The following is a 57,132-nucleotide window of genomic DNA, read 5'->3' as shown; positions in this document are numbered from 1 at the left end:
GCGCGCTGCGCCCGGTGTTCCGCAAGGACGGGATCGTCACGGCCGGGTCCTCCTCGCCGCTGTCCGACGGCGCCGCCGCGCTCGTGCTCGCCGGCGAGGAGGCCGTGCGCCGCTACGGGCTGACGCCGAGGGCCCGCGTGGTCGCCGGGGCCAGCGCGGGCGTCGCGCCCCACCTGATGGGCCTCGGCCCGGTGCCCGCCACCGAGAAGCTTCTGCGCCGTACCGGGCTCGGCGTCGACGACCTCGACGCCGTCGAGCTGAACGAGGCGTTCGCCGCGCAGAGCCTCGCCGTGCTCCGGCGGCTGAAGCTCGACGAGGAGCGCGTCAACACCGACGGCGGCGCGATCGCACTGGGGCACCCGCTCGGCTGCTCCGGCGCCCGCCTCGTGGTCACCCTGCTCGGCAGGCTCGAGCGCGAGCAGGGCAGGCGCGGGCTCGCCACGCTGTGCGTCGGCGTCGGCCAGGGCGTCGCGCTGCTCGTCGAGCGAGTTTAGGCCGCGTCTGACAACCCCGTTGCACGGCAGAGGATTGTCCGATACGGCCTAACGTCCCGCGAAGGTCGGCTTCTCCTTGGCGAGGAACGCCTCGACGGCACCGCGGTGGTCGGCGGTCAGGCCCAGCCGGGCCTGTGCCGCCCCCTCCGTGGCGAGCACGTCGGCGAGCGGGAACGCCGCAGCCAGCGCGCGCTTGGCCTCGGCGTAGGCCAGGGTCGGGCCCCCGGCGAGGCGGGCGGCGAGCCTGTCCGCCTCGCCCGGCAGCTCGGCGGCGGGCACCACGCGGCCCGCGATGCCCCACTCACGCGCCTGCTCGGCGGTGAACGGCTCGGCCAGCAGGATCAGCTCGCTGGCCCTCGCCACGCCGACGGCACGCGCCAGCGTGGCGGACAGGCCCGAGTCGGGGGCCAGCCCGATGCCGGTGAAGGCCGTGCCGAAGCGGGCGGTGTCGGCCACGACGCGCACGTCGCACGCGAGCGCGAAACCGAGCCCGGCGCCCACGCACGTGCCGTTGACGGCGGCGACCACGGGCTTCGGCATGGTCGCGAGCGCGGTCACGATCGGGTTGTAGTGCTCGTCGATGGTCGCGAAGGCGGTCGCCGGGTCCTCGCGCAGCGCCTCCGCGTGCTCGGCGAGGTCCTGCCCGACGCAGAACGCCTTGCCGGTTCCGGTGAGCACCACGGCCCGCACGGCATCGTCGGTGGCGAGGCCCTCGAGTGCCTCGCGCAGCGCGGCCTTGCCGCGCGCGGTCAGTGCCGGGGTGCGCAGGGTGACCGTGCCCACCGGGTGCTCGGTTTCGACGCGAACTTCGGTGTTCCTGCTTTCGTCAGCCATGCGAGCACGCTACCATCACTTCCTGAACGTTCGGTTGGTAATTCGAGGAGGCTCGATGGGTGAGCACGCGACGGCGCTGTTGCGCAGCTACGTGAGCGGCGGGTGGCACGCCCCGTCAGGGGACGGTGCGCCGCTGCACGACGCGGTGACCGGCGAGGAGGTCGCCCGCATCTCCTCGGAGGGCATCGACATGGGCGCCGCGCTGGAGCACGGCCGCCGGACGGGTGGCCCCGCGCTCCGCGAGCTGACGTTCCACCAGCGCGCGGCGCTGCTCAAGGCGCTCGGCGGGCACCTGCGCGAGCACCGCGACGAGCTCTACGCGCTCTCCGCCCGCACCGGCGCCACGCTCGGTGACTCGAAGTTCGACATCGACGGCGGCATCGGCGTGCTGCTGGCCTACGCGAGCAAGGGCCGCCGCGAGCTGCCCAACGACACCGTCTTCGTCGACGGCGCCGTCGAGCCGCTGAGCAAGGGCGGCACGTTCGCCGGCAGGCACATCGCGAGCCCGCTGCGGGGCGTCGCGGTGCAGATCAACGCCTTCAACTTCCCCGTGTGGGGGCCGCTGGAGAAGTTCGCGCCCGCGTTCCTCGCCGGGGTGCCGAGCCTGGTGAAGCCGGCCAGCCAGACGGCGTACCTCACGCAGCGGCTCGTCGAGCTGATCATCGACTCGGGCCTCCTGCCGGAGGGCACGCTGCAGCTCGTGTGCGGCGGCGCGGGCGACCTGCTCGACCACGTCACCGGCCAGGACCTCGTGTCGTTCACCGGCTCGGCCTCCACCGCGCAGCGGCTGCGCGCGCACCCCGCGATCGTGCGCCACTCTGTGCGGTTCAACGCCGAGGCCGACTCGCTCAACTGCTCGATCCTCGGCCCCGACGCGAAGCCGGGCACGGCCGAGTTCGACCTCTACGTCAAGCAGCTGGTCACCGAGATGACCGTGAAGGCCGGGCAGAAGTGCACCGCCATCCGGCGCGCGTTCGTCCCCGCCGAGCTGTTGGACGACGTCGCCGAGGCCGTCGGCGCGCGGCTGGCGAAGACCACCGTCGGCAACCCCGCGAGCGAGGGCGTGCGCATGGGCGCGCTCGCGAGCCTCGAACAGCGCGAGGAGGTTCGCCGCTCGCTCAAGGGCCTCAGTGAGGCGGGCCGGATCGTCTTCGGCGACCCCGACCACGTGGACGTGGTGGACGCCGACGCCGAGCTCGGTGCCTTCATTTCCCCGGTGCTGCTGCGCGCCGACGACCCCGACCGCGCGGAGCCGCACGAGGTCGAGGCGTTCGGACCCGTGTCGACGCTGATGCCCTACACCTCCACGGAACAGGTCGTCGAGCTGGCCGCGCGCGGCCAGGGCAGCCTCGCCGGGTCCGTGGTGACCGGCGACGCGGCGTTCGCGCGCGACGTGGTGCTCGGCGTCGCGCCGTGGCACGGCAGGCTGCTCGTGCTCGACGCCGACGACGCCAAGGAGTCCACCGGGCACGGCTCGCCGCTGCCCGCGCTCGTGCACGGCGGTCCGGGCCGCGCGGGCGGTGGCGAGGAGATGGGCGGCATCCGCGGCGTGCTGCACCACATGCAGCGCACCGCCGTGCAGGGCAGCCCGAAGGTCCTGTCGGCCGTCACCGGCCAGTGGGTCGCGGGCGCACCCCGGCAGGAGGGCGTCCACCCGTTCCGCAAGTCGCTGGCCGAGCTGCGCGTCGGCGACACCGTGGTGGCAGGCCCCCGTCGCGTGACGCCCGAGGACATCGCCCACTTCGCCGAGTTCACCGGCGACACCTTCTACGCCCACACCGACGAGGCCGCCGCCGCGGCCAACCCGCTGTTCGGCGGGATCGTGGCGCACGGCTACCTCGTGGTGTCGTTCGCGGCCGGCCTGTTCGTCTCGCCGGAGCCGGGGCCCGTGCTCGCCAACTACGGGCTCGAGAACCTGCGGTTCCTCACCCCCGTCAAGCCCGGCGACGAGCTGACCGTGACGCTGACCTGCAAACAGATCACCCCGCGCGAGAACGCCGACTACGGCGAGGTGCGCTGGGACACCGACGTCACCAACGCCGACGGCGAGTCGGTGGCGAAGTACGACGTGCTGACCCTGGTCGCCAAGGAGGCCACGCAGTGAGCCTGGAACTGAAGTTCGAGGAGACGATCGCCCACGACCAGCGGATCGAGCCGAGGGACTGGGTGCCCGACGCCTACCGCTCGACGATGGTGCGCATGATCGCGCAGCACGCGCACTCCGAGATCATCGGCATGCAGCCCGAGGGCAACTGGATCACGCGGGCGCCGTCGTTGCGCCGCAAGGCGATCCTGCTCGCCAAGGTGCAGGACGAGGCAGGGCACGGGCTGTACCTGTACTCCGCGGCCGAGACGCTGGGCGCCGACCGCGGCGAACTGACCGAGAAGCTCATCGCGGGGAAGCAGAAGTACTCCTCGATCTTCAACTACCCGACGCTGACCTTCGCCGACGTCGGCGTGATCGGCTGGCTCGTGGACGGCGCCGCCATCTGCAACCAGGTGCCGCTGTGCCGCTCCTCGTACGGGCCCTACGCGCGGGCGATGATCCGCATCTGCAAGGAGGAGTCGTTCCACCAGCGGCAGGGCTACGAGCTGCTGATGACGATGATGCGCGGCACCCCGGAGCAGCGGGAGATGGTGCAGGAGGCGGTGAACCGCTGGTGGTGGCCGTCGCTGATGATGTTCGGCCCGCCCGACGCCGACTCGTCGCACACGGCGCAGTCGATGGCGTGGAAGGTCAAGCGGCACACCAACGACGAGCTGCGCCAGCGGTTCGTGGACATGACGGTGCCGCAGGCCGAGGCGCTCGGCGTGACGCTGCCCGACCCCGAGCTGAAGTGGAACGCGGCGCGCGGGCACCACGACTTCGGCGAGATCGACTGGGCCGAGTTCAAGCAGGTCGTCTCCGGCAACGGGCCGTGCAACGCACAGCGCGTCGCGCACCGCAAGGCCGCGCACGACGACGGGGCCTGGGTGCGCGAGGCCGCGGCGGCACACGCCCGCAAGATCGACGAACGACAGAGGAGCGCCGCATGAGCAGCGATTGGCCGTTGTACGAGGTGTTCGTGCGGGGCAAGCGTGGCCTCAACCACGTGCACGTGGGCTCGCTGCACGCCGCCGACGACGAGATGGCGCTGCACCACGCGCGCGATCTCTACACGCGGCGCAACGAGGGCGTGAGCATCTGGGTGGTCAAAGCCGCCGACATCACCGCGTCCAGCCCGGACGAGAAGGACCCGTTCTTCGCGCCGAGCGGCGACAAGGTGTACCGCCACCCCACGTTCTACGACATTCCCGACAACGTTCCCCACATGTAAGGGATGTCCTGCTGTGTCCTTTGACAACGCCTACGAGGCGATCACCGAGGAGAACGACTCCCGCTGGGCCTTCGGCACCGGCTTCGAGGACCCGCTGTCCGGAGTGGACACCACCGTCCCGTCCGGAGTGGAGGGCGCCGACCTCGCGGCGTACTGCCTGATGCTCGGTGACGACGCGCTGATCTTCTCCCACCGGCTGCAGGAGTGGTGCACCAACGCACCGGAGCTGGAGGACGAGGTCGCGATCGCCAACATCGGCCTCGACCTGCTCGGCCAGGCTCGCCTGCTGCTCGCCCGCGCGGGCAAGGCCGAGGGCGGCGATCGCGGCGAGGACCACTACGCGTTCTTCCGCGCGGAGCACGAGTTCCGCAACGTGCGGCTGGCCGAACTGCCGCGTGGCGACTTCGGTGAGCTGATCGCGCGACTGCTGGTGTTCTCCACCTGGCGGCTCGCGCTGTTCCAGCGGCTCACGGAGTCCCGCGACCCCGTGCTGGCCGCGATCGCGGCCAAGGGCGTCAAGGAGCTCACCTACCACCGCGACTACGCCGCACAGTGGGCGGTGCGCCTCGGCGACGGCACCGAGTACTCGCGGGAGCGCATCACGGAGGGACTCGCGTCGGTGTGGCCGTACACGGACGAGCTGTTCACCCCGCACCCGGTAGAGCTGCGGCTCGGCGAGGCGGGCGTCGCGGTGGATCCGTCGGCGGCGCGGGCGGAGTTCGACGACGTGCTCGGCCAGGTGCTGCGGGCGGCGACGCTCGACACCCCTGAGGCCCCCGCGATCCCCGGCGTGGCCGGCAGAGCGGGCCGCGCCGGTGTGCACACCGAGGGGATGGGCTACCTGCTCGCCGAGCTGCAGAGCGTCGCGAGGGCGCACCCGGAGGCGACATGGTGACCGCACAGGCCGTCGCCGCGCGGGTGACCGACCCCGAGCTGCCGATGCTCACCCTCGCCGACCTCGGCGTGCTGCGCGAGGTGTCCGAAAAGGACGGCAAGGTGGTCGTGGCGATCACCCCGACCTACAGCGGCTGCCCCGCGATGGACACCATGCGCGACGATCTCGTGCACGCGCTCCGGGGTGCGGGCTACGCCGAGGTCGAGGTGCGTACCGTGCTGCGGCCCGCGTGGTCGAGCGACTGGATCACCGAGGACGGCAGGCGCAAGCTCGCCGAGGCAGGCATCTCACCACCCGGCGCCGCCCCGAGGCGGTCGGGACCCGTCCCGCTGACCCTCGGCCCGCCTGCCCGGCGCGTGCGCTGCCCGCACTGCGGCTCGGCGGAGACCGAGCTGCTCTCGGAGTTCGGGGCCACCGCGTGCAAGGCGCTGCACCGCTGCCGCGCGTGCCGCGAACCGTTCGAACACGTCAAGGAGATCTGAGTTGACCGCGAGCACGAAGTCCCGGCTGCGAGGCGAGTTCCACGCGCTGACCGTGGCCGAGGTGACGCCGCTGTGCGACGACGCGGTGGCGATCACCTTCGACGTCCCCGGCGAGCTTGCCGAGCGGTACGCGTTCCGCGCAGGCCAGTCGCTGACCCTCCGGCGCACCGTCGGCGACCGCGAGGAACGACGCTCGTACTCGATCTGCGCGCCCGAGGGCGCGGCGCCGAGGATCGGCGTGCGCGAGGTGCCCGACGGCCTGTTCTCCACCTGGCTGGTGCGCGAGGTCCGGCCGGGCGACGTGGTCGAGGTCGGCACGCCCACGGGCAGCTTCACGCCCGAGCCCGCCGTGCCGGGGCACCACGTGCTGATCGCGGCCGGTTCCGGGATCACGCCGGTGCTCTCGATCGCCGCGACGGTGCTGCGCGAGCCCGGCGCCACCGCGACCCTGTTGTACGGCAACCGGCGCACGAACACGGTGATGTTCGCCGACGAGCTGGCCGACCTCAAGGACCGTTACCCCGCGAGGCTGGAACTGATGCACGTGCTCTCCCGCGAACCGCGCGAGGCGGAGCTGTTCACCGGCCGCCTCGACGCGGAGAAGCTCGCCGCACTGCGACCGCTGCTCGGCGACCTCGCCCGGGTCGACCACTGGTGGTTGTGCGGACCATTCGAGATGGTCACCACGGCGCAGCGGGAGCTGCGGGCCGCCGGCGTGCCCGCCGAGCGGATCCACCAGGAGCTGTTCTTCGTCGACGACACGCCGCCCGCGCCGGTCCGGCACGAGGACGCGCCCGTCGACGGCCTCACCAGCGACGTGACGATCGTGCTCGACGGCAGGTCCACGACGGTCGCGGTGCCGCAGGACCGCTCGGTGCTCGACGGTGCCCAGCGCGCCAGGCCCGACCTGCCGTTCGCCTGCAAGGGCGGCGTGTGCGGGACCTGCCGTGCCAAGGTGACGACCGGCAAGGTCGACATGCGGCGCAACTTCGCGCTCGAGGAGTCTGAAGTGGACCAGGGGTTCGTCCTCACCTGCCAGTCGCTGCCGGTCTCCGAAAGCCTCACGGTCGACTTCGACGCGTGAGTGACGGCCGTCACGTCGCTTGTAGAAGATGCCGCGTGGTGAGTGCGCGGTTATCGTGGGGCGATGCGTGTGGGGCACGTTCACGAAGCCGGTTTCTACTCGTCGGAGGACGAGTTCCGCGCGCTGATCGTGCCGTTCGTCGAGGAGGGCCTCGCCCACGGTGAGCCGGTGGTGATCGGCTACGACGACCACAAGTCCGCCCTGCTGCGATCGTGGCTGGCCGACGCCTCGGGTGTCGCCTTCGTCTCCGACCGGAGCCTGTACTCGAGCCCCGCGAAGGCGATCGCGGAGTACCGGCGGCTGTTCGAGCGGCACGTCGGCGAGGGCGCGCGGCGGATCCGCATCGCCGGCGACGTCCCGCACGCGGGCAACGGGGGCCGGTTCGACGGCTGGGACCGCTACGAGGCCGCGGTGAACGCCGTGTGGGAGGACTTTCCCGTGCGCAGCGTGTGCCTCTACGACGCGACGACGGTGACTCCCGAGGTGCGCGACGTGGTGGAGCGGACCCACCCGCACCTGGTGACACCCCTGGGTGAGCGGTTCCCGAGCGGGCGCTACGAGGATCCGGCGTCGTTCGTGGGCCTGCCCGCGGAACCGGACCCGCTGGAGGCGACGGAGCCGTTGGTGGAGCTGTCGGACCCGGCGCCGGCCGAGGCCCGGCACGCCGTGGAACGCGTCGCCCGCGCGCAGGTGGCCGGCGTCGTCGTCGACGATCTCGTGCTCGGTATCTCCGAAGCGACCAGCAACGCGCGGATCCACGGCCTGGCGCCGACGACGGTCCGGATCTGGGCGGGGCGCGGCCGCGTCGTGGTGCACGTGCACGACAGCGGCCCGGGGCCGCGTGACCGGCTGGCTGGGCTGATGCCCGTCGCCGATTCGGTGACCCGCTCAGGTCTCGGGCTCTGGCTGACCCACCAGCTCGACCTCGACGTGGCCCTCATCGCCGGTCCCGATGGCTTCACCGTCCGGCTCCGCGGTGGCCGGGCGCCGGGCCCGCGCCGCTGACGCTCCGCGAGTCGTGCGTTCGGGACCGCGAGTCGTGCGTTCGGGACCGCGAGTCGTGCGTTCGGGACCGCGAGTCGTGCGTTCGGGACCGCGAGTCGTGCGTTCGGGACCGCGAGTCGTGCGTTCGGGACCGCGAGTTGTGCGTTCCGGCGCGCGAGTCGTGCGTTCGGGCGGCTATGTGCACATGTGCGGGCGCGGCGGCCCGGGGGACTGCGGGATCCCGGAACGCGCCACTCGTCGTCCGGAGCGGGGGACTCGCGTGCGGGAGCGCACGACTCGCGTGCGGGAGTGCACGACTCGCGTGCGGGAGTGCACGACTCGCGCGGGGCATACTCGGTCTGGTCGTCCGCAACGTCGCAAGGAAGTGGTATGGAAGGCGTCACGCCGCGCGAGATCCGGTTCCGGGGCCGTCCGATGAGGCGGGACCGCCCGCTGGTCATGGCGATCGTCAACCGCACGCCCGACTCGTTCTACGACCGGGGCGCCACCTACGGCACCGGCGAGGCGATGGCGGCGGTCGAGCGGGCCGTCGAGAGCGGTGCGGACATCATCGACATCGGCGGCGTCAAGGCGGGGCCCGGCAGCGACGTCGACGTGGCCGAGGAGACCCGCCGCGTCGTGCCCTTCGTCGCCGAGCTGCGCGCCCGCTTCCCCGAGCTGGTGATCAGCGTCGACACCTGGCGCCACGAGATCGGCAGGCTCGCCTGCCAGGAGGGCGCCGACCTGCTCAACGACACGTGGGCCGGTGCCGACCCCCGGCTCGCCGACGTGGCCGCCGAGTTCGGCGCCGGCTACGTCTGCTCCCACACCGGCGGCGCGGTGCCCCGCACCCGCCCGCACCGGGTCACCTACCCCGGGCTGGTCGCCAACGTCGTCGACGAGGTCACCCGCCGGGCCGGCGAGCTGGTGGCCCGCGGCGTGCCCGCGGACGGCATCCTCATCGACCCGACGCACGACTTCGGCAAGAACACGTGGCACTCGCTCACCCTCACCCGCGAGATCGGCAGGCTCGTCGGCACCGGCTGGCCCGTGCTGGTCGCGCTGTCGAACAAGGACTTCGTGGGCGAGTCGCTCGGCGCCGACGTGGGCGAACGGCTCTACGGCACGCTCGCCGCCACCGCCGTTTGCGCGTGGGAGGGCGTGGCGGTGTTCCGCGCCCACAACGTCGCCGAGACGTGCCAGACGCTGGACATGGTGTCGGTGATCAAGGGCACCAGGCAGCCGGCCAAGGTGCTCAGGGGCCTGCGCTGACCAGGCACAATCGGGGCGTGCTGAGCGGCCCACTGACGGGGATGCGCGTGGCGGTGACGGGCGAAGGGCCCGCGCTCCGCCACGCCGCCGGCCTGCTCGCCGCCGCCGGAGCCGCGGTCCTGTCGACACCGGACGAGGACGTGGACGGCGTCCTCGACGCGACGGGCACCGGCCACGCCGGACCCCTCGTCCGCACCGGGGACACGACGGCGGCCGCGGACTGGGCCGCCTCCGGCGCGCTCGCGCTCACCGGCCGCCGCGACGGGCCCCCGCTCGCGGCTCCCGGGATCCCGGCCAGCGCCGCACGGGGTGCGCTGCTGGCCACCGAGCTGCTCGCCCGCATCGCGGGCTCGCGGGTGACCCTGCCGGGAGCCGGGGTGCTCTCCGAACGTGCCGCGCTGGCCGGGCTGTACCGGGACGCGCCCCGGTCGGCGGGCGGCGCGCTGCGCCTGCTGCGCGCGGCCGACGGCTGGCTCGGCGTCAACGTCGCCAGGGCCTCCGACGCCGAGCTGCTCCCGGCGTGGCTGGAGGCGCCCGTGCCCCTCGGCGACCCGTGGCCGGTGCTGGCCGAGCTGGTCGCCGGGCGGGCCGCCGCGCCGCTGGCCGAGCGCGCCCGCCTGCTGGGGCTGCCCGTCGGTGCCCATCCGGCTCGCGCCGACGAGCAGCTCGCGGCGCGCGGGCAGACCGCGTCCGTGTCACCGCTGGTGCTCAACGGCGAGGTGCGCCGCGCGGAACCGGGCGAGCGGGCCGGGTCGCGCAGGCGGGCGTGGACGCTGGAGCCCACGCTCGTGGTGGACCTGTCGTCGCTGTGGGCAGGCCCGCTGTGCGGGCACCTGCTCACGCTGCTCGGAGCGCGCGTGATCAAGGTCGAGAGCACCCATCGCCCTGATGGGGCCCGCTTCGGCTCCGCCGCGTTCTACGACCTCCTGCACGGCGGGCAGGAATCGGTGGCGCTCGACTTCGGCACGGCCGAGGGCAGGGCCGCGCTCGCCGGGCTGGTCGAGGCCGCCGACATCGTGATCGAGGGGTCACGGCCACGCGCGTTGCGGCAGCTGGGCGTGGTCGCCGAGGACGTGCTCGCGCACGCGCGCGCGAAGTGCTGGGTGAGCATCACCGCCTACGGCCGGACCGGCCCGTGGGACAACGCCGTCGGCTTCGGCGACGACGCCGCCATCGCGGGCGGGCTCGTGGCCTTCGACGAGGGCACGCCCGCGCCGTGCGGGGACGCCATCGCCGATCCGCTCACGGGCGTCCACGCCGCCTTCGCCGCCGTGGCCTGCCGCCTCGGCGGCGGTACGTGGCTGGCCGACCTGGCCCTGCGGGAGCAGGCCGCGGCGACCGTGTGCGCCGTGCCTGCGGAGGCCGCCGCGGCGGTGACCGCCGAGCCGAGGCGGCCCTGGCGGCCCGCGCCCGCGCTGGGCGCGCACACCGCGGCGGTCCTCGGTGAGCTGGGGCTGGCGTGACCGGGCTGGTCGGGCGCGACGGCGAGGTCGGCGGACGGCGCGCGCCAGGGCTGGGTGCGCACCCGGCCGCGTTTCTCGGTGAGCTGAGGTTGTCGTGAGCGGGCTGCTCGTGCGGGATGGCGAGGTCGGTGAGCGGCGGGTGGATGTGCGCGTCGCCGGTGGGTGGGTCGCGGAGATCGGGACGCTCCGGCCACGGCCGGGGGAGACGGTGCTCGACGCGGCCGGGGGCGCGGTGCTGCCCGGCCTGCACGACCACCACCTGCACCTGCTGTCGCTCGCGGCGGCGCGCGAGTCGGTGCGCTGCGGCCCGCCCGAGGTCACGAACCTCGAGCAGCTCGTGGCGGCGCTGCGCGCCGCGCCCGGCGGGTGGGTCCGCGGCGTCGGCTACCACGAGAGCGTCGCCGGGATCCTCGACCGGGCGGTGCTCGACCGGCTCGAACCGGCCAGGCCCGTGCGCGTTCAGCATCGGGGCGGTGCGCTGTGGATGCTCAACTCCCGCGCCGTCGCCGCGCTGCGGCTGCGCGACGAGCCGGGCGTCGAGCTGGGAGCCGATGGGCAGCCCACCGGGCGGGTCTGGCGAGCCGACGCCCTGCTGCGCGAACGCCTCGGCACCCCGCCGCCGCCGGACCTGGCCGCCGTGGGCAGGCGGCTGGCCGAACTCGGCGTCACGGGCGTCACCGACGCGACGCCGCACCTCGACGACGACACCGTCGCCCTGCTCGCGAGCGGCACGCTGCCGCAGCGCGTGCACCTGCTCGGGGCGCCCGCCGGGGCCGCGCTGCCGGAGCGGGTGACGGTGGGGCCGCACAAGATCCTGCCGCCCGACCACGTGCCTCCGGACTGGGACGCGCTGCACGCCGAGGTCACCGCGGCACACGCGGTGGGCCGCGCGGTGGCGATCCACGCCGTCACCCGGGAGTCGCTGGTGGTGGCGCTCGCCGTGCTGGCCGAGGCAGGCCCGCTGCCGGGCGACCGGATCGAGCACGCGGCGATCGTGGGCGACGACCTGCTGCCGCTGCTCGCGGAAACGGGGCCCGTGGTGGTGACACAGCCGGGGTTCGTCGCCGAACGGGGCGAGGAGTACCGCCGCGACCTGCCCGAGGCCGAGCACGCCGAGCTGTACCGCTACGCGAGCCTGCGGCGTGCCGGGATCCGCGTGGTGCCCAGCAGCGACGCACCCTTCGCGAGCGAGGATCCGTGGCGCACGATCGCGGCCGCCGTGCACCGCCGCACGGCAGGCGGTGCCGTGGTGGGCGCGGGGGAGCGCGTGGCGGCCGGGGACGTGCTCGCGGGTCTGCTGGCGCCGCTGGAGGACCCCGGTGGGGCACCGAGGCGGGTCGCGGTCGGTGCCCCCGGTGACCTGTGCGTGCTGCGGGTTCCGCTGGAGGTGGCGTTGCGGGAGCCCGGTGCCGGGGTGGTGCGGGCGACTGTATGCGGGGGCGTGCTCGGCTACGACGCCGGCTGAGGCACCGCCCCGAGCGCGCGCAGGGCGAAGCGCGTGACCTCGGCCGCGGCGTCGTCGGCGCTCATCGTGGACGCGCCGGAGAGCAGCTCCGTGAACGTCTCGTGCAGCGCCGCCCGGATCGCCTTCGCGTCCGGCCCGGGATCGGTCAGCGGGAACGAGCCGTCGTCGCGGCCCCGGCGCAGGATCTGCGCGATCGCCTCCTGGTGCGCCGCCGCCGCGCGCGCCGCCTCCGCCGTGAAACCCTTGGCACCGGCCAGATCCGGGGAGCCGAGCACCATCACGCGCCGCCCGCTGCGCGCCTGAGCCGCCACCCGCAGCATGCCCTCGATCCAGGCCGCGAGCCCCTGGCGGGGACAGGGTGTGGCAACGGCGTCCCGCAGCTCCGCGAGCACCCCCTCGTACTCCCGGCGGAACATCGCCAGCAGCAGTGAGTCCTTCGACCGGAAGTGCCGGTAGAACGCCCGCGTGGACAGGCCCGAGGTCGCCAGGATGTCGGTCACCGACACCCCGCGGGCCTCTCCCGTCGCCAGGCAGTGCGACGCGGCTTCGATGATGCGGCCGCGTTCAGCTGACTCAATCCACGTCATTGTGTCTCCCCAGACTCGGCGGCGGCCACGACGATACAGTCGCCGCATGGATGGCATTTCCCTGCCGCGGTGCTCGGTCACCGGCCTCGCCGAAGGCGCCGCGGCGGCGCCGATCCTGGGCGAGAACGGCGAGGTGATCGACCCACTTCTCGTCGTGGATCTCGAGGCCGCGGACGCCGGCACGCTGAAGGCCGCCACGCACGCGGCGATCGTGGCCGACCGCGTGCTCGTCGGTGTGGCGGCAGGCGAACCGGACGAGCAGTGGCGCGGACTGTCCCGCGCGCTCGATGTCACGCTCGTGGCCTGCGGCGCGGCGCCGCCCGGGCCCGAGCTCGTCCGCAGCGCCGACCCGGTGGCCGACGCCGCGGCCCTGTACGCGGCGGCCACCGCGTGCCCGCGGGCCACGCTCACGCTCGCGCAGGTACTGCGTGCCGGCGAACCGCTCGACGTGCGCGCGGCACTGGACGTCGAGTCGTTCGCCTACTCGACGTTGCTCGGCGGCACGGAGTTCGCCCGCTGGCTCACCGCGAGGGGCGCGCGTCCGCTGCCGCCGCCCGCCGCCGAGCCCGTGCTCCTCGCCCGCGACGACGGTCTGCTGCGGATCACGCTCAACCGTCCCGAGCGGCGCAACGCCTACGGCCGCGAACTGCGCGACGCGCTCACCGGCGCGCTGCGTCTGGCCACAGTGGACGACACGATCACGCGCGTCGTCCTCGACGGCGCTGGCCCGGCGTTCTGCGCGGGCGGCGACCTCGGCGAGTTCGGCACCACGCCCGACCTCGCCACCGCGCACCTCGTGCGCACGAGGGCGGGCGCGGGGCCGCTGCTGCACGCGCTGGCGCGGCGGGCCGAGGTGCGCGTGCACGGCAGTTGCGTCGGCGCCGGTATCGAGCTGCCCGCGTTCGCCGGACACGTCGTGGCGGCGCCGGACACGACGTTCCGGCTGCCCGAGGTGTCGATGGGTCTGATCCCGGGCGCGGGCGGCACCGTGAGCATCCCGCGCCGGATCGGCCGCTGGCGCACCCTGTTCGCGGCGTTGTCCGGCCGGGCGATCGACGCGGACACGGCACTGGAGTGGGGACTGGTCGACGCGGTCGAGTCCGGACGGTGAAGACCCCGGCCGCGCCTGTGTGCCGAGCCGCCTCACCCGGTTACGGTGCGCTGGTTCCGGCCGTCGTGGCCGGGGCGGTTCGGGCGGTCGGTCAGGGCGGGCCGCAGGCCGCCATCGTCGGGGGGTGTGTCAAGCATGGGCAGGGCCTACCCGTGGTGCCGGGCCGTCAACCGAGGTTCACCCGTGCGTGAGCAGCCCCTGCTCGCGGACGGCGGCGAGGGAGAGGGTGCGGTAGCCCGCGTCGTCGAAGAGCACGGTGATCCGGTCGGCCGCCTGCGTCACCACGTTGCCCTCGCCCCACTCGCGGTGGCGGACCCGGGAACGCAGCGGGAACTCCGCGCGCGTGTGCTCCGCGGGGGCGTGCTCGGCGGCGCTGCCCTCGTCGCACCGGTCGCAGAACCCGCACGGCCCCGGCAGATCCTGGCCGAAGTAGCCGAGGAGGAAGCGCCTGCGGCAGGTCCTGGTCTCGGCGTACTCGCGCAGCACCTCGACGCGCGAACGGTCGAGCCGCTGCCGCCGCTCCAGCTCCTCCGCCGCGGCCCGCACCGGGTCGGTGTCCCCGCCCGCCCACGTCAGCTCGCCCCGCCGGGTCCTGCGCACGACGCCGGCCTGTTCGAGCAGGTTGAGGTCGCGGGTCACGGCGCGGTGCGACCGCCCGGTCGCGGCCTCGGCATCGGCGGGGCGGAGCCGTCCCTCGTGCCGCCGGATCGCCCGGCCGAGCTCGCGGACCGCGTCCTCGTCCAGCGAGCGGGAGGTGAGGAACCGCTGCAGGCCGAAGTCCCCGCCACGATGCACCAGTAGGGCGTGCGCGGGCTCGCCGTCCCGCCCGGCACGGCCGATCTGCTGGTAGTAGGAGTCGAGCGAGTCGGGCGGCGCCGCGTGGACGACGAAGCGCACGTCGGGCTTGTCGATGCCCATGCCGAACGCCGAGGTCGCCACCACCACGTCCACCTCACCCGCCATGAAGGCGTCCTGGACGCGCCCGCGTTCGGGGGCGCGCAGGCCGGCGTGGAACGCCTCTGCGCGCACGTCCCGCGCGCGCAGCAGCCGCGCGAGCCGTTCGGTGTCCCTGCGGGTGGCCGTGTAGACGAGGCCCGGCTTCGCGGCGCGGGCGACGTGCTCGGCGACGGTCCCGGCCCGGCTGTCGTCGTCGGCGGTCTCGCGTGCCGCGAGGTGCAGGTTCGGCCGGTCGAAGCCGGCGACGACCCGCGCCGGGTCGCGCAGGCCGAGCTTCTCCACGATGTCATCGCGCACCGGCCCGCCCGCGGTGGCCGTGAGCGCCAGCACGGGCGGCCTGCCCACGTACTCGGCGGCGTGCCGAAGCCGCAGGTAGTCGGGCCGGAAGTCGTGCCCCCACGCCGAGACGCAGTGTGCCTCGTCGACAACCAGCAACGCGGGGTCGCTGCCGGCGAGTCGATCGAGCACGTCGTCCTTGGCCAGCTGCTCGGGGGAGAGGAACAGGTACTCCGCGTCGCCAGCCGTGGCCGCCTCGAACGCCTCCTCGGTGTCCCGGGCGCCCTGGGCGGAGTTCACGGCGACGGCCTCGGGCGCGCCGGCCTCGCCGAGGCTGCCGATCTGGTCGCGTTGCAGCGCGATCAGCGGCGACACCACGATCGCCGGCCCTGGCAGGAGCATCGTGGGCAGCTGGTAGATCGCCGACTTGCCGGAGCCGGTCGGCATCACCACCAGCACGTCGTCGCCATCGAGCACGTGCCGCATGGCCGTGAGCTGCTCGGGCCTCAGGTCGCGCCAGCCGAAGGTCTCCCTTGCGAGGCGCCGCAGTCTGCCGGATGTCGAGGCGTCGGGCATGGCCCCGTGTTCCCCGGCACGCCGTAGGGCAACCCGGGTTTGGGACCGGCGATCACGGGGAAACGCGTTACCGCGAGTGAGGAGGACGTGAGTATGGGGCTGGCCGACTGGATCCGGTCGTGGCCCGTGTACCGGCAGGTGACCGGACGTGACCGCACCGGCCGGGGCAGGGCCGCGCAGTCGGGGCGCTCGGCCGCGCTCACGCCGCGCACCACCGGAGCCGACCGGGTCGTCGGCTCGGTGTGCCCGTTCTGCGCGGTCGGCTGCGCCCAGCACGTCTACGTCCGGGACGAGCGCGTCGTCCAGATCGAGGGCAATCCCGGCAGCCCCATCTCGCGGGGCAGGCTGTGCCCGAAGGGCTCCGCGAGCAAGCAGCTGGTCACCGGCCCGCAGCGGGCCGAGCGGGTGCTCTACCGGCCGCCGTACGGCACCGAGTGGCAGGAGCTCGACCTCGGCACGGCGATGGACATGGTGGCCGACCGCGTGCTCGACGCGCGGCGCAAGGGCTGGCAGGACGCCGACGAGGACGGCAACCCCCTGCGCCGCACGATGGGCTTCGCGAGCCTCGGCGGCGCGACCCTCGACAACGAAGAGAACTACCTGATCAAGAAGCTCTTCACCGCGCTCGGGGCCATCCAGATCGAGAACCAGGCGCGTATTTGACACTCCGCCACGGTTCCCGGTCTGGGAGCCTCCTTCGGTCGCGGCGGGGCGACGGACTACCAGCAGGATCTCGCCAACTCCGACTTCATCGTCATCATGGGCTCGAACATGGCCGAAGCCCATCCGGTCGGGTTCCAATGGGTGATGGAGGCCAAGGCACGCGGCGCCGAGGTGATCCACATCGACCCGAGGTTCACGCGCACGAGCGCGATGGCCGACCTGCACGTGCCGCTGCGCGCGGGCACCGACATCGCGTTCCTCGGCGGCGTGATCAACCACATCCTGCAGAACGACCTCGACTTCCGGGAGTACGTGCGCGCCTACACCAACGCGCCGTATCTCGTCGACGAGCGCTTCCAGGACACCGAGGATCTCGACGGGCTCTTCAGCGGCTACGACCCGGAGACCGCCTCCTACGACAACACGACCTGGCGGTACGAGAGCCAGACCGACACCGGCGAGGGCGGCAGCCGCGCCAAGGAGCAGTCGAGGCCCGACCAGCTGGGCTCCGGCGGGCCGGGACTCGAGGGCGGCGCGCGCAAGATCGCGGCCGACCCGGAGCTGAAGCATCCGCGCTGCGTGTTCCAGATCCTCAAGCGGCACTTCGCGCGCTACACACCCGAGGCCGTCGAGGAGATCTGCGGCGTGCCCGCGGAGACGTTCCTGCGCGTGTGCCGGGCGTGGACGGCCAACTCGGGCCGGGAGCGCACCGCCGCGCTCGTCTACAGCGTCGGCTGGACGCAGCACACCCTCGGCGCGCAGTACATCCGCGCTGGGTCGATCATCCAGCTGCTGCTCGGCAACATCGGCAGGCCCGGCGGCGGGGTGTTCGCGCTGCGCGGGCATGCGAGCATCCAGGGCTCCACCGACATCCCTACGCTGTTCAACCTCCTGCCCGGCTACCTGCCGATGCCGGACACCGCACACGAGGACCTGCCGAGCTACCTGCACAAGGTGAGGGGAGACAGGCAGAAGGGCTTCTGGCGCAACGCCGACGCGTACCTCGTCTCGCTGCTCAAGGAGTACTGGGGCGAGGCGGCGGCGCCGGAGAACGACTTCCGCTTCGACTACCTGCCGCGCATCAACGGCGACCACGGCACCTACCGGACGGTGCTGGACATGCTCGACGGCAAGGTGTTCGGCTACTTCCTGCTCGGGCAGAACCCCGCCGTCGGCTCCGCGCACGGGCGGCTGCAACGGCTTGCTATGTCCAATCTGGACTGGCTGGTGGTGCGTGACCTCGCGATGATCGAGAGCGCGGAGTTCTGGAAGGATTCGCCGGAGATCGAGACCGGGGAGATCGTGCCCGAGCGGTGCCGCACGGAGGTGTTCTTCTTCCCGGCCGCCTCACACGTGGAGAAGGCGGGCACGTTCACGCAGACACAGCGGATGCTGCAGTGGCGGGACAAGGCCGTCGAGCCGCGTGGCGACCAGCGCTCGGAGCTGTGGTTCATCTACCACCTCGGGCGCCTGCTCCGGGAGAAGCTCTCCGGTTCCGCCGACGAGCGCGACCGCCCGCTGCTGGACCTGGCGTGGGACTACGAGCTGGAGGGCGACGAACCGTCGGCCGAGGACGTGCTGCGCCGCATCAACGGCATCGACCTGCGCACCGGCAGGGAGGTCGGCGGCTACCTCGACCTGCGGGCCGACGGCACCACCGCGTGCGGCTGCTGGATCTACAGTGGAGTGTTCGCCGACGGCGTCAACCAGGCCGCCCGCCGCAAACCGCACGACGAGCAGGGACCCTACGAGAACGAGTGGGGCTGGACGTGGCCGCTGAACCGGCGGGTGCTGTACAACCGGGCCTCCGCCGACCTCGACGGCAAGCCGTGGAGCGAACGCAAGGCGCTCGTGTGGTGGGACGCCGAGCGCGGCGAATGGACCGGGCACGACGTGCCGGACTTCGAGAAGAACAAGCCGCCGCACTACCGGCCCGGCGACGACGACGTCGGCCCCGCCGCGTTGAGCGGCGACGACCCGTTCATCATGCAGGCCGACGGCAAGGGCTGGCTGTTCGCTCCCAACGGCATCGTGGACGGCCCGCTGCCGACACACTACGAGCCGCACGAGTCGCCCGTGCGCAACCAGCTGTACGCCCAGCAGGGCAACCCCGCGCGCAACGTCTACGGCCGCGCGGAGAACCCGTCCAACCCGTCGCCGCCCGAGCGCGGCGGGGAGGTGTTCCCGTACGTGTTCACCACCGCGCGGCTCACCGAGCACCACACCGCGGGCGGCATGAGCAGGCAGCTGCCGTACCTCTCGGAGCTACAGCCCGAGCTGTTCATGGAGGTCTCGCCCCGGCTCGCCGCCGAACGCGGGCTCACCCATCTCGGCTGGGCGCACGTGATCACCAGCAGGACGGCCGTGGACGCGCGCGTGTTCGTCACCGACCGGATGCGGCCGCTGCGGATCGAGGGCAGGGAGGTGCATCAGGTGTGGATGCCGTACCACTGGGGGCACACGGGGCTCGTGGACGGCGACGTGGTGAACGACCTGATCGGCGTGGTGCTCGACCCGAACGTCTTCATCCAGGAGAGCAAGGTCGCGACGTGCGACGTCCGGCCGGGCAGGCGCCCGCGCGGGCCCGCGCTGCTCGACTACGTCGCCGGGTACCGGAAGCGGGCCGGCGTCACGCCGGAGACCGGGACGCGGATCGACACCGTCACCCGGCACGACATCGCGCACCGGGAGGAGGACCGATGACCGACGAGGCCGCGCGCACCGACCCGGCGACCGCCACCGGCTACGGCGAGCACCCGCCGAGGGTCGGGTTCTTCACCGACACCTCGGTGTGCATCGGCTGCAAGGCGTGCGAGGTGGCGTGCAAGGAGTGGAACGGTGTACCGGACGACGGGTTCGACCTGCTCGGCATGTCGTTCGACAACACCGGCATGCTCGGCGCCAACTCGTGGCGCCACGTCACCTTCGTGGAGCAACCAGCACGGCCCGAGCCGCGCCGCGCGGAGGCGGTGGACCTCGGGCTGCCGTCGTTCGACCTGCCCGGTGCGGGCACCGGCGAGGAGGGCCGCACCGACTTCCGGTGGCTGATGAGCTCCGACGTCTGCAAGCACTGCACGCACGCCGGCTGTCTCGACGTGTGCCCGACGGGTGCCCTCTTCCGCACCGAGTACGGCAGCGTGGTGGTGCAGCCCGACATCTGCAACGGTTGTGGCTACTGCGTGTCCGGCTGCCCGTACGGCGTGATCGACCGGCGCGAGGACGACGGCAGGGCGTGGAAGTGCACGCTGTGCTACGACCGCCTGCGTGACGGGCTGGAACCCGCGTGCGCCAAGGCGTGCCCGACCGATTCGATCCAGTTCGGACCGTTGGACGAGCTGCGGGAGCGGGCGGCCCGGCGGGTGGACGCGTTGCACGAGGCCGGGGTCAGCGAGGCGCGGCTGTACGGGGAGAGCCCGGACGACGGCGTGGGTGGCGACGGCGCGTTCTTCCTGCTGCTCGACGAGCCCGAGGTGTACGGCCTGCCACCGGATCCCGTGGTGCCGACGAGGGACGCGCCGTCGATGTGGAAGCACGCGGGCCTGGCGGCGTCGGCGCTCGCCGCCGCCGCGGTGTCGGTGTTCCTCGGAAGGGGCTCGCGGTGAAGCAGCAGGAGAGCGTGGTGCCCGAGGCGGACTTCCGGTCGTACTACGGGCGGCCGGTGCTCAAACCGCCGGTGTGGGAATGGAAGATCGCGGCCTACCTGTTCACGGGCGGCGTGTCCGCGAGCTCGGCGCTGCTCGGTGCCGGGGCCGACCTGACCGGACGCCCCGCGCTGCGCAGGGCCGGGCGGCTCGGTGCGCTCGGCGCGCTCATGGCGAGCACGTACCTGCTGGTCGTGGACCTGGGCAGGCCGGAGCGCTTCCACCACATGCTGCGGGTGGCCAAACCCAGCTCGCCGATGAGCGTCGGCACATGGATCCTCGTCGCCTACGGGCCGGGCACCGGCCTGGCCGCCGTCGCCGAGCTGGTGCCACGTGCTGTGCGGGAAACGCTGCCCGCGCGGCTGCTGCGCCGCCTGGCGCGGCCGGCGGGGCTGTCGTCGGCGGCCGTCGCGCCCGCGGTGGCGTCCTACACGGCGGTGCTGCTCTCGCAGACGGCCGTGCCGGCGTGGCACGAGGCGCACCGGCAGCTTCCGTTCGTGTTCACCGGCTCCGCCGCGGCCGCGGGCGCGGGACTCGGCCTGGTGTGCGCCCCGGTGAGCGAGGCGGCGCCCGCGCGCAGGCTCGCCGTCGCCGGGGCGGCGCTGGAGAGCGTGGCGGCCCGGCTCGTCGAGCACCGCTCGGGGCTCGCGGGCGAGGCGTACCGCACCGGGAAGGCACACCGGCTGCGGAAGTGGTCGGAGTACCTGACGATCGGCGGCGCGCTCGGGGCGCTGCTGCCGGCCCGGCGCAGCCGTGCGGCGGCCGTGGTGTCCGGGCTGGCGCTGCTGGCCGGGAGCGCGCTGCAGCGGTTCGGGATCTTCGAGGCGGGCGTCGAGTCCACGAAGGACCCCAAGTACGTCGTGGTTCCCCAGCGGCAACGGAAATCGTGACCGATGTCTCACGGTTCGCGTTTGCCGATCAACCGAACGGGGTATCCCGTCTTCTCCTACGTTGAGCAAACAGCGGATGGTGGTTGACAGTGTCAGAAGCGGTGGGGCCGACGGTGGACGACACCGGCTGGCAGGAGGCCCGCGTACGTGATCTTCCGGCGTTGCGGCATCGCGTGCGGGCCATGCTCTCCCGGTACGACGACAAGCTCGTGACCGACGCCCAGCTCCTGGTCAACGAACTGGCCACACTGGCACTGGCGGACCCCTCCCGCCCCGTGCGGCTGCGCCTGTCCCACGCGCCGGACCGCCGCCTGCGCGTCGAGCTCGACCACCCCGCCATGCTGGTTCCGGCGCGCACACCCGAGCAACGCTGCGGAATCGAGCTGGTCCGCGCCCTCGCGGCGGTGAGCGGCCTCGACGGCGGCACGGGCCACACGGTGCGCGCCGACTTCGACCTCACCGCGCCGTCGCACCGGCCGGTGTTCCCGGCCCAGGCCCGCGCGGCCCGCGCCGCCTCCTGAGTGCCCAGCCATCCGCAGTGAGGGCCACCTTGCCTGCGTTAGATGCAGTGATGGTGGCCTTCACTGCGGTCGGGGCACTCACCTGAGCACGTAGCCGACACCGCGCACGGTGTGCAGCACCGGCGGCGGTCCGAGCTTGCGGCGCAGCTGCGCGATGAGCACGTCCAGCACGTTCGACGCGGGGGGCACCAGTTCGTCCCAGGCCGCGGCGATCAGCTCCGCCCTCGGCACCGGCCCGCCGTTGGCCACCAGCCGTTCCAGCACCAGGAACTCCTTGGTGGTGAGGTTCAGCAGCGTGCCGGCGCGGCGCGCCTCGTGCCGCCCCGTGTCGAGCTCGAGGTCCCCGGATCGCAGCACGGGCGCAGGCAGCGTCGCGCCGCGGCGGCACAGGCTTCGCACCCGTGCGACGAGCTCGGCCACGGCGAACGGCTTCACGAGGTAGTCGTCACCCCACTGGAGCCCGGCGATCCGGTCGGTCACCGTGTCCCGCGCGGTCAGGAACAGCACGGGCACGGACCAGCCGGCGCGGCGGCGGTGTTCGACGTACCCCAGCGCGTCACCCGAGGGCAGCATCCGGTCGAACACGGCACCGTCGTAGGCGTTGACGGCCAGCGCCTCGTCCGCCTCGGGAAGATCGGTGGCGGCGTCGACGGCGAAGCCGGCGCCGCGCAGCGACGCCTCGACGGCCACCCTGAGGTTCTCGTCGTCCTCCGTGACCAGCACGCGCACCCCTCCACGGTAGCGGTCCGTGCCCGTCCGCGTACGCGCAGGTCACGGGAACGACGCGCGGTTCCAGGCCATGCGTGACCACGGCAGCGCCAGCTCGTCCCGCGCGGTCACCGCGTGCGGCGCGAGCCCTGCCACCGGGCGGGCCTCGGCGTGCCGCGCGAAGACCGTGCCGACGTAGCGGTGACCGGTGTCGGCGGCGACGAACACCACCGTCCGATCCGGACGCAGCCGCCGCTCCCACCGGGCCGCGAGATAGGCGGCACCGGTCGAGAGCCCGGCGAATACGGCGTGCTCGCGCAGCAGGTGCACGCTGCCCGCGAGCGCGGCCTCGAAGCCGATCCAGTGGATCGTGTCGTAGAGCCGGTGGCGGACGTTGCCGAACGGGATCGAGCTGCCGATTCCGGCGATGATGATCTCCGGATCGGCGACGTGCTCGCTGCCGAAGGTGACGCTGCCGAAGGGCTGCACCCCGGCCAGCTCCACGCTCGGCAGGCGGTCCCGCAGGTACGTCGCGAGCGCACCGCTCGACGCGCCCGAGCCGACCCCGCCCACGACCGTCACCGGGCCGTCGACCTCGCCCGCGATGCGGTGCGCCACCTCGCGGTAGCCGAGGTAGTGGACGTCGTCGTGGTACTGCCGCATCCAGTGGTAGCCGGGGTTGTCCCGCAGGATCTCGCGGACCCGGCGCACGCGGCGGCTCTGGTCGAGCTTGAGGTCCGCCGAGGGCGGCATCTGCTCCAGCCGGGCGCCGAGCACGGCGAGCTGCACCCGCAGTGTCTCGTCGACCGTCGTCGAACCGACGATGTGGCAGCGCAGCCCGTGCCGGTGGCAGGCCAGCGCGAGTGCGTAGGCGTAGATGCCGCTGGAGCTGTCGAGCAGCGTGTCCCCGCGCCGGACCACGCCCGTGCCGAGCAGGTGCTCGACGGCGGCCAGCGCGGAGACCACCTTCATCGTCTCGAAGCGAAGGCAGACGAGACCGTCGCCGGCTCGCACCAGGTCCGGCCTGCCGATGGCGTCGGCGATGTGGTCGTCCATGCACGCCCTCCGTTCCGGGTGCCGAAGATGCGGGTGACGGTGATGTCGTTGCGGCGCAACGCCCGCACGCACCGGCGCAGCCTGCGGGCGAGCCCGGGGGCGGTCGCGTCGAACAGCAGGCCCGCGACGTTGCCGCTGTGGGCCACCTGGACGCCCGCCGCGCCGGTGTGCTCGGCGATGTGCTCCAGCACCCCGAACTCGGGCTTGGCGAGCACGCGCTGGTTGTACCGCGCGCTCTGCGTGCTCACCCGGCCCAGCAGTGCCACGTCGGATTCGGCGATCGCACGGCGCAGCAGCCCGCGCAGCCATTCGAACGCGCGCACGTCGTGCTCGGCGCGGGGCAGTGTGAGCGTGTCGACGGGCGCTCCGTCGCTGGTGAGGCAGCCGACGACGACCGTGGGCGGCAGCGCGGCGCCCAGGTCCTCCAGCACCCGCCCCTCCCGCTGCGCGAACAGCAGGGGCCTGCCGTCGAGCATGAGCGGATCGCACGCCTGCTCGGCGCGCACGGCCAGCCGCGCGAGGTCCGCGGCGGGCAGCGTCACGTCGTAACTCGCGGCGACGGCGCGCACCGCGGCGAGCACGTCACTGGTGGAGGAGCCCATGCCGAGCCCGACCGGGAGGTCGCTGCGCAGGCGCAGCCCGCCCCCGCCGGGCGGCTGCCCGGTCCGCCGCGCGCACTCGGCGACGGCGAGCGTCGCGGCCCGCGCGGCCTTCGTGCGCTCCCGCGGCTCCACGGTGACCCTGTCTCCCGGCGCCCGGGTGAACTCGGCGCGCGTGCCGGGCCCCGACATGGGCAGCGTCACGAGCCCGGGGCAGGGGCGGCCCGCCGCGTCGAGGAACACGCCCTGCAGGATCTCGCCGTGGTGGCCCGGCGCGTGACCGCGGCCGACACTGCCCACCGTCATACGGCTCCTTTCGCGCGGTAACGGTACAGCGTCGTGGGCTCGGCGCTGAACTGCGAGAACGGGAACGGTTCCGCCGACAGCGCGGCCACCCCTGCGCCGAGGAACGCCCTGGCGACCGCGCTGCCGGTCTGCGCGTAGACGACCAGCGGGACGCCGCGTTCGCGGCAGTGGGCGACGATGTGGTCGAACGTGCCGTTGCTCAGCGTCATCCCGGTCGCCACCACGGCGTCGGCCGCGCCGAGCACGTCGGCCATGTCGCGGGCCACGGGGTCGCCCCACTGCGTCGCCCGGAGGTTGAGGTCGCACGGCAGGCATTCCGCGCCGCGTTCCCTGATCGCCGCGACGAGCGGGTTCACCACGCCGATGAGTGCGACCTTCGCGCCGGGGGAGACGTCGAGCAGCCCGGCGATCGCGGCGTCCCTGGCTACCGCGCGCACCTCCGGGGTTCCCGCCGGAAGCGGCACCGGCTCGGCCCGTTCATCGGTCCGATGTGGACGGTCGTGGGCGAGGTAGGCGTCGAGCGCGGCGATCCGCACGGCGGGCGGGCCCTCTCGCAACAGGACGTCGATTGTGCTGCCCGACAGCTCGGCGCACACCGAAGGGTCCAGCTCGCCCCGCTCGAACGCGCACGCACCGAACACGTCACCGGCCCGCACGAGCACGTACTGGTTGAGGTACGTCGTGTGCCCTCCGGCCAGCCGCGTGCCGTGGTGCAGCCAGAACACGCTCGTGGCCACCAGGTCCGAGGGCGCGGTCCGCGCGGTGCCGGTCTCGCCCGCCAGCACGCCCGCCGTCAGCTCGGCCACGCTCATGCCCCGCCTCCCCGCGTGAGCCGGAACAGGTAGGTGAGCACACCGTCCTGCCAGTCGTGCCGGTGCGCGACCTCGACGGTGAAGCCGTTGGCGACGGCGTGCCCTGCGATGCCGCGCAGGTCGGCGGTGTTGGACGCGATCACGTACACCTCGCCGCCCGGCGCCAGCAGGTCACGCTCGGCGAGCTGGCGGAAGAACCGTTCGAGCAGGCTCGCGCCGACACACACGTTGCGCACCACGTCCGGGTCGTCGCTCACGGTCCGGCTCACCGCGGGCGGGTTGAACGTCACCACGTCGAACGGACCGCCGTCGAAGCCGTCGAACACGTCGGCCACCACGCCGGTGAACGTCGTGCCCTCCGGGCTCCCGGCGAGGCGCCGGTAGTGCCGCTCGGTGGTGGCGACGCTCTCGGCGTGGACGTCGAAGGCGTGGACCGACCGCGCGCCGCGAGCCGCCGCGGCGACGGCCTCCACCCCGAGGCCCGTTCCCATCGCGGCGTAGCGGCGGCCGCGCACCTCGATGCGCCCGTCGAGGACCCGCTCGTGGATCATGCGGCTCGTGGCCCCAGGCAGGAACACGCCTGGCGGCACGTCGAACGTCCACCCGTTCCACTCGTAGGACCGGAGGGTGTGCAGGTCGGCCTTCGGCTGGTTCAGCGCGATGATCTGCTCGGCGGGCAGCGGCGGCGGCAGCCGGTCGATCGTGTCCAAGACAGGGCTCCTCTTGATGGGTCAGCGGCCGAGGGAACGGAGGTATGTGGCCAGCTTCTCGGCGGCGTCGAGGTTGCGGGGACCGCTCACGGCCTCGCCGTAGTCGAGGACGTGGAAGCGGTCGTTCCGCACGGCGGGGGAGTCGGCGAGCGGCGGGAACGACTTGAGGAAGGCGATCTTCTCCTGCACCGGCTGGTCGCCGTAGTCGACCACGGCGATCACCTCGGGCTGCGCCTCGACCACCGGTTCCCACCCGACCGTGGTCCAGCGTTCGGCGAGATCGCCGAAGATGTTGCGCCCGCCGGCGAGCGAGACGATCACGTCGGGAGCGCCCTGCCCTCCGGAGGTGAAGGGCTGGTCGGTGCCGGAGTCGTAGATGAACACCCGCGCGGGCTCGCCCTGCGGCCGGTTCTCCTCCAAAGTGGACGCCCGAGCTTGGAGGTCGGCGACGAGCCGCTCCGCCTTGCCGGAGACGCCGAAGATCTGCCCGATCTGGCGCAGATCCGTGTAGAGCGCCTCCAGCGGGGGTACCTTCACGGGCCGGTCGCCGTAGTTGAAGCAGCTCTCCGTGTGCTGGTAGCTGCGGATGCCGACCTCGTCGAGCCGGGCGGGCGTGATGCCCCGCTCCTCGCTGAACCCGGAGTTCCAGCCCGCCAGCACCCAGTCGGCCTCGGCGGCGACCACCGTCTCGAAGCTCAGCACGTCGGTGGAGAGCGTCTCCACCGACCGGTAGTCCTCGAGGTACGGGGATCGTTCGACGGCGGGGTCGGCGGTGCTGGGCATGACGATGCCGCGCATGCGGTCGGCCAGCCCGAGCGCGAACATCTTCTCGGTGCTGCTCATGTCGTAGGCGACCGCGCGCTCCGGCCGCGGATAGGTGATCCGCTCGCCGCAGTTCTCGATGGTCACGGGCTTCGGGCCCTGCTGTGCCTGCGGGGCGACGTCGGCGCCGCACGCGGTGACGAGCAGGCAGACGGCGAGCAGCGCGGGTAACGCGGTGGGGAGCCGGTTCACGGGGACGGGCCTTCCTTGTCGGGGACTCAGAGGGTGTAGAGCAGCTGGGGAACGCCGGTGCCCGGATGACGCACCACGGTGGGCGTCACGCCGAACACGCGCTGGACCAGCTCGGGCGTCAGCACGTCGGCCGGTGGCCCGGTCTCGACGAGCTTTCCGTTGTGCAGCACGGCGAGCCGGTCGCAGGTCGACGCGGCGAGGTTCAGGTCGTGCAGCGCGACGAGCACGGTGAGCCCGCAGTCGCGCAGGAACGCGAGCAGCTCCACCTGGTGCCGCACGTCGAGGTGGTTGGTGGGCTCGTCGAGTACGAGCAGCCGGGGCTCCTGCACCAGAGCGCGGGCGATGAGCACGCGCTGGCGTTCCCCGCCGGACAGTGAGAGCACTCCGCGCCGCGCGAGATGGGTGACGCCGGTGCGCCGCATCGCCTCGGCACACAGTTCCCGTTCGCGCTCGCTCAGCACCGGGTTGCCGCGCTGGTGCGGGAACCGGCCGAGCGCCACCACCTCGGCGACGGTGAAGTCCAGGTCGGCGGTGCTGTCCTGGGTGAGCGCCGCGACCGAGCGCGCACTGTCGCGAATGGACAGTGTGGCGAGGTCGGTGCCGTCCACGAGCACGGCACCCGAGCTCGGCCGCAGTGCGCGGTAGACGCAGCGCAGCGCGGTGGACTTGCCGCTGCCGTTCGGGCCGACGAGTCCCACCACCTCGCCGTCGCCTGCCTTGAGGCTCAGCTCGTCGATCAGCCGGGTGCCCGCGATCTCCACCGAGACCGCGTCGAGGGTCAGCTCCATCTCAGCGGCCTCCGAAGAGATAACCGCGGCGGCGCAGCAGCGTCACGAACACCGGCACGCCGATGAGCGCCGTGATCACGCCCAGCGGCAGCTCGCGCGGCGCGAACAGGGTGCGGGAGGCGAGATCCACCCACACCAGGAAGATCGCACCGGCGAGCGGGGCGATCACCAGGACCCTGCGGTGGCTCGCACCGACCAGGATGCGCACCAGATGCGGCATGACGAGCCCGACGAAGCCGACCGCGCCGCTGACCGCGACCAGCGCGCCCGTCACCACAGCGGTGAGCAGGAACAGCCTGCGGCGCACGGCGGCGGCGTCGACCCCGAGGCTCGCCGCGGACTCGTCGCCCATCGCCAGCACGTCCAGCGCGCTGGACTGCCGCAGCAACACCACGATCGCCACGGCGACGGTCACCGCGGCGATGGGCAGCGAGCCCCACGCCGCCCCGCCGAGGCTGCCGAGCAGCCAGAACAGCACCGAGCGCGCGGCCTCGCCGAACGGCGCGAAGAACACGATCACGCTCATCAGCGCCTGGAACCCATGGGCCAGCGCCACGCCGGTGAGCACGAGCCGCAGCGGGGTGAGCCCCGCCCTGCCGTGCGCGGCGACGTACACCAGAACGGACGCCGCGAGCGCGCCGAGGAACGCGGCCGCCGACAGCGCGTAGATCCCGAGGCCAGCGAACAGCCCGAACGACACGACCGCGCTCGCACCCACCGACGCCCCCGACGAAACCCCGAGGATGAACGGATCGGCGAGCGCGTTGCGCACCATCGCCTGCACGGCGACGCCGATGACGCTCAGCCCGGCGCCGACCACCACCGCGAGCAGCACCCTCGGTGTGCGGACCTGCCAGATGATCGAGTAGCCCGTCACGTCGCCCGGCCCGATCGTGCCGCCCGTGAGCGCGGCCCCAAGGTAGCGCAGCGTGTCGGGCAGGGGGACCACGGCGGGGCCGAGCGAGATGCCGGCGATCACCGACGTCACCAGCACGAGCACGAGCGCCACCACGGTGAGCAGGCCTCGCGCGCGGGGGCTGTCCGGCGGCGCGACCTCGGGCGCCGCCTCCGTCACGGTCACACGACCCTCCACAGTGGACGTTTCCCGGATGGTCGTCACCCGGCGGCAGCCGATACTACAAATGAAAACCATTTTCGTCTAGCCTGTGCGTGCCAGAATGAGCGAGACCCCGGAGGAGTTACCGCCCCGTGACACAGACAGCCGGCGCCCCGAGCCGATCCGTCCTGCGCGACACGTCGTTCCTGCGACTCTGGTCGGGCACCACCGCGTCCGGGCTCGCGACCTGGGCGTTGCCGTTCGTCCTCGGGCTCGCGGTGCTCGACCGTTCGCTCAGCGCGGCCGGGCTCGGACTGGTGCTGGCCACGCGCACGGCGGGTTTCCTCGTCGCGGTCCCGGTCGGCGGCGTGCTCGCCGACCGCCACTCCCGCCGCAAGGTCGTGTGGTGGTCGGGGCTGGCCGCGACCGTGGGCTCCCCGTTGATCGCACTGGGGCTCGGCCGCTCACTGGCCCTCATGGCCGTCGCCGCCGCCGTGGTCGGCGCGGGCCAGGGCGCGTGCAGGCCGGCGTTCCAGGCGCTCACCGCCGAGGTGGTGGACGAGCCGCGCCGCCAGCAGGCCAACGCCGCGCAGACGTTCGCCGTGCGCGTCACCACGCTCGTCGCCCCCGCGCTCACCGCGCTGGCCGCCACGGTGGTCGACACCGGCGCCCTGATGCTCGCCACCGGTGTGCTGTGGCTGCTCGCCGCGGTCGTGCCGCCGTGGACCACCACGCACGCCCCTTCGCCCGCCCGTACGCGTGCACGGTTCGTCACCGAGTTCGCCGACGGCGTGCGCGAGGCACGCAGGCATCCGTGGCTGCTCGCCGGACTGGGCGCGCTCACAGCCGTGATCGCCACCGGCTACTCGGCGACCGGGGTGCTGCTACCGCTGGTCAGCCGCGACCGTTACGACACCGAGGCCGTGCTCGCCGCCGCACTCACCGCCTACACGGCCGGTGCGCTCGCGGGCGCGCTGATCGTCGCTCGCTGGCGTCCCCGCGCGCAGGGCTGGGTCGCGCTCGCCGGCCTCGCCTGCTATGGCTTCGCCCCGCTGAGCCTGCTGCTGCCCGTGCACCCCGCCGTGGTCGTGGCCGCCTACGTGCTCGCCGGTGTGGGGATCGAGCTCTTCAACGTCCCGTGGTTCACGGCCACGCAGCGCGAGGTCGCGCCCGACAAGCTCGCCCGTGTCTCGTCACTGGACTTCCTGCTCTCCTACGGCCTCGCGCCCGTGGGCCTCGCGCTGATCGCGCCCGCGCTCGACGCCTTCGGCGCCCCGGCGGTGCTCGGCGCGTGCGCGCTCGTGTGTTTCCTCGCGCCCGCCGCGGCGGCGCTGGTGCCGAGCAGCCGCCGCTTCAGCGTCCGGGAGCCGTGAGCGGCGGGCGCAGCAGGAAGTCGACGAGCTGGTCGGCGTAGGTGTCGATCTGGCCCGGCAACGTGGACTGCAGGTGCGCGGGCGTCGACATGATGTGCATGACGACACCGCCGCACAGCGTGTCGAGCAACAGCGTCACCGACGTGTCCTCGGGCAGTTCGCCCCTGGCGATGCCGCGTTTGACCATCGCGCGTGCGGCCTTGATCTGCGCCTTGCGCAGGTCCTCGCAGCGCTGCGCGAGGCCGGGGATCGTCGGCGCTTCCACACTCATGCGCAGCGCCGCCTTGCGGCTCGTGCCCACGTAGAGCCTCAGCAGCTGCCTCGCCAGATCCACCAGGTCGCCCCGCAGCGTGCCGGTGTCGGCGTCGGCGACGTTGGCGACATGCGCGGCGAGTGCGTCGAGCAGCAGCTGTTCCTTCGTCTGCCAGCGCAGGTAGATCGACGCCTTGCCGACGCCGGCCAGCCGCGCGACCGACTCCACGCTGAACCCGGCCCAGCCCGCCTCACCGAACAGCTCCACCGCGGCGAGCGCGATGCGCCGGTCCACCTCCGGGTCCCGGGGGCGCCCGGTGTGCGGGGAGGCGGACGCGGTCATCGGTTCCGCCACCGGGGCGGGCGTTTCTGGGCGAAGGCGGTGACGCCCTCGATGGTGTCCTCGCTGACGAGCAGGTCGTCGAGCGCTGCCGATGGGTGGTTCACGGCCTCGATTGTGTCAGCGATGCCCTCGGTCTCGGCCATCATGCGCAGCGACGCGCGGACCGACACCGGCGAGGCCTCCAGGATCTCGGCGGCGAGCGCTCGCGCGCCCTCCAGTGCCGTGCCGGCCTCCACCACGCGGTTGACCAGCCCGTACGAGCGGGCCTCGTCGGCGCCCATCCGCCTGCCGGTGAGGATCAGCTCCGTCGCCACGGCCTTCGGGATCGCCCTCGGCAGCCGCACCAGCCCGCCCGCCGCGGCGGCGAGCCCCACCCGCACCTCGGTGAGCCCGAACTGCGCCGTCGCGTCGGCCACCACCAGGTGACAGGCGAGCGCGATCTCCAGCCCGCCGCCGAGCGCGTAGCCGTTCACCGCCGCGATCACCGGCTTCGGCAGCTCTCGCCGCGACGTGAGCCCCGCGAAGCCGTTCTTGGGCACCCACAACGACTTCCCGGACGCGGTGTGGGCGAGGTCGTTGCCCGCGCTGAACGCCTTCTCGCCCGCGCCGGTGAGGATCGCCACCCACAGCTCGTCGTCGGCGAAGTAGGCGTCGAAGATCTCGTCCAGCTCGGCGTTGGCCTCCGGGTGCAGGCTGTTGCGCGCCTGCGGCCGGTTGATCGTCACCTCCAGCACGTGCCCGTCGCGGCGCACCAGCACGTGCTCGTAGGTGTCGCGCAGCACGGCGGGTTTCGGCGGGAACAGCTCCGCCATCCGCGCCTCGCTCGTGGTGACGCGGTTGCCGAAACCGAACGAGCGCGCGAACACCTTCGTGCCGATGGGCTCGCCCGTGGTCAGCACGTCGAGCATCTCGTCGTCGCCGCGCTCGGTGTTGGCAAGGAACCGCTCACCGGATTCGAGCCGGCCGATCACCACGCCCGTGCGGGAACCGTCGCGCCCGTACTTCACGGTGTAGGTCTCGATCGTCGCCCACCCGTCGGCGTGCACCACGTCCCTGGGCGCGGGCCCCGCGTCGATCCCGGCCTGCAGCTCGGCGTCGCGGCTCGCCCGCCACCCGGTCGGCGCCGTGGAGTAAACCCCGGCCGAGTACTTGCTGAGCAGCCCGCCGTTGGCCCCGACGAGCCCGTAGGCGCCCGGCTGCTCCCGCAGCCGCTGCACCAGCTCGGCGATGGCGTGCATCGAGTAGTTGTTGCCCGCGCCGCCGAAGAACGGCAGCCCGCCCGTGAGCGTGAGCCCGCGCGCGTCGTCGGTGGCGAGGCCGAGCCCGTCGCACACGGCGAACACCGCGATCGGGAAGCAGCTGTAGAGATCCATGACCGCGAGGTCGTCGACGCCGATGCCCGCGACCTCCAGTGCGTGCCGCACCGCCAGCACGGCCGCGGGTGCGGTGCTGAGGTCCTCGCGCCGCAACAGGTCCCGCTCGCGCAGGTCCGCGTGCCCGTGCAGGAAGACCTGCTTCTCGCGCGGGATCCCGAGCCTGCGCGCGGCGGCCACCGACATCACCAGCACGGCGGCGCCCTGGTTCACCTTCTCGCGCGCGACGACGTAGCGGGGGTACGGGTCGGTGATGGGCCGGTTCGACTCCGACGGCGTCACCAGCTCGGCCGCGGTCCGCTCCACGGGCGCCGCCGCGTGCGGGTTCGTCGCGGCGATCTTGCTGAACGGCGCGAACAGCTCGCCCATCACAGCCGCGTAGTCCACACGCGACAGCCCGAGCCGTGCCCTGCGCGCGTTCTCGAACAGCGAGTACTGGTTGGGCGGGTCGATCAGCTCGTGCAGCACCTGCTGCCGCGTCGCCAGTCCGCGCAGCCCCAGCCCCCGGTCCTCGAGGCTGCCCTCGACGTGCTCGGTGAAGTCCGGTTTGTCCTCCGAGGCCAGCAGGTGGGCCACGGTGGAGATCGCCTCGGACCCGAACGCCAGCGCCACCTCCGCGCCGCCGTTCGCGATCGTCTCGGCCAGCTCGGTCACCAGGTGTTGCGGGCCCTGCCCGCCCACGACGTCCAGGACCGCCCTCGCCGGCGACGCGCCGAGGCGGTTGGCCACCGAGCGCGGGTAGTTGTCCGACCGGCCCAGCGGCGCGAACGCACCCGGCGTGGAGATCTCGAACTGCCGGATGCCGGCCACGGTGTCGATGGCCCCGGCGATCGCGGCGGGCTCGGCGCCCGTGTCGGCCAGCGCCTCGCGGGCGGCCTCGGCGGCCAGTTCCACCGCCGACAGCCCTCGGTAGCCGGGCTCCCCGATGCGCTCGGAGGACTGTCCCACGCCGACGAGGACGGGGGTGCGGGGGTCGAGATCGGTCACGTGGTGCTCCTGACGCGGATCGGCTTGCCGTTCTCCCCGTGCCGCCAGGCGAGCTCGCCGCGGCGCACGAGGTGGTCGATGTGGGCGCCCGTCTCCGCGAGCGCGCCGAAACGCATGTGGCCGATCTGTTCCCACGGCCGCGACCACGTGAGGTGGCGCGCGACCTCCCACACCGTGGGCTCGCCCAGCCCCGCGACGACGGCGACCACCTCGCGGCAGCGTTCCTCGTGGTGCTCCCGCAGCAGCCGCGTCCGCGCCGCGAGCCCGCGGAAGCGGTACTCGTGCGCGGGCAGCGCGTCGTGGTCGTCGTAGCCCTCGATCTTCCGCAGCGACTCCAAGAACCGGCCGAGCGGGGAGCCTGCCGAGTTCGGGTACAGCCCGATGTTCGGCGTGATCCGGGGCAGCACGTGGTCGCCCGTCAGCAGCAGCCGCGCGTCGGGTTCCTGCAGGCACAGGTGCCCGGGCGTATGCCCCGGCGTCCAGACGGCGCGCAGCCTGCGCCCCGCCATCGGCACCAGGTCGCCGTCCTCCAGTAGCACGTCCGGCTCCGCCATCGCGGCGCGATCGTCCGTGGTGGCCGACTCGTCGAACGGGCTCACGAGCTCCGCGATCTCGTCCTCGCCCGCTCCGGACAGGCGCAGCCAGCCTCCCGCTGTCGGCAGCGAGTTCCGGCTCGCCGCCACGGCGATGCGTTGCGGCAGCGTGTCGCGCTCGGCGGGGTGCATCGCGACCCACGCGCCCGACTCCTCGCGCAGGCGGCCGGAGAGCCCGTGGTGGTCGGGGTGCACGTGGGTCGCCACGACGCCCGTGACGTCGGCCGTCGTCGCCCCGGCCTCGGCCAGCCCGGCGAGCAGCGTGTCCCAGCCCTCGCGCGTGTTCCAGCCGGGGTCCACCACCACGATGCCGTCGTCGCCGGGCACCAGGTAGCAGAGCGTGTACCGCAGCGGGTTGTCCGGAATGGGCACCGGCACGGACCACAGCCCGCCGGGGAGCCGTTCGACCGGCGGCAGCGTCCGGTCGAGCCAGGCGGCACGCTGCGCCGTGCCGAGGACGCTGACCCCGGGCACTCCGGGATCGTTGGGGTCCGCTGTCATGGCTCACCGACTTCCTAGACGGCCATCGTCTGTAAGGATCTCGAACATAACGCGTCGTGGTGAGGCCGATCAACGAGTGCTCGATCACGTCACCCCGTGTGGCCGGTGATCGAATGGGTACCCGATCCGCATGTGGAGCCGACGCCCGCCGTTCCGGATGGCGAAGCGTGAGCAGGTGGTTCTCGTGATGCTCGCGATGATCCCGCGCCTGCTCCGGCACCCGGTCTGGCAGCCGAAGGACCCGGCGCAGGGCCGGGGCCGGGGAGTGCTGCTCATCCCCGGGTTCGGTTTCGGCGACCACAGCCTGTCGCTCACCGGCCGGTGGCTCCGGGCCCGCGGCTACCGGCCCCTCGGCGCGCGCATCGGCATGAACATCGGCTGCGCCACCACGCTGCGCGACCGCATCGAGCGCAGGCTCGAGCAGCACGCCGAGGCCACCGGCGGGCGTGTCGTGGTGCTCGGCCAGAGCCGCGGCGGCTGGCTCGGGAGACTGGCCGCCGTCCGCAGACCCGACCTCGTGCGCGGCCTCGTGATGCTCGGCAGCCCCGTGCGCGACCCGCTCGGCGCGCATCCGCGCATCGTGCGCGTGGCGAGGCGGCTCGCCCGCCTGTCCATGCTGGGGGTACCCGGCCTGCTGACCGCCGACTGTTTCACCGGGACGTGTTACCGCACCAACTCGGCCGCGCTCGCCCAGCACCTGCCGCCGGACGTACCCGCCGTGTCCGTGTACTCGCGCAACGACTCCATCGCGCCGTGGCGGCTCTGCGAGGACCCCGACGCCGAGGGCGTCGAGGTCCACAGCTCGCACACGGGAATGGGGCTCGACCCCGAGTTCTACGCCGCCGTCGAGCCCAGGCTCGCCGAATGGGCTCGCGACGACCTCCCGTCCGTGAGGTCCGCGTAAGACCCCGGCCCTGCTTCGGCACCACGCGCCGCGACTGCGTACCTTCGAAGGCGGAAGGACGTTGACCTGCGACGCGAGGGAGATTCCGGCATGTCCGCACCGGCGACGGAACCGCTCGTCGACACCGGCGTGCCACCGCGCCTGCGCACGATCGTCGCCTGGGTGCTCGTCATCGGCGGCATCATCGGCACCGTCGCGGCGCTGGTACTCACCATCGAGAAGATGGCGCTGCTGGAGGACCCCTTCTACCAGCCGTCGTGCTCCATCGACGCCACCCTCTCCTGCGGCTCCGTGATGCAGAGCGAGCAGGCCGCCGCTTTCGGTTTCCCCAACCCGCTGATCGGCCTCGCCGCCTTCCCCGTCGTCGCCACCGTCGGCGTCGCCGTCCTCGCCGGCGCCCGTCTGCCGCGCTGGTTCTGGCTGGCGTTCCAGGCGGGCACCCTGTTCGGCGTCGGCTTCGTGCACTGGTTGATCGTCCAGAGTCTCTACAGCATCGGCGCGCTGTGTCCTTACTGCATGGTCGTGTGGGCGGTGACCATCCCGATCTTCTGGTACACCACGGTCCACAACGTCGTGGCCGGTCATCTCCCCGGCGGTCCCACGCTCGCCCGGCGGCATCTGGCGCCGCTGCTGTTCTGGTGTCTGCTCATCGTGATCCTCATCGTGCAGCGCTTCTGGTCGTACTGGTCGGGCCTGTTCAGCTGACCCGGGTTGACAGCGATCCGCTCGCTCTGGGACGGTCGTGATCAGCGGGGGCTCAACTGGGGAATGCCAAGCGAAAGAGCCCCTCATCGTTCGAACCTTGGGGGAGGTTTCGTTGCGGAAAGCACTGTCCACTCTGGCCGCTGTCGCCGGAGCAACCATGATCCTGACCGCCCCGGTCTCGTCGGCGGCACAACCGGCGCCGTCGTCACCACACGGGCTCGACGCCGCCACGAAGGCCCGAATCCAACAGCAGTGCCCACCCGGTCACGTCTGCTTCTGGGAGTCCCGCTACTTCGGCGGCCGGTTCCACGCCTACCCGGACCCGTCGTGGGGTGGGATCTGCGGTGCCACCGAGTTCCCTGCGGGCTCGGTGTACAACCGCGACGATCAGGCGTGGCGCTTCTACAAGAGCCCGGCCACGGACTGCGCGAACGAGGCTTTGATGTTCACGCTCCAGCCGGAACAGTGGAAGAACGGCGTCGAGCTGATGGACCCGGTCGTCTACTGGGACTGATCCGCAGCGATTCCCGGCCGCCCGGCGTACTGGCGTACCGCATCCCCGCGGGTGTGGTGATCGCCAGTACGCCGGTGTCGCGCTCCAGGTGGACATGCCGTCGTCGCCGGGAAGCAACTCCACCATGCGCTCCTGCCGACGGGCCTGAGCCCAGGCCGCGGCACCATCGGGGTCGACCCGGTGCACCGCGCGTCCAGGCGCTCGACGCAGCCGCCCGGGCTTCCTGCCCTCCAGCCGCAGGCGCCGGCCCTCACCGAGTCGATGTCCCCACGCCGCATGGCCGCGAGATCGACCACCCACTGTGCCTTGTGGACGGTGATCGCCAATTCCAGCGCCAGCTCCTCGGCCACGTCATCGCGCTGGTCGGCAAGCATGGCGATTGCCTTGTACCGCAAGGCTTCCAGTCTAGGGCGTTGTGGTTCAAGCGCGACGATCTGGGCGCGAGTGGGCCGTGGAGCGGCAGTTTCCCACGGCGCGCCGGAGGTGTGCTTGGCACTCCTCGCTCCCTCGCGAAGGGCTACCGTATCGACATGCGCCGCATCGACTACGTGATCTGGTACGTGGAGTCACTCAGCCGTTCCACCGCCTTCTACCGCGACGTCATCGGACTGGACGTCCGCAAGGAAGGCGACGGCTACGTCGAGTTCTCCCTGGAGAACACCAAGTTCTCGCTCTTCGAACGCTCGAAGCTACCCGAGCTGATCAACCGGGAAGCCGGCCGGGCACCCTGCGGAGAGATCGGCTTCATCGTCGAGAACGTGGACGCCGAAGCGGCCCGTCTCCGCGCCGCGGGAGCGAACATCCTGACCGGCCCGGTGGACCGTCCCTGGCGTGAACGGACGCTCCATGTCGCCGACCCGGACGGCAACATCGTCGAGTTCGCGCAGAAGCTGTGAACGAGGACCGCGACCGCTGGAACGACCGCTACGCCTCCAGCACGCCCGACTTCACGCCGAACCCCCTGCTCGCCGGGGCCCTGGACGCCGGCATCCCCGAAGGCCCCGTCCTCGAACTCGCCTGCGGCCGCTCGGGGAACGCACTCGCGCTCGCCGCCGCGGGCAGGACGGTGACGGCCGTCGACATCTCGGACGTCGCGCTCGCGCAACTTCGCGACGAGGCCGTCGACCGGCGCCTTCAGGACTCGATCCGGACCGTCGAGGCGGACGTTCCCGCCTACCTCGCCGCCGACCCGGCCCGGTACGCACTCGTCATGGCCACGCGTTACTGGGACGCGGCGGCGTTCGAAGCGGCGTGTCACGCCGTCGCCGACGGTGGCCTGCTCGCCTGGGAGGCACTCGTGCTCGAACCCGGCGAACCGGACCGCCCGTTCAGAGTCCCCCACGGCGAACTGGGCAGACGGCTCCCACCCGGCTTCGAGGTCGTCACCGAGACTCCCGGCGAGCACACGACCCGGCTGCTGGCCCGCCGGGCTAGGGTGCGGACATGACCGAGTGGAGCATCGACCGGGCCGTGACGGAACTCCTCGACCGTGAGACGGCGCGCCGCGACGGCGGCCGGATCACCACTGAATGGCCCGAACTCGACCTGGCGACGGCGTACGAGGTGCAGGACGCGCTGGTGCGGCGCAAGGTCGGCGCGGGGGAGAACGTCGTCGGCGTGAAACTCGGCCTGACGTCGCGCGCGAAGCAGGAACGCATGGGCATCGACTCGCCGCTCACGGCCTGGCTCACGGACGCGATGGTGCTGCCCGCGGGCGAGCCGGTGCCGCTCGGCGAGCTGATCCATCCACGGGTGGAGCCCGAGATCGTTTTCGTGCTGGGCGAGCGGCTGCGGGGTCCCGGCGTGACGGCCGCGACCGCGCTCGCGGCGGTGCGCAGCGTGCACGCCGGGTTCGAGGTGATCGACAGCCGCTACCGGGATTTCAGCTTCGCGCTGCCGGACGTCGTTGCGGACAACGCGTCGTCGGCGCGGTTCGTGGTCGGCGCCAAGGGGCTTGCGCCGTCCGCGCTCGACCTCGGGCTGGAAGCGTGCCTGCTCGGGGTCGACGGGAAGGTGGTGGCGTCGGCGACGGGCGCGGCCGTGCAGGGCCACCCCGCCGAGGCGCTGGCGCTCGCGGCCAACGCGCTCGGCCGGAGGGGCGTCGCACTGGAACCGGGTTGGATCGTGCTGACCGGCGGACTGACCGACGCGGTGTTCGTGGAACGTGGCCAGGAGGTCACGGCGGACTTCACCAGCCTCGGCTCGCTGAGCGTCACGGGTCGGTAGGCGCCGCCCCGGAACGCACGACTCGCGGTCCGGAGTGCACGACTCGCGGTCTGGAGTGCACGACTCGCGGTCTGGAGTGCACGACTCGCGGGTCAGCTGCGGAGTTTCGTGCGGAGGGCGCTCGTCTCCTCGGTGGTGAAGCCGTTGGCGGCGAGCACCTCGGTGACTCCGCCGTAACGGACGTCGACCTGCTCGAGGAACTCGGCCATCGACTCCGGCTTCGGGGTATGCCGGTCGAGGGACACGCGCAGGACGTCCTCGGCGTAGGTCTCGGAGGCGGTGAGCCGCCGCACGATCGCCTCGATCCGCTCGGCGGTCGCGGCGTAGTCGGCGACGATGGCGTCCCTCCGCGCACCGGCCACGCTGAGCGCGAACGCCGTCACCACGCCGGTGCGGTCCTTGCCCGCCGCGCAGTGCACGAGAGCCGGACCCTCGGAGCGCAGGATCGCGCGCAGCGCGCCGACGATGCTGTCCGGGCGCTTCTCGACGTAGCCGAGATAGTGCGAACACGTGCGGTCACCCGCGTAGCGGGCCTCGTCCTCCTGCCTGCGCGTGAGCAGCGCGTCCGGGGAGTTGTCGCCCCACGACTGCTCGGGCAGCAGCGAGTGGTGGACGTGCGCCACGTGCGCGTACTTGGTCAGTGGCGCGGGGCCCTCCGACTCGATCTCCGACGCGGTGCGCAGGTCGACCACGGTGCTCAGGCCGATCGTGTCCACGAGGTAGTCGAGGTCGCTGCGCGACAGGTCCTGGAGGTTGTCCGCGCGGAGCAGCCGGTTGCGGGCGGTCGTGCCGCCGTCCTCGGTGGGGATGCCCCCGACGTCGCGGATGTTGACGGCGCCTTCGAGCTCGAGCCACAGCACGTCGCCAGTCTGACAGCTTCCCGCCGCCACCCCACCCGGTTTCCGCCGCATCTCACAGTCGCCGCGGCGATTCCCGGTCGGCGAGGGCGAGCTGGCGGGACATCACGACGAGCGTCCCGCTCTCGTCCCACAACAGGCCGTCCTCCTCCAGGTACGGCTCGTTGACCACGCGCGTGGTGAACCGCCCGGCGAGCCATGAGCTGGACGGCTTGGCGCGCACGTGCACGGTCAGCTCCAGCGTCGGCACGTGGGCCATCGGCAATGCGTCGAAGATCGCGGGCGGGAACCCGTCGGCGAGCAGCGCCAGCGACGCGTCGTCGTGGGGCCGGTCGTCGGACATCCGCGCCCACCCGGTCACCTCGGCGCGGCCGCTCGGCCTGCCGTGCGGCCACCCGACGTCGGGATGGATCCGCACGTCGAGCGTCGACGGGTAGTCGGCACGTCCGTCCTCCGACGGTGCGCCGTGGATCTGCACGCATTCCCTCGGCGGCGGCAGGATCGGCGGCTTCAGCTCGGTGTCCGGCGGACCCGGCGGGAGCGTGCCGAACACGGCGAGCACGCGCACGGTCTCCTTGCCGTCCTGGCTCAGCGTCGCCTGCATGGTCGCGTGTGCCCTGCCGGAGCGCACCACCTGGGCGGTCACCCGGGCGGCACCGGGCAGGGTGGGGCGCAGGAAGTGAGCGGTCGCGGTGAGCAGATCCCGATGCAGTGCACGGCGTCCCATCGCGGTGACGGCCATGCCGAACAGGACACCGCCGTGCGCGGCGCCCGCCGGTGTCCACGCCGGCGGCACGTCCACCGCCCAGCCGTCACCGGCCGGCGTCAGCGTCAGAAACCGATCGAGCGCGTAGGGAGGGGTGCTCAACCGGCCTCCACGGCGAGCTTGCCCGCGGCGCGGTCGGCGCGCAGCTGCGTCTTGAGCACCTTGCCGCTGGGGTTGCGGGGCAGTGCGGGCACGACCGCGATGCGGCGGGGCCGCTTGTACCGCGCGAGCCGGTCGGCGCACCAGTCGTCCAGGTCGGCCGCCGTCGGCGGGTCGCCGGGCTCGCGGGGTGCGAGGACGGCGAGCGGGGTCTCGCCCCACTTCTCGTCCGGCATCCCGATGAGCGCGACCTCGGCGATCTTCGGGTGCGCGGCGAGCACGTTCTCCACCTCGGCACAGTAGATGTTCTCGCCACCGGAGATGATCATGTCCTTCTTGCGGTCGACCACGAAGTAGTAGCCGTCCGCGTCCTGGCGCACCAGGTCGCCGGAGTGGAACCAGCCGCCGCGGAACGCCTCCGCCGTCTCCTTCGGCTTGTTCCAGTACTCCTTCATCACCATCGGGCTGCGGTAGACGATCTCGCCGACCTCACCCCGCGGCACGTCGTTCATGTCGTCGTCCACCACGCGCACCTCGACGTTGAGCATGGGCGTGCCGACCGAGCCGATCTTGCGGATGGAGTCCTCGCCGCGCAGCAGTGTCGTCACGGGGCTGCACTCGGTCTGCCCGAACGCCGTGGTGATCTCCGCCTGGGGGAACGTGTCGATCATCGTGCGCAGCAGTGTGGTCGAGGCGGGCGCCGCTCCCCACGACGCCTGCCGCAGCGCGGACAGGTCGCGCTCGGCGAGGCCGGGAACCGCGCAGATCGCCTGCCACTGCGCGGGAACGAAGAAGACCGCCGACACGCGCTCGCGCTCCAGCAGGTCCACGGTCGCCACCGGGTCGAACTGGCCGGAGGGCAGCAGCACCGTGCGCCCACCGCGCAGCAGGCACGGCAGCATGCCCGCGAGCCCCGCGATGTGGAACAGCGGCGCGGCGGCGAGCCACACGCGGTCCTCCGGCGGCGAGCCCAGCGTCGCCATATTGCTGAACGCGTGCATGAGCAGGTTGAAGTGGGTCAGCACGGCGCCCTTCGGCCTGCCCGTGGTGCCCGACGTGTACATGATGAACGCGGCGTCGTGCTCGTCCACCCGCCGTTCGGGGAAGGTGGCGGGCGCGTCGGCGAGTGCGCGTTCGTAGTCCTCGGCGCCGGGTCCGGCCGCCTCGGCGGGGCCGCCGAACGTCAGGCACACCGTGCCGCGGGAGAGCTGTTCGCGCGCCTTCGCCATCGTCTGCGCGAGCGGAGCCTGTACCACGATCGCCGTGGTGCCGCTGTCCTCGAGCGCGTAGGCGATCTCGTCGGCGACGAGCCGGAAGTTCACGGGCACGCACACGGCGCCGAGCCTGGTCGAGGCGAAGAACGTCTCGATCACCTCGAGCGTGTTGAGCCCGAGCACGGCGACGCGGTCGCCGGGTGACACGCCCCGGTCGCGCAGCGCGCCCGCGAGCCTGCTCACGCGCTCGTCCAGCTCGGCGTAGGTGCGGTCGGTGCCGTCGAAGGTGAAGGCGACCTCGTCGCCGATGGTGCGCGCGTGCCGGGCGAGCTGGTCGCCCATCGTCATGCCGCGGCCGAGCAACCGCGGGATCTCGGGGGCTGGGGACGAGGCGGTGCTGGACTCTGACATCGGCAACCTCGGCGATGGTCGGGAGTGGCGAACCTCATGCTGGCGCGGCGCCCAGCGCGCAGTCAACCCTGACTGTTAGCGGAGCCGTCGCCGAAGAGCAGCGTGCGCGCGACGGACTTCCAGATCGCGACGTGCTTGTCGGTGGCGGGGGAGCGTTCTTCGAACGCATACGGCATCGCGGCACCGCGCATGCTGGTGAACAGCAGCTCGCGCAGCTCGTCGTAGCGCGGGTGGGCGCACACCTCGGGACCCCAGAGCCGGTCGGCCACGCCGCGGATCGCGTCGCGCAGCGTCCGTTCCGCGGGCCGCAGCGCCTCCGCGAGCGCGGGGTTGGTGCGCGCCGCCGTCCACAGCTCCATCGCCGCCCAGAAGTGCGGCTCGTGGAAGGTCACCCACAGCAGCTCGATGCACCGCTCGACGCGCGCGGGGCCCTCGGGCTCACCGGTGAGCGCCTCGGCGACGCGCTCCTCGGTCTTGGCGAGCCTGCCCGTCGCGAGGTGCTGCGCCGCGGCGACCAGCAGCCCGTCGCGGGAGGGGAAATGGTGCAGCAGCCTGCCCCGCGACACGCCCGCCTTCGCCTGGATCGCCAGTGTCGACGCGCCCGCGTAGCCCAGCTCGACGAGGCAGTCCACGGCGGCGTCGAGGATCAGCGCGCGGCTGTCCTCGGTGCGCTCCTTGCGGCTGCGCGGAGTCGTGGACACGGGTCGGGCCATCGGCACAGCCTACCCACCGAGGGCGCGAAAAACAGTCGGCATTGACTGTTCGGGTCCGGGGCTGACAGGCTGCGAAGAGGAACACGCCGGTTCGAGGAGGAGCCGTATGTATCCGGGCACCCACGCGGCCGTACGGCCCGACCACCCCGCCGTGATCATGGCGGGATCCGGGGAGACGCTGACCTACCGCGAGCTCGACGAACGCTCCGCGCGGCTCGCGAACGCCTTGCGCGACAGGGGTTTCCGGCCCGGGGACACCGTCGCGCTGCTCACCGACAACACGATGCGCGCCTACGAGGTGTACTGGGCCGTCGTGCGCTCCGGCTGCTATATCGCCGCGGTGAACAACCACCTCTCGCCGTCCGAGGTCGCCTACATCGTCGAGGACTCCGGCGCGAAGGCGCTCGTCGTCTCCGCCGCGCTCGGCGAGCTGCCCCGCGAGGTCGCGGACCTCGTGCCCGGCGTCGCGGTCAAGCTCGCCTACGGCGGCGAGGTCCCCGGCTTCGACGACTACGAGGCCGTGCTCGCCGCGGCGTCGGCCGACGTGCCCGGCGACCAGCCCGCCGGCGCGGACATGCTGTACTCGTCGGGCACCACCGGGCGGCCCAAGGGCATCCGCGTCGCGCTGCCGGAACGGCAGATCGACGAGCCGGGCGACCTGCTGCGCCCGCTGCTGGAGGCGATGTACGGGTTCGACTCCGGCATCGTCTACCTCTCACCCGCGCCCGTCTACCACGCCGCGCCGCTGCGGTTCGGCGCGTGCGTGCACGCGGTCGGCGGCACGCTCGTGATGATGGAGCGCTTCGAGCCCGAGGCCGCGCTGCGCGCGATCCAGACCTACCGCGTCACGCACAGCCAGTGGGTGCCCACGATGTTCGTGCGCATGCTCAAGCTGCCCGAGGACGTGCGGACGCGCTACGACCTGTCGAGCCACCGGGTCGCCGTGCACGCCGCGGCGCCGTGCCCGGAGGAGGTCAAGCGCGCAATGATGGACTGGTGGGGGCCGATCCTCTACGAGTACTACAGCTCCACCGAGGGTGCGGGGCTGACGTTCATCTCCCCGCAGGAGTGGCTCGCCAAGCCGGGTTCCGTCGGCAGGGCCGGGCTCGGCATCCTGCACGTGTGCGCCGACAACGGCGACGAGCTTCCTCCCGGCGAGATCGGCACCGTCTACTTCGAACGCGACGAGGTGCCGTTCAGCTACCACAACGCGCCCGAGAAGACCCGCGAGGCGCAGCATCCCGCGCATCCGACGTGGGCGACCAACGGCGACGTCGGCTACCTGGACGAGGAGGGCTACCTGTTCCTCACCGACCGCAAAGCGTTCATGATCATCTCCGGCGGGGTCAACGTCTACCCGCAGGAGGTGGAGAACGTCCTCGCGCTGCATCCCGCCGTGGACGACGTCGCCGTGATCGGCGTGCCCGATCCGGAGATGGGCGAGGCGGTCAAGGCCGTCGTGCAGCCGTCGTCCACAGTGGAACCGGGACCGGAGCTCGCCGGGGAGCTGCTGGCCTACGTGCGGGAGCGCATCGCGCACTACAAGGCGCCGCGCAGCGTGGACTTCGTCGACGAGCTGCCGCGCACACCCACCGGCAAGCTCGTCAAGGGCAAGCTCAAGGAACGGTACGCGGCCACCACCGCGCGCTGAGAGGAGACGCATGTCGTTCCGGGACACGGTGCGCGACTGGCTCGCGGAGAACGTACCGAAGACCGTCGAGAACGCGTCCGCCGAGGAGCGGATCGCGACCGCCAAACGGTTCCAGGCCGCGCTGCACGACGCCGGGCTCGCGGGCCTGACGTGGCCCGCCGAGTACGGCGGGCAGGGCCGCACGGCCGCCGACCAGCAGGTGTTCGACGAGGAGGCCGCTGCCTACGACCTGCCGACCGACGTGTTCATGATCGGCATGGGCATGTGCGGGCCGACGATCGTCGACCTCGGCACCCACGAGCAGAAGGCCCGCTACGTCCGGCCGCTGCTGCGCGGCGAGGAGATCTGGTGCCAGCTCTTCTCCGAGCCCGGCGCGGGATCCGACGTCGCGAGCCTGCAGACCCGCGCCGTACGCGACGGGGAAACCTGGGTCGTCAACGGGCAGAAGGTGTGGACGTCCGGGGCGCAGCACGCCGACTTCGGCGCCCTCCTGGCGCGCACCAACCCGGACGTGCCGAAGCACAAGGGCATCACGATGTTCATCGTGGACATGCACGCGCCGGGCGTGACCGTGCGGCCACTGAAGGACATGACCGGGCAGGCGCCGTTCAACGAGGTGTTCTTCGACAACGTGCGGCTGCCCGCCGGCGCCGTGCTCGGCGAGGTGGACGCGGGCTGGTTCGCCGCGGTGACGATGCTCGGGCACGAGCGCGTGTCGATCGGCGGCTCGGTGCGCCGCCGCTACGACCCGCTCACCTACGCCAACCTCGCGGACCTGGCGCGGCGGCTGGGCCGTGCGCGGGACCCGGTCGTGCGCACGGAGTTGGCCGCGCTCTACGCCGCGGAGCGGGCGCTGTCGCTGTTCAACACGCGCCTGCGGCAGGAGGCCGACGCGGGCTCCCCGCCCGGCGCCCGCGGTTCGGTCGCGAAGCTCGCCGGTGCGGAGCTGCTGTGGCGGGCCGTGCGCGTGGCGGGCCTGATCGCGGGCGTGCGGGCCGCGGCGTGGGACGAGGGCGACCCCGCAGCCGAGGAACTGGCCCTCGCGATCAACGCCACGCCCGCGTCGAGCATCGCGGGCGGCACCAACCAGATCCAGCGCGGCATCATCGGCGAGCGCGTGCTCGGTCTGCCGAAGGAACCACAGGTCGACCGGGACGTCCCGTTCCGCGAGCTGCGCGTCGGCACGCAGGCGAAGGCGTAGAGGGGGACTCGATGGAACTGGTGCTGAACTCCGAACAGCGACAGCTGCGCTCGGCCGTACGGGAGCTGCTCGAGGACCACGCGCCGTCGAGCAGGATGCGCGAGGTCATGGAGGGCGACGAGGGCTGGGACCGTGCACTGTGGACCCGGCTCGCGGCGCTCGGTGTGGCCGGTCTGGTGATCCCGGAGGACCGCGGCGGATCCGGCGCGGGCCACACCGAAAGATCCGTGGTGCTGGAGGAGCTGGGCAGGGCGCTCGCACCCGTGCCGTTCCTCGCCTCGGCCGTGCTCGCCGTCGACACCGTGCTGGCACTGGCCGACGCGGAGCTGTCGGCCGAGCTGCTGCCGCAGCTCGCCACCGGGGAGCTGGTCGCCGCGGTCGCGGTGGCGGGCGACGACGGCACCTGGGGCTCCAGTGCGCAGAGCATCACCGCGACGCGCCGTAACGGCGTCTTCGCGCTGGACGGGCACGCGTCCTTCGTGGTCTCCGGCGACGCCGCGCATCTGGTGCTCGTGTACGCGGGCACACCCGAGGGGCCGGGCTGGTTCGCCGTGTCCGGCGAGGCCACCGGGCTGCGCACGACGCGCCTGCGCACCCTCGACCCCACGCGGGGGCTCGCCCGCCTCGACTTCGCGGGCACGCCCGCGCGGGCCGTGGCCGTCGCCGATCCCGCCGCGGTGCTGGAGGCCGTGCGCGACCGCGCCGCCGTCGCGCTCGCCGCCGAGCAGCTCGGCGGGCTCGATCACGTGCTGGAGACCACTGTGGACTACGCGAAGGTGCGGGTGCAGTTCGGCAGGCCAATCGGCTCCTACCAGGCCGTGAAGCACGCCTGCGCGGACCTGTACTCCACCGCGGAACAGGCGCGCTCGGTGGTGCGGCACGCGGCGTGGACCGCCGACCACGACCCCGAAGCGCTGCCCGTGGCCGCCGCGCTGGCACAGGTGGTGCTCGGGCCCGGCTACTTCGACTCCGCCGCGGCGGGTGTGCAGCTGCACGGCGGCGTCGGCTACACCTGGGAGCACGACGCGCACCTGTACTACAAGCGGGCCAAGACGAGCGAGCTCCTGCTGGGCGCGCCCGGGGAGCAGCGGGCCCGCCTCGCCGACCGCCTCGCCCTCTGACCAGGGAGCCCGCGTTGACCTACCGCGAGATCGACTACGACGTCACCGACGGCATCGCTACCGTGACCTTGAACCGGCCCGAGCGGCTCAACGCCTACACGATCACGATGGCGCGGGAGCTGATCGACGCCTTCGACCGCATCGACGCCGACGACGGCGTGCGCGTGGTCCTCGTCACCGGCGCGGGCCGCGGCTTCTGCGCCGGGGCCGACCTCGGCCGGGGCGCGGACACGTTCAACGCGGGAAAGAAGGACCACGACGTCCGAGAGCTCCTCGGCGAGATCGACGGCGTGCCACGGGATTCCGGCGGTGCCGTGTCACTGAGGATCGCCGCGAGCCGCAAACCGGTGATCGCCGCGGTCAACGGTCCCGCCGTGGGCGTCGGGGTGACCATGACGCTGCCGATGGACGTCCGGATCGCCGCGGAGTCCGCGCGTTTCGGGTTCGTCTTCACCCGCCGCGGCATCGTGCCCGAGGCCGCGTCGACGTGGTTCCTGCCCCGGATCGTCGGCATCTCGCAGGCGATGGAGTGGGTGGCGACGGGCCGCGTGTTCGACGCGGAGGAGGCGAAGGCGGGCGGGCTCGTCTCGCGCGTCGTCCCCGACGCCGACCTGCTGACCGAGGCGCGCAGGCTCGCGGCGGAGATCGCCGACAACACCTCCGCCGTGTCGGTGGCGGTGGCCAGGCAGCTGCTGTGGGGCATGCTCGGCTCCCCGACGCCGTGGGAGGCGCACCGCCACGACTCCCGCGCGCTGTACGAGCTCGGTGCCGCGGCCGACGCCGCCGAGGGCGTGACGGCGTTCCTAGAGAAGCGCAAGCCCGATTTTCCCTTGCGGGTCAGCGAGGACTGTCCGTCCACAGCGCCTCGCTGGCCCGCGAGGCCCGAGGAGTACTGACGCGCTCAGAAGGCGAGGTACCCACCGTCGACGGTGATGCTGTCGGCGGTGTGGAACGCGCTCGCCGGGCTCGCCAGGTACACGGCCAGGGAGCCGAAGTCGCCGGGACGGCCCCAGCGCCCGACCGGCATGCGCGGCAGCACCCGCCGCTGGAAGCCCTCCGACCGCAGTGCGGGGTCGGCCAGTGGCGTGCTGACCCAGCCGGGGAGGATGCTGTTGGCCCTGATGCCGTGCCGGGCCAGCTCCACCGCGATGCCGTTGACCATCGAGATCAGCCCGCCCTTCGCCCCGGCGTAGGCGTGCCCGCGCGGCTGACCCTGCCTGGCAGCCACGCTCGACGTGGCGACCAGGCTGCCGCCCTCGCCCTGAGCGACGAGCACCCGCGCCGCGGCGCGCAGCGTCAGGAACGCGCCGTCGAGGTCGACGCGCGTCACCCGCCGGAACTCGCTCAGCTCCGTGTCGACCAGCTTCGCCGGCACGCCGGTGACACCCGCGTTGACGAAGCACGAGTCCAGCCGTCCGAAGTGGCCGGTGACCCGCCGCATGGCCGCGTCCGCCTGCTCCTCGTCGCCGACGTCGCAGGGCACCGCGAGCACGTCGCCGCCGTGGCGGCCCAGCCGTTCGGCCGCCTCCGCGTTGCGCTCGGTGTTGGTGCCCCAGACACACACGCCCGCCCCGGCCGCCGCGAGCGCGTCGGCCATCGCGAGCCCGATGCCGGAGTTGCCGCCGGTGACCAGCGCGACGTGCCCGGTGAGGTCGAAGGGATTCACGCGCGCGCCTGCTCGCCGGAGTCGGTGAACACCGGCGCCCGTTCCTCCAGGTTCCCCCGCACCGCCTCCACCTGGTTGGGGCTGCCGATCAGCGCGCCGATCTCGCGCTGCTCGGCGGCGAAGCCGTCGGCCAGCTCCGTCCGGCCCGCGAGGTCGAGCAACCGCTTGGCTCCCCGGATCGCGTCCGGGTTCTTCCCTGCGATCTCCGCGGCCAGCTCGAGCGCGACCTTCCTCGGGTCGTCGGCGACCTTCGTCGCCAGCCCGATCCGCGCGGCCTCCTCGCCGGTCACGATCCGGCCCGTGAACGTCAGCTCCTTGGCGACGTCGCGGCCCACCAGCTCCGGCAGCAGCTGCGAGCCGGTCATGTCGGGGACGAGTCCCCAGCGGATCTCCATCACCGAGAGCCGCGCATCCGGGGCCACCACGCGGATATCGGCGCCGAGGGCGATCTGCAGGCCGCCGCCGAACGCCACGCCGTGCACCGCGGCGATCACGGGCACCGGCAGCTCGGCCCAGACGTACGCGGCGCGCTGTCCCGTCGCCCGCGCGGGACCGGTGTAGGGATGCTCGTCGTGATGCGCCAGGCGGACCGGTTCGTCGACGGCCATGGCCTGGAACGAGCTCATGTCCAGCCCGGCGCAGAACGCGCGGCCGTTGCCCGACACCACGACCGCGCGCACGCCGGCGTCGCGCCGCAGCCGCTCGCCCGTGGTGATGAGCGCCGACGCCATCGCGGGATCGAGCGCGTTCAGCTTCGCCTCCCGGTCGAGCCGCACGTCGGCGACTCCTTCGGTGACGGTGCAGCTCACGCGCTGCTCGGCCGGATCGGTCACGGTGCCCTCCAGAACGTCGCTGTGCCAAGGCTTTCGCTCGTAGTCTGGCCCCGCTCCGGTCGCGAGGGCAAGACGTGTCAATTCAGTAAAGGGAGCGTGCATGGACTTCGAACTGCCCGCCGGCCTCCGTGAACGGCTGTCGGCATTGGACGATTTCATCGAGGCCGAGATCCGCCCGCTGCAGGAGCAGGACGACAACGAACGGTTCTTCGACCACCGCAGGGAGTTCTCGCGCACCGACTTCGAGAACGGCGGCACGCCGCGCCCGGAATGGGAGGCGCTGCTGGACGAGATGTTCGACCGCGCCGACCGCGCGGGCTGGCTGCGCTACGGGCTGCCGGAAGAGGCGGGCGGCAGCGGCGGCTCGAACCTCGACATGGCGGTGATCCGCGAGCACCTCGCCGCGAAGGGCCTCGGCCTGCACAACGACCTGCAGAACGAATCGTCGGTCGTGGGCAACTTCCCGTTCGTGCACATGTTCCTGGAGTTCGGTACGCGCGAACAGCGCGAGGAGTTCGTGGAGGGAATGCTCACCCGCACCCGGCGGGTCGCGTTCGGACTGACCGAACCGGACCACGGGAGCGACGCCACGTGGCTGGAGACCACGGCCGTCGCCGACGGCGGCGACTGGATCCTCAACGGACGCAAGCGGTTCAACTCCGGACTGCATTCGGCGACCCACGACGTGATCTTCGCCCGCACCTCCGGCGACCCCGGCGACGCCAGGGGGATCACCGCGTTCATCGTGCCCACTGACGCCGAGGGCTTCTCCGTGGACTTCCACTGGTGGACGTTCAACATGCCCACCGACCACGCCGAGGTGACCCTGCGCGACGTGCGGGTGCCCGGCTCGGCCGTGTTCGGCGAGGTCGGCGCAGGGCTCGCGCTCGCCCAGCATTTCGTGCACGAGAACCGCATCCGCCAGGCCGCGTCCGGGGTCGGCGTCGCGCAGTACTGCATCGACCGCAGCGTCGCCTACGCCCGCGAGCGCGTCGCGTTCGGCAGCCCGCTCGCGACCCGGCAGGCGATCCAGTGGCCGCTCGTGGAGCTGCACACCGAGGCCGAGCTGGTTCGCACCCTCGTCCGCAAGACCGCGTGGGAGCTCGACCGCACCGAGCAGCTGCTGCTCAGCGACAAGGTCTCGATGTGCAACTACCGCGCCAACCGGCTCGCGTGCGACGCCGCCGACCGGGCCATGCAGGTGCACGGCGGCCTGGGCTACACGAGGCACACGCCGTTCGAGCATCTCTACCGGCACCACCGGCGGTACCGCATCACGGAGGGCTCCGAGGAGATCCAGCTGCGCAAGGTCGCCGGGTACCTCTTCGGCTTCGCCGGCCCGCACAGGCAGCGTCCACACGCGACCGGTGAGCGGTGATGGACGCGGAACGGCTCGGCGCCCGGCTCGGTGAGCTATGGGCGACCCCGGTCGAGATCGCGGGGCCGCGCCGGCTCAGCGGCGGCGCCAGCAAGCAGACGTGGGTGTTCGAGGCCCGGCCTCGCGGCGGCACGCCGGTGCGACTCGTGCTGCGCTGCGACCCGCCGGGCCGGGCCAGGCCGGGCGAGCTGGCGCTGGAGGCCGCGGTGCTGCGGGCCGCCGCCGCGGCCGGGGTGCCGGTGCCCGCGCTCGTCGACCACTGCCCGGACGGGGGTGTGCTGGGCGTACCCTACGTGCTCACGGAGTTCCTCGACGGCGAGACCATCCCCAGGCGCCTGCTGCGCGAACCCCGGTACGCGGCGGCGAGGGCGGGGCTGGCGAAGGAACTGGGACACGTGCTGGCGCGGCTGCACCGCGTGCCCGTGGCCGACGTGCCCGGGCTGCCCGCCTTCGACCCGCTGGAGTGGCTCGCCGCGCGCTACGACGAGACCGGCGAACCGCTGCCCGCCGTCGAGATCGCGCTGCGCTGGCTGCGCGAGAACCGGCCCGCCTCCTCGGGTGCTGCCCTGGTGCACGGGGACTTCCGCAACGGCAACCTCATCGTCGGCGAGGACGGGCTACGGGCCGTGCTCGACTGGGAACTGGTGCACCGCGGCGACCCGCTCGAGGACCTCGGCTGGCTCTGCGTCAAGGCGTGGCGCTTCGGCACCGCGCCGCCGGTGGGCGGATTCGGGGAACGGGAGGAGCTGTTCGACGGCTACGCCGAGATCGCGGGGCGGCGCCCCGATCCGGAGGCCGTGCGCTGGTGGGAGGTCTACGGCACCGCGAAGTGGGCCGTGCTCTGCCGCGTCCAGGCCGAACGGCACCTGAGCGGGCAGACCCGCTCGGTGGAGCTCGCGGCCGTGGGCAGGCGGGTGTGCGAGCAGGAGCACGACCTGCTGCTCGCGCTCGGCGCCGGTCCCGGCGAGGTCCCCGGAGAGGTCGCGGGCCCGGCATCCGATCTGCACGGCAGGCCCACGGCCGGGGAACTGGTCACCGCGGTCGCCGAGTTCCTGCGCTCGGAGGTGGTTCCCGGCACCGAGGGCAGGCTGAGCTTCCACTCCAGGGTCGCCGCCAACGTGCTCGGCATCGTGTCGCGTCAGCTGCGCCTCGGCGACGAGCAGGAGCGGCGGCACGCCCAGCGCCTCGCCGCGCTCGGCGTGGGCAGCACGGGGGAGCTCGCGGCCGCGCTGCGGGACGGGACGCTCGACCCCGCGGATCCCGCGGTGCTGGCCGCCGTCCGCGCCGACGTCACCGACCGGCTCGCCGTCGCCGATCCGCGCTACTTCGGTCACCCGGCGTAACCCGGCCGGGGCGATCGCACGTTTGGCCCGGATCTCCGCGGCAAACCTCCTGTCAGAGGCAAGGAGGCTGCGATGCCTGGACGTGAGGAAGTCCCGAGTACGGTCCGCCGCTCTCCGGACAAGGCGGAGCGAACCTGGGTCAAGGCACACGACTCCGCCGTGGAGAGCTACGGCGAGGGCAGGCGCGCGCACCAGACCGCGTACGCCGCGCTCAAGCACTCCTACGAGAAGGTCGGCGACCGCTGGGAGCCCAAGCAGCACCAGGGCCCTTCCGACGCGCAGGCCGAGGGCGGCGCGGGGCAGGACCCGAAGCCGACCGCCGGGGGAGTGGACACCTCCGCCAGCAAGGAGCACCTGTACCGCCGGGCCAGGGAACTCGGCATCAGCGGCCGCTCCAGGATGAGCAAACCGGAGCTCGTGCGCGCCCTCGAGAAGGCCAGCGAGCGCGAGACCGCGAAGGCCCGCGACAAGGGCAGGTGACCGCCGCAGGCCGCGGGCGCGCCGGGCAGCCGGCGCGCCCGCGTTCCATGCTCACCTATCTGCCCCCAAGGCCACCTTTGTTGCGTTGAACGCAACAAAGGTGGCCTTGGGGGCCTTTCGCGGGGCCGATTCGGGCGGGCGCCTCAGCGGGCTTCGAGTTCGCGGAGGGCACGGCGGACGGGGATGAGCATGCCCACCAGGCCCATCGCCGGGCCGATCGGGGAGTCCGACGTCAGGTGCTCGTCCAGTTCGTCCAGCCGCTCCCTGCAGTCCTCCAGCGACTTCGTCAGGTCCTCCTCGGACGCCCCGGGGTCGCCGCGCAGCCGGACGGTCCGGGCGAGCGCGTCGAGCAGCCCGGCGAAGCGGTGCCGCTCGTCCTCGCCGGGACGACGGCTCGGCAGTTCCTCGTCCGCCATCGCCCGCAGCGCGTCGGCCAGCTGGCGGATGTAGGGCGCGAGGGAACGCAGCGTCGCCAACGGGAACCGGTACTGGTCGTCCGGCACCTTGACGCGCGAGGTGTGGGTGCGGATGTTGAGCCTGCGGCTCTCCTGCCCCCACTGCACGGCCTGCTCCGCCTGCACGACGAACCGTTCCACGTGCTCCGCCTCGCTGACCCAGTCCCGCGCGTGGTCGGCGACCTCGTCGCGGCGCAGCCCGTCGGCGATCCCGCCGAGCAGCTCAGCCAGCCGGTCGCCGAGCCGTTCAACGGCCTCCCGCGCGCCGCTCGCGTAGACCGGCGGGAACAGCACCGCGTTGACGAACGTGCCCACCGCCACGCCGAGCGCGCTCTCCAGCAACCGGTCCAGCAGCAGTACCGGGCTCGCCGACGTGCCGAACGTGATGATCACCAGCGCGGTGATGCCCACCCACGGACCCGCGGAGCCGAGCCGGTGCCACTGCCCGATGAGCAGCCCGGCGAGCGTGGCGACGCCGATGCTCGCGATGGTGGACGGGATCAGCAGGTTCGTCACCCCGGCGACCACGACCGCCCCCACGATCGCCGCGAGCTGCTGGGCCGCGTAGCGCACGGACCGGTAGACGGTCGCCTCGACGACGAACACCGCCGTGTACGGGGCGAGGAACGGTTGCGGCAGGGACAGCACCTCGGCCGCGACGACCCACGAGACCACCGCCGCGATCGCGGCCTTGACGCTCTGCACGAACGCCCCGCGCTCGGGGCCGTTGTATCGCGCGGCCCGGGTCAGCCAGGCCGCCGGCGCGCTCAGGGACTGCCGGATGCGCACCCGACACTGCTACCCGGGCACGCCGACGGCAAACCCGGACCGGCTCAGGTGCGCTTCGCCCTGCTCGGCGCCACCCTCGGCGGCTCCCCTGGCTGCTTCGGGTACACCGGGGGCCACGGCGCGTCCATCAGGCCCGACGCCAGGTCGCGGCGCGACCACTCCAGCAGCGGCTCCAGCGACTGCGGCCGCTCGCTCATGCCTGCCCACGGGTCGCCGCGCTCGGCGACGCGAGCTGGCACGGTCGCGATCGTCAGCTCGGCCGGGTCGATGTCCGCCAGCTCGTCCCAGCCGATCGGCGTGGACACCTGTGCGCCCGCCCTCGGCCGCACACACCACGCCCCGAACACCGTCTTGTGCGGGGCGTTCTGGTTGAAGTCGACGAACACGCGGGCGCCGCGCTCCTCCTTCCACCACTGCGCGGTGACGAGGGCCGGGTGACGCCGTTCCAGCTCGCGCGCGAGCGCGACCGCGGCGGCCCGCACCTCGTAGCTGTCCCAGCGCGGTTCCAGCGCCACGTAGAGGTGCAGCCCGCGCGAGCCCGTGGTCTTCAGGTGCGGCTCGATGCCGAGCGTGCCGAGCAGTTCCCTCGTCAGCACCGCGGCCTCGCGCACCTGGTCGAACGTCACGCCGGGGGAGGGGTCCAGGTCGATGCGCAGCTCGTCGGTCACCTCGGGCCGGTCGGCGTGGTAGGGCCAGACGTGGAACCCGAGGCAGCCCAGGTTCACCGCCCACAGGACGTGCGCGAGGTCGGCCGCCACCAGCGCGTCGCTCGTGGTGCCGTTCGGGGTGGACACCACGGTGGTGCGCAGCCAGTCCGGCACTGACTTCGGCACCCGTTTCTGGAACCACGACTTGCCGCCCGCTCCCTGCGGGTAGCGCTCCATCAGCAGCGGCCTGCCGCCGAGCGTGGCCAGCAGCGGGCCCGCCACCGCCTGGTAGTAGCGCACCAGGTCCAGTTTCGTCTCGCCACGCTCGGCGAAGAACACCTTGTCCGGACTGGACACCGTCACCTCAGTGCCGTCGACGTCGAGCGTCACCGCCTCGCTCACCGGCCCGCCACCTCCTCGAACAGGGTCGCCAGCTCCGCGGGCGGCACCTCCTCCAGCTGGGCGTAGGTGCACGACTCCGGTGTGCGGTCCGGCCGGAACCGCACGAGCCTGCCGCCGTGGCGGAAGCGGCCCGCCTGCAGATGCTCGTAGCGCACCTCGGCGACCAGTTCGGTGCGCAGCGGCTCCCACGACAGGTCCTTGCCCGCGCTCCACCGGCTCAGCCCGCCCGGCATGCGCCCACCCGCCTCGGCGTGCGCGGCCGCCCACTCGCGCCAGGGGTGGTCGGCGAGCGCGTTCTCGCGCAGGGGCTCCAGCTCGGTGACGAGCTCCGTGCGCCGCGCCACGGAGAACCCGCTCGCGACGCCCACGTGGTGCAGCGTGCCCTCGTCGTCGAAAAGGCCGAGCAGCAGCGAGCCCACGCCCTTGCCGTCCTTGTGCCAGCGGAAGCCCGCCACCACGCAGTCGGCCGTGCGCTCGTGCTTGACCTTCCACATCACGCGGCGGTCCTGTTCGTAGGCCACGTCGGTCGACTTGACCATCACGCCGTCGAAACCCGCGCCCTCGAAGCGGGTGAACCAGTCCCTCGCCACGTCCGGGTCGGCGGTCAGCGGCGTGAGGTGCACGCGGCCCTGCGCGGTGTCGAGGATGTCCTCCAGCAGCCGCCGCCGCTCGGCGAACGGCTCGCCCGTGAGGTCCCGGTCACCGAGCGCGAGCAGGTCGAACGCCACGAAGCTCGCCGGGGTCTCCCCTGCGAGCTTGCGCACCCGCGACGCCGCGGGGTGCAGGCGCAGCTGCAGCGCGTCGAAGTCCAGCCCCGCCTCGGTGACGATCACGATCTCGCCGTCCACGACGCAGCGGGGCGGCAGCGCCTCGGCGAGTAGCCCGGCCAGCTCGGGGAAGTACCGGGTCAGCGGCCGGTCGTTGCGCGAGCCCAGCTCCACCTCGGCGCCGTCGCGGAACACGATGCAGCGGAAACCGTCCCACTTCGGCTCGTAGACCAGCCCCGGCCCGGTCGGCAGCTCGCGCACGAGTGTCGCGAGCATCGGCTTGACGGGCGGCCGCACGGGAAGATCCACGCCCCGATCCTATGACCTGCGGCGACCCCGGGCACGCGCTTTCGAGGGTAGCCAACTGCAGTGAAGGCCACCTTCCCTGCGTTCAACGCAGTGAAGGTGGCCTTCACTGCAGTCAGGCCGGGCAGGGGTCAGCTGGCCCAGGCGAGCAGGGGCTCGTGGTGCTCGGGGTCGCGCAGGCGCGCGAGCGCGCGCTCCTCCAGCGTGCGCACGCGCTTGCGGGTCAGCCCCAGCCTGCGTGCGATGTCGGGCACCGTGTGCTGGTTGCCGTCGGTGAGGCCGTACCGCAGCGACACCACCGTGGCCTCGGCCGGCTCCAGCGTGTCGAGCGCGGCGTTGAGGTCGGCGACCATCAGCTCGTGCTCCAGCGCGTCGCCCACCTCGGGCACGGAGCCCGCGGTCACCAGGTCGCCGAGGTGCAGCTCGCCGTCCTCGTCGAGCGGCACGTCCAGGCTGACCGTCGACTGCCCGGCCTGGCGCAGGGCGACCACCTTCTCCACCGGCATCCCGGCGGCCTCGGCAAGCTCCTCCACCGTCGGGCTCCCCTGCCCGCTCCCCTCCAGCGAGCGCGCCAGCCGGTCGAGCTTGGCGACCTGCTCGGCGGTGTGCATGGGCAGCCGGATCGTGTTGCTGTGGAAGGCGTTGCCCTTCTGGATCGCCTGCCGGATCCACCACATCGCGTAGGTGGAGAACTTGAACCCCTTGGCGTAGTCGAACTTCTCCACCGCGTGCAGCAGGCCCAGGTTGCCCTCCTGCACGGCGTCGAGCAGCGGCAGGTTGGTGTTGCGGCTCTTGCGCGCGGCGGTCACCACCAGGCGCAGGTTCGCGCGGATCATGTGGTCCTTGGCGAGCTCCCCGTCGTGCGCGACGGCCGCGAGGTCACGCCGGTCGGCGGGCAGGGCACGGCGGCCGGCGTCGGCCTGCCGGATCAGCTCGGCGGCGTACACGCCTGCCTCGATGCGCTTGGCGAGCTCGACCTCCTCGGTCGCCGTCAACAGCGGCGTGGCACCGATCTCGTCGAGGTAGACTCGGACCAGGTCGGTGTCGTCGCGGGTGCTGCGGCGGCGCGTCGTAGTGGCGTTGGCCAATCGTTGTCACCTCTCTCCGCTGCTGACAACGCTTTTCAGGCCGCGGGAATTCCATGTCAGCCGACGCCGCGAAACGTCGTGCGGTAAGCAGTCGGTGACACTCCGAGAGCGGCGTGCAGGTGCTGGCGTAGCGAGGCCGCGGTGCCGAACCCGGAATCCTCCGCGACGCGGTCGACGGGCAGGTCCGTCTCCTCCAATAGCTGCCGCGCGCGCGAGATCCGCTGTTGCGTCAGCCACTGTCCCGGCGAGAGGCCCACCTCCTCGCGGAAGCGGCGGGTGAACGTCCGCACGCTCAGCGACTCCTGTTCGGCGAGCTCCCGCAGCGTCAGCGGACGGTGCAGCCGCTGCAGCGCCCATGCCCTCGCCGCGCCGGTGGAGGAGACGTGCGGTTCGGCGACGGGCCTCGGCACGTACTGAGCCTGCCCGCCGTCGCGGTGCGGCGGCACGACCGTGCGCCGGGCCACGTCGTTGGCGACGGCGGCGCCGTGGTCGCGGCGGATCAGGTGCAGGCACAGGTCGATGCCGGACGCTTCGCCCGCCGACGTCAGGATGTCGCCGGAGTCGGTGTAGAGCACGTCCGGGTTCAGCTCCACGCGCGGGTACAGGCGGCGG

55 protein-coding genes (2 of these 55 cut by a window edge) are annotated in these 57,132 nt (G+C 72.8%); 30 read left to right on the top strand and 25 right to left on the bottom strand.

The window, feature by feature from the left end:
- On the top strand, positions 1-494 hold the final stretch of the coding sequence (locus tag BA062_RS20120) for a thiolase family protein (protein WP_110338946.1). 727 nt of this gene lie to the left of the window's left edge; 494 of the gene's 1,221 nt are visible here — the last part of the coding sequence; its start codon lies off the left edge, out of view; it ends in the stop codon at positions 492-494.
- Between the two features lie 48 nt (positions 495-542).
- On the opposite strand, the gene BA062_RS20115 is transcribed toward BA062_RS20120, so the two are convergent.
- Complete coding sequence (locus BA062_RS20115) at positions 543-1,328, bottom strand: enoyl-CoA hydratase/isomerase family protein (RefSeq protein WP_110338944.1); 786 nt, start codon at positions 1,326-1,328, stop codon at positions 543-545.
- A 55-nt stretch (positions 1,329-1,383) separates the two neighbouring features.
- Between BA062_RS20115 and paaZ the strand changes: the two genes are divergently transcribed.
- The 10 genes from paaZ to BA062_RS20060 all read left to right on the top strand — a co-directional run bounded on the left by paaZ (position 1,384) and on the right by BA062_RS20060 (position 12,290).
- A complete protein-coding gene (gene paaZ / locus BA062_RS20110) occupies positions 1,384-3,432 on the top strand; it encodes a phenylacetic acid degradation bifunctional protein PaaZ (protein WP_110338942.1) in 2,049 nt (682 codons plus the stop codon).
- Positions 3,429-4,364, top strand: a complete 936-nt coding sequence (paaA, locus tag BA062_RS20105; protein ID WP_110338941.1) for a 1,2-phenylacetyl-CoA epoxidase subunit PaaA — start codon at positions 3,429-3,431, stop codon at positions 4,362-4,364. The genes paaZ and paaA overlap by 4 nt, the downstream gene beginning before the upstream one ends.
- The gene (gene paaB, locus BA062_RS20100; RefSeq protein ID WP_110338939.1) at positions 4,361-4,645 is read left to right on the top strand and encodes a 1,2-phenylacetyl-CoA epoxidase subunit PaaB; all 285 of its coding nucleotides are present in this window, start codon (positions 4,361-4,363) and stop codon (positions 4,643-4,645) included. Before paaA ends, paaB begins: the two co-directional genes overlap by 4 nt.
- 13 nt (positions 4,646-4,658) lie before the next feature.
- A complete protein-coding gene (paaC, locus tag BA062_RS20095) occupies positions 4,659-5,540 on the top strand; it encodes a 1,2-phenylacetyl-CoA epoxidase subunit PaaC (protein WP_110338937.1) in 882 nt (293 codons plus the stop codon).
- Positions 5,534-6,022, top strand: a complete 489-nt coding sequence (paaD, locus tag BA062_RS20090; protein WP_110338935.1) for a 1,2-phenylacetyl-CoA epoxidase subunit PaaD — start codon at positions 5,534-5,536, stop codon at positions 6,020-6,022. Before paaC ends, paaD begins: the two co-directional genes overlap by 7 nt.
- A 1-nt stretch (position 6,023) precedes the next feature.
- Positions 6,024-7,106, top strand: a complete 1,083-nt coding sequence (paaE, locus tag BA062_RS20085; protein ID WP_110338933.1) for a 1,2-phenylacetyl-CoA epoxidase subunit PaaE — start codon at positions 6,024-6,026, stop codon at positions 7,104-7,106.
- A 63-nt stretch (positions 7,107-7,169) separates the two neighbouring features.
- Positions 7,170-8,111: a sensor histidine kinase gene (locus BA062_RS20080; protein WP_110338931.1), complete on the top strand. Its 942-nt coding sequence runs from the start codon at positions 7,170-7,172 to the stop codon at positions 8,109-8,111.
- 414 nt (positions 8,112-8,525) lie between these two features.
- Positions 8,526-9,362 carry a dihydropteroate synthase gene (gene folP / locus BA062_RS20070; RefSeq protein ID WP_110339104.1) on the top strand — a complete coding sequence of 279 codons (837 nt, stop codon included), beginning with the start codon at positions 8,526-8,528 and terminating at the stop codon, positions 9,360-9,362.
- A 17-nt stretch (positions 9,363-9,379) separates the two neighbouring features.
- Positions 9,380-10,825: a CoA transferase gene (locus BA062_RS20065; protein WP_245959912.1), complete on the top strand. Its 1,446-nt coding sequence runs from the start codon at positions 9,380-9,382 to the stop codon at positions 10,823-10,825.
- 94 nt (positions 10,826-10,919) lie between these two features.
- Entirely contained in the window at positions 10,920-12,290 is a 1,371-nt protein-coding gene (locus BA062_RS20060; RefSeq protein WP_168214030.1) for an amidohydrolase family protein, read from the top strand.
- Here the strand turns inward: BA062_RS20060 and BA062_RS20055 are convergent.
- Positions 12,275-12,877, bottom strand: coding sequence for a TetR/AcrR family transcriptional regulator (locus tag BA062_RS20055; RefSeq protein ID WP_110338925.1), 603 nt, complete (start codon positions 12,875-12,877; stop codon positions 12,275-12,277). The two genes, BA062_RS20060 and BA062_RS20055, sit on opposite strands and share 16 nt — an antisense overlap.
- Before the next feature lie 46 nt (positions 12,878-12,923).
- Here BA062_RS20055 and BA062_RS20050 point away from each other — a divergent pair, with 46 nt between their 5' ends.
- Complete coding sequence (locus tag BA062_RS20050; protein WP_110338923.1) at positions 12,924-13,988, top strand: enoyl-CoA hydratase/isomerase family protein; 1,065 nt, start codon at positions 12,924-12,926, stop codon at positions 13,986-13,988.
- 177 nt (positions 13,989-14,165) lie between these two features.
- Here BA062_RS20050 and BA062_RS20045 read toward each other — a convergent pair whose 3' ends face one another.
- The gene (locus BA062_RS20045; RefSeq protein WP_110338921.1) at positions 14,166-15,797 is read right to left on the bottom strand and encodes a RecQ family ATP-dependent DNA helicase; all 1,632 of its coding nucleotides are present in this window, start codon (positions 15,795-15,797) and stop codon (positions 14,166-14,168) included.
- Between the two features lie 93 nt (positions 15,798-15,890).
- Between BA062_RS20045 and fdh the strand changes: the two genes are divergently transcribed.
- The 4 genes from fdh to BA062_RS20025 all read left to right on the top strand — a co-directional run bounded on the left by fdh (position 15,891) and on the right by BA062_RS20025 (position 21,512).
- Positions 15,891-19,163, top strand: a complete 3,273-nt coding sequence (gene fdh, locus BA062_RS20040) for a formate dehydrogenase (protein WP_110338919.1) — start codon at positions 15,891-15,893, stop codon at positions 19,161-19,163.
- Positions 19,160-20,062, top strand: a complete 903-nt coding sequence (locus tag BA062_RS20035) for a 4Fe-4S dicluster domain-containing protein (RefSeq protein ID WP_110338917.1) — start codon at positions 19,160-19,162, stop codon at positions 20,060-20,062. Before fdh ends, BA062_RS20035 begins: the two co-directional genes overlap by 4 nt.
- On the top strand, positions 20,059-20,991 hold the full coding sequence (gene nrfD, locus BA062_RS20030; protein WP_168214029.1) for an NrfD/PsrC family molybdoenzyme membrane anchor subunit: 933 nt from the start codon (positions 20,059-20,061) through the stop codon (positions 20,989-20,991). The genes BA062_RS20035 and nrfD overlap by 4 nt, the downstream gene beginning before the upstream one ends.
- A gap of 89 nt (positions 20,992-21,080) precedes the next feature.
- Positions 21,081-21,512, top strand: coding sequence for an ATP-binding protein (locus BA062_RS20025; RefSeq protein ID WP_146240052.1), 432 nt, complete (start codon positions 21,081-21,083; stop codon positions 21,510-21,512).
- Between the two features lie 78 nt (positions 21,513-21,590).
- On the opposite strand, the gene BA062_RS20020 is transcribed toward BA062_RS20025, so the two are convergent.
- Genes BA062_RS20020 through BA062_RS19985 form a run of 8 tightly spaced genes read right to left on the bottom strand, consistent with a single transcriptional unit; the run spans position 21,591 to position 28,586 of the window.
- Positions 21,591-22,241, bottom strand: coding sequence for a response regulator transcription factor (locus BA062_RS20020; RefSeq protein ID WP_110338911.1), 651 nt, complete (start codon positions 22,239-22,241; stop codon positions 21,591-21,593).
- 42 nt (positions 22,242-22,283) lie between these two features.
- Entirely contained in the window at positions 22,284-23,276 is a 993-nt protein-coding gene (locus BA062_RS20015; RefSeq protein WP_110338909.1) for a pyridoxal-phosphate dependent enzyme, read from the bottom strand.
- Positions 23,189-24,181: a GHMP family kinase ATP-binding protein gene (locus BA062_RS20010; RefSeq protein ID WP_110338907.1), complete on the bottom strand. Its 993-nt coding sequence runs from the start codon at positions 24,179-24,181 to the stop codon at positions 23,189-23,191. The genes BA062_RS20015 and BA062_RS20010 overlap by 88 nt, the downstream gene beginning before the upstream one ends.
- On the bottom strand, positions 24,178-24,993 hold the full coding sequence (locus BA062_RS20005) for a Rossmann-like domain-containing protein (protein ID WP_110338905.1): 816 nt from the start codon (positions 24,991-24,993) through the stop codon (positions 24,178-24,180). The genes BA062_RS20010 and BA062_RS20005 overlap by 4 nt, the downstream gene beginning before the upstream one ends.
- Entirely contained in the window at positions 24,990-25,703 is a 714-nt protein-coding gene (locus BA062_RS20000) for a methyltransferase (RefSeq protein WP_210406932.1), read from the bottom strand. The genes BA062_RS20005 and BA062_RS20000 overlap by 4 nt, the downstream gene beginning before the upstream one ends.
- 21 nt (positions 25,704-25,724) lie before the next feature.
- Positions 25,725-26,717, bottom strand: a complete 993-nt coding sequence (locus BA062_RS19995) for an ABC transporter substrate-binding protein (protein WP_168214028.1) — start codon at positions 26,715-26,717, stop codon at positions 25,725-25,727.
- 26 nt (positions 26,718-26,743) lie between these two features.
- Positions 26,744-27,505, bottom strand: coding sequence for an ABC transporter ATP-binding protein (locus tag BA062_RS19990; protein WP_110338901.1), 762 nt, complete (start codon positions 27,503-27,505; stop codon positions 26,744-26,746).
- 1 nt (position 27,506) lies between these two features.
- Entirely contained in the window at positions 27,507-28,586 is a 1,080-nt protein-coding gene (locus tag BA062_RS19985) for a FecCD family ABC transporter permease (RefSeq protein WP_425452935.1), read from the bottom strand.
- Between the two features lie 128 nt (positions 28,587-28,714).
- On the opposite strand from BA062_RS19985, the gene BA062_RS19980 reads away from it, so the two are divergent.
- Positions 28,715-29,935, top strand: a complete 1,221-nt coding sequence (locus tag BA062_RS19980) for an MFS transporter (RefSeq protein ID WP_110338897.1) — start codon at positions 28,715-28,717, stop codon at positions 29,933-29,935.
- Here BA062_RS19980 and BA062_RS19975 read toward each other — a convergent pair.
- The 3 genes from BA062_RS19975 to BA062_RS19965 are packed head-to-tail and all read right to left on the bottom strand — an operon-like array spanning position 29,916 to position 33,984.
- Positions 29,916-30,530 (bottom strand): TetR/AcrR family transcriptional regulator, encoded by a 615-nt coding sequence (locus tag BA062_RS19975; RefSeq protein ID WP_110338896.1) that lies wholly within the window; start codon positions 30,528-30,530, stop codon positions 29,916-29,918. The genes BA062_RS19980 and BA062_RS19975 overlap by 20 nt on opposite strands.
- Positions 30,527-32,890, bottom strand: coding sequence for an acetyl-CoA acetyltransferase (locus tag BA062_RS19970; RefSeq protein ID WP_110338894.1), 2,364 nt, complete (start codon positions 32,888-32,890; stop codon positions 30,527-30,529). Before BA062_RS19970 ends, BA062_RS19975 begins: the two co-directional genes overlap by 4 nt.
- Complete coding sequence (locus tag BA062_RS19965) at positions 32,887-33,984, bottom strand: MBL fold metallo-hydrolase (protein ID WP_110338892.1); 1,098 nt, start codon at positions 33,982-33,984, stop codon at positions 32,887-32,889. The genes BA062_RS19970 and BA062_RS19965 overlap by 4 nt, the downstream gene beginning before the upstream one ends.
- Positions 33,985-34,180: 196 nt before the next feature.
- Between BA062_RS19965 and BA062_RS19960 the strand changes: the two genes are divergently transcribed.
- From BA062_RS19960 to BA062_RS19935, 6 genes are all read left to right on the top strand, one after another.
- A complete protein-coding gene (locus tag BA062_RS19960) occupies positions 34,181-34,888 on the top strand; it encodes an alpha/beta hydrolase (protein WP_110339098.1) in 708 nt (235 codons plus the stop codon).
- Between the two features lie 90 nt (positions 34,889-34,978).
- Positions 34,979-35,593: a vitamin K epoxide reductase family protein gene (locus tag BA062_RS19955; RefSeq protein ID WP_110338890.1), complete on the top strand. Its 615-nt coding sequence runs from the start codon at positions 34,979-34,981 to the stop codon at positions 35,591-35,593.
- Between the two features lie 157 nt (positions 35,594-35,750).
- Positions 35,751-36,107, top strand: a complete 357-nt coding sequence (locus BA062_RS19950; RefSeq protein ID WP_110338888.1) for a peptidase inhibitor family I36 protein — start codon at positions 35,751-35,753, stop codon at positions 36,105-36,107.
- 308 nt (positions 36,108-36,415) lie between these two features.
- Positions 36,416-37,003, top strand: a complete 588-nt coding sequence (locus BA062_RS40240; RefSeq protein ID WP_210406931.1) for a VOC family protein — start codon at positions 36,416-36,418, stop codon at positions 37,001-37,003.
- Positions 37,000-37,554, top strand: coding sequence for a class I SAM-dependent methyltransferase (locus BA062_RS19940; RefSeq protein WP_110338884.1), 555 nt, complete (start codon positions 37,000-37,002; stop codon positions 37,552-37,554). The genes BA062_RS40240 and BA062_RS19940 overlap by 4 nt, the downstream gene beginning before the upstream one ends.
- Positions 37,551-38,333, top strand: coding sequence for a 2-keto-4-pentenoate hydratase (locus BA062_RS19935; protein ID WP_110338882.1), 783 nt, complete (start codon positions 37,551-37,553; stop codon positions 38,331-38,333). The genes BA062_RS19940 and BA062_RS19935 overlap by 4 nt, the downstream gene beginning before the upstream one ends.
- 92 nt (positions 38,334-38,425) lie before the next feature.
- Here BA062_RS19935 and BA062_RS19930 read toward each other — a convergent pair whose 3' ends face one another.
- The 4 genes from BA062_RS19930 to BA062_RS19915 all read right to left on the bottom strand — a co-directional run bounded on the left by BA062_RS19930 (position 38,426) and on the right by BA062_RS19915 (position 42,393).
- On the bottom strand, positions 38,426-39,193 hold the full coding sequence (locus BA062_RS19930; protein WP_110338880.1) for a tyrosine-protein phosphatase: 768 nt from the start codon (positions 39,191-39,193) through the stop codon (positions 38,426-38,428).
- A 52-nt stretch (positions 39,194-39,245) separates the two neighbouring features.
- A complete protein-coding gene (locus BA062_RS19925) occupies positions 39,246-40,058 on the bottom strand; it encodes a thioesterase family protein (RefSeq protein ID WP_110338878.1) in 813 nt (270 codons plus the stop codon).
- Positions 40,055-41,617 carry a long-chain-fatty-acid--CoA ligase gene (locus tag BA062_RS19920; RefSeq protein ID WP_110339096.1) on the bottom strand — a complete coding sequence of 521 codons (1,563 nt, stop codon included), beginning with the start codon at positions 41,615-41,617 and terminating at the stop codon, positions 40,055-40,057. Before BA062_RS19920 ends, BA062_RS19925 begins: the two co-directional genes overlap by 4 nt.
- A gap of 125 nt (positions 41,618-41,742) precedes the next feature.
- Positions 41,743-42,393 carry a TetR/AcrR family transcriptional regulator gene (locus BA062_RS19915; RefSeq protein WP_110338876.1) on the bottom strand — a complete coding sequence of 217 codons (651 nt, stop codon included), beginning with the start codon at positions 42,391-42,393 and terminating at the stop codon, positions 41,743-41,745.
- Positions 42,394-42,499: 106 nt separating this feature from the next.
- Here BA062_RS19915 and BA062_RS19910 point away from each other — a divergent pair, with 106 nt between their 5' ends.
- Genes BA062_RS19910 through BA062_RS19895 form a run of 4 tightly spaced genes read left to right on the top strand, consistent with a single transcriptional unit; the run spans position 42,500 to position 47,262 of the window.
- Positions 42,500-44,044 carry an acyl-CoA synthetase gene (locus BA062_RS19910; protein WP_110338874.1) on the top strand — a complete coding sequence of 515 codons (1,545 nt, stop codon included), beginning with the start codon at positions 42,500-42,502 and terminating at the stop codon, positions 44,042-44,044.
- Positions 44,045-44,054: 10 nt separating this feature from the next.
- The gene (locus BA062_RS19905; RefSeq protein ID WP_110338873.1) at positions 44,055-45,245 is read left to right on the top strand and encodes an acyl-CoA dehydrogenase family protein; all 1,191 of its coding nucleotides are present in this window, start codon (positions 44,055-44,057) and stop codon (positions 45,243-45,245) included.
- Between the two features lie 11 nt (positions 45,246-45,256).
- Positions 45,257-46,366, top strand: coding sequence for an acyl-CoA dehydrogenase family protein (locus BA062_RS19900; protein WP_110338871.1), 1,110 nt, complete (start codon positions 45,257-45,259; stop codon positions 46,364-46,366).
- A 14-nt stretch (positions 46,367-46,380) separates the two neighbouring features.
- Entirely contained in the window at positions 46,381-47,262 is an 882-nt protein-coding gene (locus BA062_RS19895; RefSeq protein WP_110338869.1) for a crotonase/enoyl-CoA hydratase family protein, read from the top strand.
- A gap of 5 nt (positions 47,263-47,267) precedes the next feature.
- Here the strand turns inward: BA062_RS19895 and BA062_RS19890 are convergent, their stop codons facing one another.
- Both BA062_RS19890 and BA062_RS19885 read right to left on the bottom strand, forming a co-directional pair.
- Complete coding sequence (locus BA062_RS19890; protein WP_245959910.1) at positions 47,268-48,032, bottom strand: SDR family NAD(P)-dependent oxidoreductase; 765 nt, start codon at positions 48,030-48,032, stop codon at positions 47,268-47,270.
- A complete protein-coding gene (locus BA062_RS19885) occupies positions 48,029-48,865 on the bottom strand; it encodes a crotonase/enoyl-CoA hydratase family protein (RefSeq protein ID WP_245959909.1) in 837 nt (278 codons plus the stop codon). The genes BA062_RS19890 and BA062_RS19885 overlap by 4 nt, the downstream gene beginning before the upstream one ends.
- Before the next feature lie 100 nt (positions 48,866-48,965).
- Between BA062_RS19885 and BA062_RS19880 the strand changes: the two genes are divergently transcribed.
- The 3 genes from BA062_RS19880 (at position 48,966) to BA062_RS19870 (ending at position 52,066) form a co-directional block, all read left to right on the top strand.
- Positions 48,966-50,243: an acyl-CoA dehydrogenase family protein gene (locus BA062_RS19880; RefSeq protein WP_110338865.1), complete on the top strand. Its 1,278-nt coding sequence runs from the start codon at positions 48,966-48,968 to the stop codon at positions 50,241-50,243.
- A complete protein-coding gene (locus tag BA062_RS19875; RefSeq protein WP_110338863.1) occupies positions 50,243-51,586 on the top strand; it encodes a phosphotransferase family protein in 1,344 nt (447 codons plus the stop codon). The genes BA062_RS19880 and BA062_RS19875 overlap by 1 nt, the downstream gene beginning before the upstream one ends.
- Positions 51,587-51,658: 72 nt before the next feature.
- On the top strand, positions 51,659-52,066 hold the full coding sequence (locus BA062_RS19870; protein WP_110338862.1) for a ChaB family protein: 408 nt from the start codon (positions 51,659-51,661) through the stop codon (positions 52,064-52,066).
- 143 nt (positions 52,067-52,209) lie between these two features.
- On the opposite strand, the gene BA062_RS19865 is transcribed toward BA062_RS19870, so the two are convergent.
- The 5 genes from BA062_RS19865 to BA062_RS19845 all read right to left on the bottom strand — a co-directional run.
- The gene (locus BA062_RS19865) at positions 52,210-53,310 is read right to left on the bottom strand and encodes an FUSC family protein (RefSeq protein ID WP_110338859.1); all 1,101 of its coding nucleotides are present in this window, start codon (positions 53,308-53,310) and stop codon (positions 52,210-52,212) included.
- A gap of 44 nt (positions 53,311-53,354) precedes the next feature.
- Positions 53,355-54,359, bottom strand: a complete 1,005-nt coding sequence (gene ligD / locus BA062_RS19860) for a non-homologous end-joining DNA ligase (protein WP_110338857.1) — start codon at positions 54,357-54,359, stop codon at positions 53,355-53,357.
- Positions 54,356-55,435 carry an ATP-dependent DNA ligase gene (locus BA062_RS19855; RefSeq protein ID WP_110338855.1) on the bottom strand — a complete coding sequence of 360 codons (1,080 nt, stop codon included), beginning with the start codon at positions 55,433-55,435 and terminating at the stop codon, positions 54,356-54,358. Before BA062_RS19855 ends, ligD begins: the two co-directional genes overlap by 4 nt.
- A gap of 128 nt (positions 55,436-55,563) precedes the next feature.
- Positions 55,564-56,520: a sigma-70 family RNA polymerase sigma factor gene (locus BA062_RS19850; RefSeq protein ID WP_110338853.1), complete on the bottom strand. Its 957-nt coding sequence runs from the start codon at positions 56,518-56,520 to the stop codon at positions 55,564-55,566.
- Positions 56,521-56,576: 56 nt separating this feature from the next.
- A protein-coding gene (locus tag BA062_RS19845) for a GlxA family transcriptional regulator (protein WP_110338851.1) crosses the window boundary here: on the bottom strand, positions 56,577-57,132 show its 3' portion. It continues 440 nt past the right edge of the window; only the last 556 of its 996 coding nucleotides appear in the window; the start codon falls outside the window, past its right edge; the stop codon is at positions 56,577-56,579.

The sequence above is a fragment of the Prauserella flavalba genome (assembly GCF_003202235.1).
GTDB classification, from domain to species: Bacteria; Actinomycetota; Actinomycetes; order Mycobacteriales; family Pseudonocardiaceae; genus Prauserella_A; species Prauserella_A flavalba.
This window is presented reverse-complemented; position numbering and strand designations above follow the sequence as displayed.

Coding starts and splice junctions, on each gene's coding strand:
- BA062_RS20115 (WP_110338944.1), bottom strand. CDS start 1,328: ATGGCTGACGAAAGCAGGAACACCGAAGTTCGCGTCGAAACCGAGCAC.
- paaZ (WP_110338942.1), top strand. CDS start 1,384: ATGGGTGAGCACGCGACGGCGCTGTTGCGCAGCTACGTGAGCGGCGGG.
- paaB (WP_110338939.1), top strand. CDS start 4,361: ATGAGCAGCGATTGGCCGTTGTACGAGGTGTTCGTGCGGGGCAAGCGT.
- paaD (WP_110338935.1), top strand. CDS start 5,534: ATGGTGACCGCACAGGCCGTCGCCGCGCGGGTGACCGACCCCGAGCTG.
- BA062_RS20080 (WP_110338931.1), top strand. CDS start 7,170: ATGCGTGTGGGGCACGTTCACGAAGCCGGTTTCTACTCGTCGGAGGAC.
- folP (WP_110339104.1), top strand. CDS start 8,526: ATGAGGCGGGACCGCCCGCTGGTCATGGCGATCGTCAACCGCACGCCC.
- BA062_RS20055 (WP_110338925.1), bottom strand. CDS start 12,877: ATGACGTGGATTGAGTCAGCTGAACGCGGCCGCATCATCGAAGCCGCG.
- BA062_RS20050 (WP_110338923.1), top strand. CDS start 12,924: ATGGATGGCATTTCCCTGCCGCGGTGCTCGGTCACCGGCCTCGCCGAA.
- BA062_RS20045 (WP_110338921.1), bottom strand. CDS start 15,797: ATGCCCGACGCCTCGACATCCGGCAGACTGCGGCGCCTCGCAAGGGAG.
- BA062_RS20035 (WP_110338917.1), top strand. CDS start 19,160: ATGACCGACGAGGCCGCGCGCACCGACCCGGCGACCGCCACCGGCTAC.
- BA062_RS20015 (WP_110338909.1), bottom strand. CDS start 23,276: ATGGACGACCACATCGCCGACGCCATCGGCAGGCCGGACCTGGTGCGA.
- BA062_RS20010 (WP_110338907.1), bottom strand. CDS start 24,181: ATGACGGTGGGCAGTGTCGGCCGCGGTCACGCGCCGGGCCACCACGGC.
- BA062_RS20005 (WP_110338905.1), bottom strand. CDS start 24,993: ATGAGCGTGGCCGAGCTGACGGCGGGCGTGCTGGCGGGCGAGACCGGC.
- BA062_RS19990 (WP_110338901.1), bottom strand. CDS start 27,505: ATGGAGCTGACCCTCGACGCGGTCTCGGTGGAGATCGCGGGCACCCGG.
- BA062_RS19975 (WP_110338896.1), bottom strand. CDS start 30,530: ATGACCGCGTCCGCCTCCCCGCACACCGGGCGCCCCCGGGACCCGGAG.
- BA062_RS19965 (WP_110338892.1), bottom strand. CDS start 33,984: ATGACAGCGGACCCCAACGATCCCGGAGTGCCCGGGGTCAGCGTCCTC.
- BA062_RS19960 (WP_110339098.1), top strand. CDS start 34,181: ATGATCCCGCGCCTGCTCCGGCACCCGGTCTGGCAGCCGAAGGACCCG.
- BA062_RS19955 (WP_110338890.1), top strand. CDS start 34,979: ATGTCCGCACCGGCGACGGAACCGCTCGTCGACACCGGCGTGCCACCG.
- BA062_RS19950 (WP_110338888.1), top strand. CDS start 35,751: ATGATCCTGACCGCCCCGGTCTCGTCGGCGGCACAACCGGCGCCGTCG.
- BA062_RS19935 (WP_110338882.1), top strand. CDS start 37,551: ATGACCGAGTGGAGCATCGACCGGGCCGTGACGGAACTCCTCGACCGT.
- BA062_RS19920 (WP_110339096.1), bottom strand. CDS start 41,617: ATGACGATGGGCGACCAGCTCGCCCGGCACGCGCGCACCATCGGCGAC.
- BA062_RS19915 (WP_110338876.1), bottom strand. CDS start 42,393: ATGGCCCGACCCGTGTCCACGACTCCGCGCAGCCGCAAGGAGCGCACC.
- BA062_RS19910 (WP_110338874.1), top strand. CDS start 42,500: ATGTATCCGGGCACCCACGCGGCCGTACGGCCCGACCACCCCGCCGTG.
- BA062_RS19905 (WP_110338873.1), top strand. CDS start 44,055: ATGTCGTTCCGGGACACGGTGCGCGACTGGCTCGCGGAGAACGTACCG.
- BA062_RS19900 (WP_110338871.1), top strand. CDS start 45,257: ATGGAACTGGTGCTGAACTCCGAACAGCGACAGCTGCGCTCGGCCGTA.
- BA062_RS19880 (WP_110338865.1), top strand. CDS start 48,966: ATGGACTTCGAACTGCCCGCCGGCCTCCGTGAACGGCTGTCGGCATTG.
- BA062_RS19875 (WP_110338863.1), top strand. CDS start 50,243: ATGGACGCGGAACGGCTCGGCGCCCGGCTCGGTGAGCTATGGGCGACC.
- BA062_RS19870 (WP_110338862.1), top strand. CDS start 51,659: ATGCCTGGACGTGAGGAAGTCCCGAGTACGGTCCGCCGCTCTCCGGAC.